Origin of the sequence: Paenibacillus sp. 7516, assembly GCF_002272715.1 — a bacterium.
Lineage (GTDB): Bacteria > Bacillota > Bacilli > Paenibacillales > Paenibacillaceae > Paenibacillus > Paenibacillus illinoisensis_A.
Window position 1 is genome coordinate 1 of record NZ_NPBI01000021.1, and the last position, 57,671, is coordinate 57,671.

The window sequence follows — 57,671 nt, forward strand, 5'->3', positions numbered from 1 at the left end:
GTGGCGTGAAGTCGTAGCAGCTGCTGTACAACAAGGTATTCCGGTACCTGGCTTCTCCAGCGCACTGTCCTACTACGATAGTTACCGTACAGAGCGTTTGCCTGCAAACCTGCTGCAAGCACAACGTGACTACTTCGGAGCGCACACCTTCAAACGTGTGGATAAAGAGGGAAGCTTCCACCACAACTGGATGGAATAATATATATTTGTTTATTCGAAGCTTTTACAGCTTTAATATGAGGTTGGGTGCTCTCCATGCTCGTTTGGGACACCCTTCCTTGAAGAATGGCCTGGAGTTCCGGTATGCCGGATGCTTCCGGGTCATTTTTCATGATACGTCTGTTTTCCAACAGACCTAATGTGGCCTTCCCCCGTCAGCAGGGCTGTGTTATGATAGGACAAAAGTGCTCATGAAATGCTTGAGATAAAGGAGTGTACACCCTTGAGCAAGTCTAACAATATTATTCTCATAGGCATGATGGGAACCGGCAAATCTACGGTAGCTGACATGCTCGCCCGCGAGCTGGGTTACAAGCTGATCGATGTGGATGCCGCGGTGGAGAAAGAGGAAGGCTGTACGATTCCGGAATTGTTCACAGGCAAAGGTGAGTCGTATTTCCGTGATGCCGAGAGCCGCATGTTATGTTCGGTCCTGGAAAAGAAGTCGCAGGTGATCGCAACTGGAGGCGGTATAGTACTGCGTTCTGACAATTGTGATGTAATGACGAAGAACGGCTGGATTGTTGCGCTGACTGCTGATCCCGCAGTAATTGTACAGCGCGTGAGTGGCGATGATAAACGTCCTCTATTGGCAGGCAATGCAGAGGAGCGCATTCATACCATTATGAAGGAACGGAAGGATGCATATAAATTTGCTCATTACACAGTGGATACAACCGAGTTATCCGCAGCTGAAGTGTCTCGTCTTATTTTAGCGCATTACCGCGTCTAAGCTTGTGTTCGCTGCATTTTGACGTCTATTACGACCTCAAGTATTGAGGGATTTACGACTGTGAAGCAGATGATGAGGGGCAATGATTTGGTGGGAATATAACAAAACGGGCCAGATGGCCCGTTTACAACTGACTGTAGCGGAGCGGAATCCAAAAGCTGCAGGGTGAATTGCCTTGTCGCGATTCCTGATAACGCTGTGTGGGGTTCCTGCTCCAGATCGCTTAGTCTTCCTGCTGCCATTGCAGCATGCCGCCAACCATGTTGGTGCAGCCTGCATAACCAAGCTGCTGCAAGTACTCGGCGGCACGCTCGCTGCGGTAACCGCTGCGGCAGATCAGAATGATCTCGCCGGACTTCTCGATTTCGGACAATCTGTCCGGAATTTGTCCCAGCGGGATGTGCTTGGCTCCTTCAATCATGCCTTGCGCGACTTCCTCGTCCTCACGAACGTCTATCATCTGAAGCTTCTCTCCTGCCTGCAGGCGGCGACGCAGCTCGGATGTTTCTATTTCAGCTATTTGAGTCATGATTCAGGTCCTCTTTTCTGTATGGACTTAACGCCTATAATGATACCCAAGCTTTGTGGGGGATGTCAATTTGGCGAATGGACTTCGTTTTATTTGTAACAAATATATATAGCAGATTAATCTGATCAATGAAGGAGAATTTCATCCATGGACGTAATTGTTAAACCAACCCCTACACTGAATGGGGAAATTGGAGCCCTTTCCTCTAAAAACTACACTACCCGCTATCTGCTCGCAGCCGCACTGGCAGAAGGTACAAGTACAATTCATTATCCGGCCCACAGCGAAGACAGTGATGCGATGCGCAGATGTATCCGTGATCTTGGAGCCGTACTAGAAGAAGATGACAGCAAGATCGTCATTCAAGGCTTCGGCAGCCATCCTCGTAATGTGCGTGAGTTAAATGTAGGCAACGCAGGTGCAGTGCTTCGCTTCCTGATGGGCGTAACCGCCCTCTGTCCTGAAGTTACCTTTGTGAATACCTATCCGGATTCACTCGGTAAACGTCCGCATGACGACCTGATTGATGCTCTTGGCCAGCTCGGTGTTGAAGTGCAGCATGAACAAGGACGACTGCCGATCACGATCAAAGGCGGTAATGCCAAGGGCGGACATATCCGTGTGTCCGGATCAGTGAGTTCCCAATATCTGAGCGCATTGCTTTTTGTTACTCCGCTTCTTGCGGAAGATAGCACCATTGAAGTATTGAATGACCTCAAGTCCAAAGTGGTGATCGGTCAAACACTTGAAGTTCTTGAACAAGCAGGAATCATTATTCATGCGAGCGATGATTACATGTCTTTCCGCGTACCTGGTGGTCAGGCTTATCAACCGCAGACGTATACCGTTCAGGGAGACTATCCTGGTTCGGCTGCAGTTCTGGCTGCAGCGGCGGTTACTCAATCGGATGTGAAGATTCTGCGCCTGATGGAACAGAGCAAACAAGGAGAGCGTGCAATTGTTGACGTTCTGCGCATGATGGAAGTGCCGCTGACGCATGAAAATGATGTGGTACATGTACAAGGTAACGGAAAATTGAAAGCCGTAGAATTTGACGGAGATGCAGCGACGGACGCTGTTTTGGCGATGGTAGCCGCGGCTGTATTTGCGGAAGGGACCTCACGGTTTTATAATGTAGAGAACCTGCGCTACAAGGAATGTGACCGAATTACGGATTACCTCAACGAGCTGCGGAAGGCTGGGGCTAACGTGGAAGAGCGTCAGGCCGAGATTATCGTTCACGGACGTCCGGAGGGCGTTGAAGGCGGCGTAGAGATTAATGCCCACTTCGATCATCGCGTTATCATGGCATTGACCGTGGTTGGCCTTCGTTCCAAGGAGCCGCTTCGTATTCGGGATGCACACCACGTAGCCAAGTCCTATCCACAATATTTCGATCATTTGCAGGCGCTTGGCGCTTCGGTTCAATGGGTAAAAGAGTAAAATAACACGTTTAAGAGGTTGTTCAAAAAGTCCGCTTTTGATTACGAAGGATGCCTAGCGGCATCATCAGCATCGAATATGGAATTCAGCCGAAATGTCCGTTGCTCACGTAGTTTTCCCTACGCTCCGCTACTCCATTTCTAGCTTCATCCCATCTTCTCGGTACTGAAAACTGGTCTTTTTGAACACGCACTTTAAGCAGAAAAGGATGGTGCTTGAACATGGAATTTAACAATCCAACTCGCGAAGAAATTGGGCAACTTTTACGCAAGGCAGGCAACATCGCAGTCGTCGGCTTATCGGACAAATCGGATCGGACATCCTACATGGTTGCAGAAGCCATGCAGAGCAGAGGATATCGGATCATTCCGGTTAATCCACAAGCACAGGGAGAGATCCTTGGTGAGAAAGTATATGCAACCCTGGCGGATATTCCCGAGCCCGTGGATATTGTAAATGTATTCCGTCGCAGCGAATATACACCGGAAGTAGCTCGTGAAGCGGCAGCCATCAAAGCAAACGTGTTGTGGCTCCAGCTTGGCATTCACAATGATGAGGCTGTACAGATTGCGGCAGAGAACGGAATGACTGCCGTAACGAACCGCTGCATCAAGGTGGAGGACTCCATCGTTCTGCGCGGTGCAGGACGCGGTTAAGCGAATATGGAATAGACCTGATCCCGTTAACTTCAAGTTAACGGGATTTTTCTGTGTTTAGAGCAGCGAACGTTCCTCCGATTTGAACTGCTTTCTTGCCTTCAGATCGTATCTGTGGTGGTCATTTGGTGGCAAGTCATAAGAGTTTACGGCAAATTTCCAGCAGCTTACCGTTTTGCTTTGACAAAACGTTTCGTAAAGCTTACCATCTAGGATAGAAAGGAGAGGTCGCCATGAATTGGCTCGGATCCTTGCAGCAGCTCGGACGAGCGGTAATGCTGCCTACAATGGTCCTGCCCGCAGCCGCAATTTTGCTGAGTGTTGGCAGTTTGCCCTGGGACGCCTGGGGATTGAAAGTTGTTGGTGAAGTGTCTACCGTGGCCGGACACGGTATTTTTTATTTTTTGCCGTATTTGTTTGCTGTCGGTGTAGCATTGGGACTCTCCAACCAGGCCGGACAAGCGGGACTTGCCGCTTTGGCCGGTATCGTTATATATGATCAGGTCACTCGCCATTTCGGGGATGGAACCATACAGCCAGCTTCTTTAGTTGGAATTATTCTCGGCGCTCTCGCCGGGGTGACACATAATCGGTTCAAAAGCATCAAGCTGCCTGAGATATTGCAATTTTTTGGCGGTTCCAGGTTTGTATTGCTAATCGTTGGGCTGTGCTCGGCGCTGTTTTCCTGTTTCATGCTGTGGCTCGCCCCCATATTACAGCATGGACTGAATGCAATCGCCGCTTGGGAATACAGTCTCGGGGGTTTTGGTTTGTTCATTTACGGGGTGCTATACAGAGTATTGGTGGCTTTTGGACTGCACCACTTGCTTAATAATGTGTTCTGGTTTCAGCTGGGGACCTATGAAACGTCGGACGGTAACATTGTACAGGGGGATCTGCCACGCTTTTTTGCAGGCGATCCAACCGCGGGTTACTTTATGGCAGGCTTGTTTCCCATCATGATGTTTGCCATACCTGCCATTGCCTTTGCAATTATTCAGGAGGCAAGGGAAGATCTGAAACCGAAGATCAAAAAGACATTTCTCACTTCTGCGCTGGTTTGTTTTCTGACAGGTGTATCCGAGCAGATTGAATTTGCCTTTTTGTTTGCAGCACCTTATCTGTTTATCGTACATGCCGTCATGTCGGGACTTGCGATGTGGATTGGTTATTGGCTTGATATCAGGCACGGCTTCTCTTATTCCGCAGGCATTATCGATTACATACTCAACTTCCATCTATCAGAGAATGCTTGGAAACTCATACCGATTGGCATACTATATGGGCTGGTTTATTACTTCCTGTTTCGCTGGGCCATTCGTACGTTCAAGATTCCAACGCCAGGACGGGAAGAAGGCTCCATGCTGGAGGATTGGGTGGGGAATATTCCTTACCAGGCACCATTGATCCTGGAAGCATTGGGGGGGAAGGAGAACATCGTTCAGGTAGAGGCATGTATTACACGGCTTCGTCTGACGGTGCACAACGACCGTCTCATCGATACAGGAGCTATGAAGAGTATGGGGTCTGCGGGGCTGATTAAGCTCGGTGGTGGTAACGTCCAGGTCGTGTTTGGCACGTATTCCGAATTGATTCGCGAAGAGATCGCCAAGCTCCTGGAGCGGGATTTGCCGCAAGTCCTGTTCTGTGCACCGGTACAAGGCAAAATGCTGCCGATCGAAGAGGTGCCTGACCAGATCTTTGCTGCGAAGCTGGTTGGGGATGGGGTGGCTTTTGTTCCGGAAAAGGGAGAGCTTGTGTCACCAGTCTACGGAACAATCATGCACCTGTATCCGACGATGCATGCTTTGGGCATATCCACTCGGGAAGGACTTGAGGTCCTGCTTCATATCGGTATCGATACCTCACAGCTGAAGGGGCATTTTGAAGCCTTCGTTCAGGAAGGAGATACCGTCGAGCCCGGGCAGTTGCTGATCAAGTTTGATCTGGCTGTATTGCGGGCAGAGGCAGCGTCGCTGACTACACCGATGGTGATCACGAATCCGGATCGTGTCAAATCATGGAGTTTTGCTCCATTTAAGCAAGTCAAGAAAGGTCAGGCATCCGTCATGTCCGTGGTGCTCTATGACAGGAACGTTGGAGGGGTAGAATGAAGATACAAGGCATCAATGGAGCTGCAGGCGTAGCCATCGGCAAAGCATTTGTCCTGCCCAGTTGGGAATGGGATCTTCCGGACCAGAAGATGGACTCGGTGGATCTCGCCCAGGAGTTCGAACGGCTGTACGAGGGAATACGGACATCGAAGGATGAGATCGAATTTATCAAGAATGAGTTCAAGGAAGTCGTAGGTCCGGAGGAGTCCAGCATCTTTGATGCACATCTGGCCATTCTGGAAGATCCGGTATTCATGAACGAGATTCGCGGCATTATTGAACGACAGTACAAAGCGGCAGAAGTGGCGGTAAAAGAAGCCATTGACCACTTTGTTACTATGTTCGATTTGCTGGATGATGAATATATGAAGGAACGGGCGATCGACATCAAGGATGTCGGCAACCGATTGTTGAAGCATTTGCTGGGAGCCCCGGAGATTACGCTCCCTTCGGATACTCAACCTTATATACTTGTAGCCAAGGAACTGTCTCCATCGCAGCTGGCCCATCTGAATCCCAGTCACGTACTGGGCATTGTGACCCTGATCGGTGGCAAGACGTCGCATTCGGCAATTATGGCCCGTGCGCTTGGCATCCCCCTCGTTTCCGGTTTGGAAGCGAGTGTTGGCATGCCAGTGGACACCGGGGATATGTTAGTGGTGGATGGTGATAACGGCTTGGTATTCACGGAACCGGATCGCAAGACCATTGAACGGTACACCATGATTCGCAGCAAACAGCTGAAGAAAAAGGAACAGCTCCAGGTACTCGCTACAGTGGATGCGATCACGAAGGACGGTGCAGTGCTGCATTTGGCATCGAACATCAGCTCCGTGAAGGAGCTGGATCTGGCTCTCAAGCACGGGGCCAAAGGTGTAGGACTGTTCCGCACGGAATTTTTGTACATGGACCGTGCTACCTTCCCAGGCGAGCAGGAACAGTATGAGGTGTATCGTTTGGTAGCGGAGAAGACGGCAGGTCAATCCGTGGTCATTCGTACACTGGATATTGGTGGTGACAAACAGCTCGATTATTTCGAATTGCCTGAAGAGGATAATCCATTTTTGGGTTATCGGGCCATCCGGATCAGCCTGGATCGCAAGGACCTGTTTAAGACACAGCTCACGGCAATTCTGCGGGCCAGTGCGGCAGGGAACGTCAAGATTATGTATCCCATGATCTCCTCTGTGGAAGAGCTTAGACAGGCCAATGAGATTCTGCGTGAAGCGATGGCCGATCTGGATGAACGTCAAATTGCTTATGATCCTCATATTAAAGTGGGAATCATGATCGAAGTGCCTGCGGCAGTCATGATTGCTGATCTGCTGGCCGAGGAAGCGGATTTCTTCAGCATCGGGACAAATGATCTGGTACAGTACGTGCTGGCTGTAGACCGTATGAATGAACAGATTGCTCACATGTACCATCCGTATCATCCGGCAGTTCTGCGAATGCTGCGTGCAACGGTCGATGCTGCTCGCACTGCTGGAATTGAGGTTAGTGTATGCGGGGAGATGGCAGGTGACGAACGTTCCGTTCCACTTTGGCTGGAGCTGGGCATTCGTAATCTTAGCATGTCACCGCAATCTCTGCTGCGGGTGAAGCACAGGGTGCTGAACACAACAGCCGTGGACGCCAAAGAAGCGGCGCGTGACTGCTTTGCAATGAGAACTAGTGCAGACATTGAGCAGCGTTTGCAGAAATATAATGATTCAACAGGAAATCCTGATGAACAAAGCGGATCCAATGCATCTTGAATCCATTAAGGCATGAAAATACCTTTAAATTAGTATTCATTTTTATACCATTTGAGTTAAGATGATACAAAAAAGAGCCCTCGCCATGAGCGAAGGGCTTTTTTGTATTCCTGATTTACTTTTCAGCAAGTGCATCACAGAATGCTTTGCCATAGGGAGGAAGATCAGGCGGACGACGAGCCGAAATGATATGTCCATCGACAACAACGGCTTCATCCTTCCAGATTGCTCCGGCATTTTCCATATCGTCCCGAATGCCTGGTGTGGAAGTTACGGTGACCCCATCCAGAATTTTGGCGGAGATCAGCACCCAGCCAGCGTGACAGATCTGCCCAATCGGCTTGCGATCTGCATGCATGTCCTTCACCAGTTCAAGGACTTTCGGATAACGGCGGAGCTTGTCAGGTGCCCAGCCGCCTGGCACGAGAATGCCATCATATTGTGAACTGTCCAGTTCATCGAAGCTGTATTCCGCTTCAGCGGGAACACCGTATTTTCCGATGTAGACTTTACCTTTTTTCTCTCCGGCCAGATGTACCTCGGCACCTTCTTCACGCACACGATGTACCGGGTACCACAACTCCAGATCCTCAAATTCTTCATCGACCAGTGCGATGACTTTTTTTCCTGTTAATCTCACAACCATCTCTCCTTTTGCCGTGGTTAGGATGTCGCAACTTATATTGTAACAGATTCTGTATGACACTTCATGATTGTGCATTTTCCCTGTACGGATAACGATTTCATATATATGAAAGCTTATTTTCGACAACCTGCATTTGGGGGGAGTGGTAATTTGTACAACCTATGGTTTGCAGCAGGATTTAAGCGGAAAAAGGTCGAATGGTAACGTATACGAGTATAGAACGAATGAGGTGATGAATGTGCGCAAAACGTGCAAATGCGGACATGTAATGGAATTGGAATTGAGAACTGTAGTTTATGCGAAGAAAGTGGAGATTCGAAATGTGCCTGTTTTCGCATGCACGGATTGTGTTTCATACGAAGTATTACAGCCGGTCAAGCCGGATTTGAAAGAATGTATCAGCAAATTGGGTGAACAACCGGTGAAACAGGATCTATCCTTTGGCAAGCAAAACGAACTTGCAGATGTCTTTCACGAACAACTGCTGGCCTGGCCAGATGCAAGTGATCGCGAGATGGAACATCACATGCAGCAAGCCGTGAACGAACGCATTAACCTGCTGCTTGATATTATGGGATATGCTCAGAAGTCAGGCGACGAAGAATGGATGGAAACCACGGAGCGCAGGTTGAGCCAATTGTCCGGTTTTGTATGGCAGGCACATTTCCCGAATGCTGTCTAATTTTGACGTGCTAAATGCTTGTTTTCATGAAAATTGGCTTTTTCATGCGCTTTTTGTTAAGATATCCTAGAGTGAAAACGCTCAACATAGCGGTATTCCTGAAAAAGGGGGATGTATATCAAATGGCTGACATGACTAAAATGACAAGTATTGAACAGCTAAACTCCGCAGTGGAGGCTACTGAAGACCAACCCTTGCTTCTGTTTAAGCACAGCACACGCTGCCCGATCAGCGCGAATGCTTATCAGGAGATGAACAATTATTTGCAAAATAATCCTAATGAAAATGTAAACTATGGCATCATTTACGTCGTGGAAGATCGCCCTGTGTCTAATGAAGCAGCCGACAAGCTGGGAGTTAAGCACGAATCTCCACAGGCAATTCTGGTCAAAAACGGAATCCCTGTATGGCATACTTCCCATTCGGATATTACTTCGTCTACACTCACGAATGCTTTAAGTGAGTCCTAAAGCCTATTTTAATTGATTAATGCAAAAATTTGTCGTAATATAAATCTTAATGAAAATGGTATGAAAATTTACTGGTAATGGAGAGAAGTACTGTGACGGTAACCATTTATGATGTGGCACGTGAAGCTGGTGTGTCCATGGCAACGGTATCGCGGGTGGTAAATAACAACCCGAATGTTAAGCCACAAACGCGCAAAAAAGTATATGAAGCCATCGAGCGGTTGGGATATCGTCCGAATGCGGTAGCCAGAGGTTTGGCGAGCAAGAAGACAACCACGGTCGGGGTCGTTATTCCGGACATTTCAAACTCGACTTTCGCAGAAATTGCCCGCGGGATTGAGGATATTGCGAATATGTATCACTACAACATTATTTTGTGTAATGCGGACAAGAAAAAGGAAAAAGAAATCCGTGTCATCAACACGCTTCTGGAGAAACAGGTAGATGGCCTGCTCTTCATGGGTGGAACAGTTACGGATGAACATATTCAGGCGTTTCAGTCTGCGGCTGTACCAATCGTGCTCTGTGCAACGAGTGACGAGAAGGGAACATATCCTTCCGTGGATATCGACCACGAAGCTGCAGCTTTTGATGCGGTGAACACATTGATTCGTCATGGACATAAGGAAATTGCGATGATCAGTGGTACACTGCAAGATCCTGCGAACGGGTATGCCCGTTTCCAAGGGTACAAAAAAGCACTTGAAGCAGCGGGAATGGAATATCAGGAGGATCTGGTACGGATCGGTAACTATCGTTACGAGTCCGGTGTGGAAGCAATGAAATATTTCCTCGGACTGAAGAAGAGACCATCCGCTATCTTTGCTGCAACGGACGAAATGGCCATTGGTGCCATTCACTCCATTCAGGATGAAGGCTTGAAGGTACCAGATGACTTCTCCATCATTAGTGTGGATAACATTCGTATGGCTTCCATGGTTCGTCCTCAATTGACAACGGTGGCACAGCCGATGTATGACCTTGGCGCAGTAGCCATGCGTTTGCTCACCAAGTTGATGAAGAAGGAAAATGTGGAGAACCCACGGGTTATTTTGCCGCATGAAACGATTCTTCGTCTGTCGGTAAGCCACGCTGGCTAAGCATAGGCAATTTTGAAAAGGGAGAAGGAATTCTCTCTACATAATGGAATTACGGAAGCTCCGGAGACGGAGCTTTTGTGCTTCATGAGGATGAATCAGTGCGAACCGGACAGGTCCGGAAGTGAATAGGGGGTAGCGAAATTGAAGGAAACGATTGGGATCATTGGAGCTATGGATGAAGAAGTAGAACTTCTGCTGGCTGGCATGAAGCAGCTGGAGACGGTGAAGCAAACTGGCATTACGTATGTGGCGGGTGAATGGCTGGGCAAACAGATCGTGGTGTGTAAATCGGGTGTCGGCAAAGTAAACGCGGCGGTGACCACGCAAATTTTGATCGATCGTTTCCAAGTGGACCGGATTATATTTACGGGTGTTGCCGGCGCAGTGAACCCTGAACTGAACATTGGAGATATCGTAATCTCATCCGTATGCGTTCAGCATGACATGGACGTGACTCCTCTCGGCTTCGAACGGGGAGTGATCCCGTATCAGGAAACCTCCGCATTCCCCGCGGAACCTGCTCTGATTGCATTAGCAGAGGAAGCGTGTAAGGCACAGGGAGCCAAGTATCTGATTGGTAAGGTATTGTCCGGAGATCAGTTTATTGCGAGCAAGGAGACCGTGAACATGCTGTACACCGAAATGGATGGAGCATGTGCGGAGATGGAGGGAGCTGCCGTCGCTCAGGTTAGCTTCATGAATCGGGTTCCTTTTGTTGTGCTGCGCGGCATGTCCGATAAAGCGGACGGGTCGGCTCATGTGAACTTTGCTGAATTTACCGTGCAATCTTCTCAGCGTTCCCATCGGATTGTCGAGCACATGCTTGAAAATATGTAATTTGGAGTCTCTTTCAGAAGCTGCCATACAAGTATGAGTCTATAATCGAAAACCGCCTTTCGTGGGCAGTTCCATTTTGCTATCTGGAGCTGCCTAGAGAGACGGTTTTTTTAGATAAATGTATTTCTCAATGTATATTAATACATGAAGCGATGACGAAACCGTACACGGTCGAATTGTTCCTCGGAGGACATGGGTACTTCACTGCCGATGCGCACCATGAGACAGTTGGCCGGATGGGAGCAAATCTCGGGATCGTCCGTGGCGTACCACGTCATGTCGACAGCCTGCATCAGTCGCTCCATCATTTTGCGATAATCCCAGACGGAAAGGCCGCTGCCCTTCAGATCCCAATGCCAGTAATATTCCGTGGTGAAAACAATATATCTTTCCATCTGTCCATTTTCAAATGCGGTGAGCAGCATCTCGCGTCCGACCCCGAGTGAACGGTATTCGTCAGCCACTTCGATAGCTCCGAGCTCAATAAGATCCATCATGTTCCCTTCAGACCAGCGTTCACAATCATCCGCATAGTGAAATGTAACATATCCGATAATCGTCTCATTTTCACGTGCAATGATGATTCTTCCTTCAGGCAATGCCGCAATCTCAGCTAGCGCTTCCTGCTGCTCAGAAGGACGACGAAAGGCATCCAGATCAGGATGGAACGCAAGTTTGGTGATTGCCTCGGGAGGCACAGGGCCTTCTACCGTGACTCGGTGGCCGGACTTGAAAATGGAACGCATATGATACGCCTTGATATGCTCCATGGTTCATGCTCCTCTCTCCCCCTACTTATAGCAAAAAATCAAAAAATTGAAAACCCATAGACGATGATTGTGTAGATTTGCTATAATTGCGTAGACAAAAAACGTTCACAATTCAAGCAGATTTGAGTTCATTGGTTTGGCCAGACAGGTACATGATGAGAATCTCTCTCTATTAATGTAAGCGCTAACTGGAAGTTCAGTCAACACAAAGGCAATGAGAAGTAACCCATTATGGGAAATCGAAATGTCGAGTTGAAGGAGGCTGGCAAGCATGAGTCAAGCACATGGTGAGATGCTGCAAACGGTTGTGTCTGAATCTAACCTGGGCGATTACACAGAGGCCCGAAGCCGGTTTGATTGGGAATCGGTGGAGAGGCACTTTACGTGGCACGCCAGCGGAAAAGTCAACATGGCGCATGAAGCGATTGATCGTCATGTACTGGAAGGAAGAGGCGGGAGAACGGCACTGTTATACAGTGATGCTTCGCGTGAAGAAGCGTATACTTTTGCGGATTTGAGCGAGCAATCGAACCGTTTTGGGAATGTCCTGCGCAAATATGGTATTGTCCGGGGAGACCGGGTGTTTATTTTTATGCCAAGAAGTCCTGAGTTGTATTTCAGCCTTCTTGGTGTGTTAAAAGCAGGAGCTATAGCCGGACCTCTGTTTGAGGCTTTTATGGAGACGGCAGTCAAGGACCGGCTGGAGGATAGCGGGGCCGTAGCCCTCGTCACGACGCCAGAACTGCTGGGACGCATTAAACGTGCGGAACTGCCGGAACTGAAGCATATCTTTGTTGTGGGTGGAGGTACCCAGACCGAAGAGGGTTTAATCGACTTTGACGCAGAGATGTCTGCAGCCTCGGATGATATGGAAGTGGAATGGCTGAATCGTGAGGACGGTTTGCTTATTCACTATACATCGGGCTCAACAGGCAAGCCTAAGGGTGTCTATCACGTCCAAAATGCCATGATTCAGCATTACTATACAGGCAAGGTAGTTCTTGATTTACGTGAAAATGACGTGTACTGGTGTACGGCTGACCCAGGATGGGTAACAGGTACATCATACGGGATCTTTGCTCCATGGCTGAATGGAGTGACCAATGTCATTCGTGGGGGCCGATTCAGCCCGCAAGATTGGTACAGCACCATTGAGAAAAATAAAGTCAGCGTCTGGTACAGTGCCCCGACCGCGTTCCGTATGCTGATGGGTGCAGGGGACGAGACTATTGCACAACATGATCTCAGCAGCTTGCGCCATGTAATGTCGGTTGGAGAACCGCTCAATCCAGAAGTGGTGCGTTGGGGATGGAAAGCCTATGGTCAGCGGATTCATGATACCTGGTGGATGACGGAGACCGGAGCACAGCTGATTTGTAACTATCCAGAGATGCCGATTAAGCCTGGTTCAATGGGGCGGCCGCTACCTGGTATTGAAGCAGCTATTATCGATGACCGGGGACAGGAACTCCCTCCATATAGCATGGGGAACCTCGCCATACGTACACCTTGGCCATCCATGATGGCGAAAATTTGGAACAACCCGGCCAAATATGATGAATATTTCAGGCTGTCTGGCTGGTATGTATCCGGGGATTCGGCGTATATGGACGAAGAAGGGTATTTCTGGTTCCAGGGCCGGATCGATGATGTAATCAATTCTTCCGGAGAACGTATTGGTCCGTTTGAAGTGGAGAGCAAGCTCGTAGAGCATCCTGCCGTAGCAGAGGCCGGAGTCATCGGTAAGCCGGATGTCACGCGCGGGGAGATCATCAAGGCGTTCGTGGCGCTGCGTGAAGGCTATGAAGCGACTCCTGAGTTGAAGGAAGAGATCTATCGATTTGTAAAAGAGGGCTTGTCTGCTCATGCAGCTCCGCGAGAGATCGAGTTTAAGGATAAATTGCCCAAGACTCGTTCCGGTAAAATTATGCGACGTGTGCTGAAGGCTTGGGAGCTCGATTTGCCGACAGGTGATCTGTCCACTATTGAAGATTAATAACCGATGAAGATTAATTACCGAATACGCGGTGCCTGTATTTTTAAGAACAAGCCTGATTTGCGTAAGATGCAGATCAGGCTTTTTATTATATGAAGAAAAGCCCCCATCCTCTAATAATGAGGGTGGGGGCTTAAAAAAACGTGCGTTACGGCAATCCTTACGGTTGATATGGGACAGCAACAGAGGGCTCGGATTCTCCTACACTGTTAATGGCAGATACTTTGAACCATCCGCTTGTAGAGGCAGGTACACCGTAATCCATTGAGGTACCCGAAGTTGTTCCAATCTTGGTGTAAGGGGCGGAGCCCGTTTCACTGTAATAGACGGCATAGCTCTGTACACCATCGCTCTCTGGATTGGAGGCCCATTGAATGCGCAATCCTTGGGTGAGAGCTGCTACGCTAACCTGTCCAGGGGTACCTGGAACGGTGGTTGCGGCGTTATCGTTCTCATTCTCTTCCGGCTCAACGATGGTTCCAGGAACATTGATCGGTTCTTTTACTTCCTCATCCGGGAGTGGATCTGACACTCCTGCACTGCTAACCGTAGCACTAGGAGCAGACTCTTTGCCGGCTACATCGACAGCGGTAACATAGAAAGTGAAATTCCCGCCCTGTGCGTATGCTGTAAATGATCTGGATTCACCTGTCAGGACAACTTGGCCCTGGTTCTGGAAGCCGGCACCATTTACGGAGCGATACAACCGATATCCGACAACGTCATTTTCAGGTGTTGCGTTAAATGTAATTACAGCTTTGCCATTAGCAACGGATATCCTCACATTCCCTGGTGCATCTGGTGCCTTGCCATTGTCCGATCTCGGGTCGACTTGTGTTGGCATGTCTGCATCCGCATCTTCTGGCAGGTAATAGGCAAGGGATTCGTGACGGCTCATCCGTGAAAATGCATTTTGCAATTCCTTGATCAGATCGGAGATTGGTTTCTTCCGTTTAATAACCGTCTTCTCCTTCAGCATGTCGCCAGGTGTTTCATCACGAGGGATGTAGTTTACACCATTGTAGGTAATGTATTTTGCTTTGGCGACACCATCATCACTATCTTTGGGAATAAATTTGCTGTTGAAAATATCGGTTACAAATTTGTCAGTCAGTGATGTTGGCAATTTGCCGCTATAGGCAGAGACCGTACGTGTTTCAATGCCCGATGGTTTCTTGAATGAATCCGTCACGAACAGTTCCTTGTCGGTTGCAACGACTTCATTCATAATCTGAGACCAGAGCTGCTGGGCACGTTTACGCTGAGATTTGGTTTCAAGAGTGTTAACAGGCTGTTTGTATCCAACCCACACACCGAGCGTAACATCAGGTGTATAGCCTTCAAACCAAACATCGGCATAGTTTTGCGTTGAACCGGTTTTTCCTACGATAGGTGCACTTTTCGTATACTTATATGTTTCGCGTACCTTATCCGCAGTACCTTCGGTAATTACGGTTCTTAACATGTCCGTCATGAGGTACGCCGTCTGTTCGGAAAATGCCTGAACAGGTTCGGATTCATGCTTGTAAACGATATTTCCTTTGGAGTCTACAATTTTGCTAATCATGTAGGAGTCGTTATATACCCCATTGTTCGCAATAGCTCCGTAAGCATTCGTGAGTTCTTCCACGGTTACACCGTACTGGAGTCCCCCGAGAACACCCGTCTGAGCCTGATAGTCTTGCTGCTGAATAGTCGTTATGCCAAGCTTCTTGGAGAATGCCCAAGCTTTTTCGATCCCGACGTCTTCATTGAATAGCTTTAGTGCAGGAACGTTCAGGGAATAGTTCAGTGCTCTACGAGCGGTTACAAGTCCCTGATAACGATTGTTCGCATTCTTCGGAATATGGAAGCCGTTTGAACCTCCATCCTTAAGAATGATCGGTGAATCATCAATGATGGACGCTGGTTGAACCAGTCCTTCTTCCAGAGCAGGCAGATAGGCGGCAATAGGCTTCATCGTTGAACCTGGCTGACGCACCATCTGGGTTGCGTAGTTCATCTGTTCATCCTGGAAGCTCCGGCCTTCAATCATCCCCAGAATAGCCCCGGTTTTGTGATCAATCATGATGGCTGCAGTCTGTTCTTTTCCTTTTTTGGGATCGTCCGCAGCAAAATTGCTGTCATTCTCGGCAATGGTACGCATGGTTTTGTACACACTTTTGTTAATCGTTGTGTATATGCGGTACCCACCTGTACGCAATTGCTGCTGAGCTTCTTCGAGCAGAGCGCTGCTTTCCTTTTGGGTCCCATCCTCGGTAGAATCTGAACCCTCGGAGGTTCCTTCAGCTGCTGTGTCAGCATTCATTTGTTTCATCAAAATTTGTGCAGCCTGGCGTTCGGTTTCCATCATAAGATATGGATAAGTGTTGTAAGCCTTGACGGTCTTCGGTGCCAGTGAACTCTTGATATCAAAAGCAAGAGCTTCGTCATACTCGGTTTGATTGATTTTGCCAAGCTCAAGCATACGGCGTAACACCAGATGCTGGCGGTTGATTGCACGCTCAAAATTATCCTCTACAAAGTCGCCTTTTCCGTTAAAGGCAGAGTAAGAGGAGGGGAGCTGAGGCAATCCGGCAAGATAGGCTGCCTGAGCCGTGTTTATTTTCTCCAGATCATTAATGTTGAATAATCCTTTGGCAGCTGCCTTGATCCCATACACATTATATCCACTGGAGCCATTACCAAAAGGAACTTTATTCAGATACGCGGTCATGATCTCGTTCTTGGTCAGGAATCGTTCAAGTCGCAAGGATAGCAGTATCTCCTTCACTTTACGGTCTTCGGTACGATCCAGATTCAAGAACACACGCCGTGCCAATTGCTGAGTCAGCGTACTTCCGCCCGTTTGCACAGACTCTTTCAGCACCTTCTGCTTCACGGCTCGGAGCGTTCCGCTCATATCTACACCTTTATGTTCGTAAAAATGATTGTCTTCAATCGATATGACAGCATCAATAACTTTCTGTGGTATCTGGTCAAAGGTGACCGGACGCCTGTCTTCTTCCGTACGTAATTGACCGATCGGGCTACCGTCGGCAAAGTAAGCAAAGCCTGTGATGGAGTTTTCGCTGACTTTTTGTTCAATCAGGGCCCTGGAGCGGACGGGCTCGTCTTTTACAATGGAACTGACGTATCCCATCAGAGCACCGCCTACAAATAGCGCCCCCATAAAACCCAGGACAACCATCCATTTGACGACACTGCCCAGTCTGCGGGCGAAGCTGCGCTTGCGGGCAGGCTGTTCATCGGGCTTTTTCTTATTAACATCAACCATTCAGTGTCTTCCTCCTTTTAACAGCACTTATTATAGCATAAAAAGGCGGGTTTGCATGCCTGAGAAATACAAGCAATGGTCGAAAATTGCCATTATTTTGGTTTATGTTATTTATTATGCCTGGTTAAGTACCATATCATGAGCATACAAGAAGGTGTTCGGTATAAAGTGGAGATGCTTTCCGGCAGTCTGATTTATTATATTGGTCTAATTGTAAAGTTTACTTTACAATTTTAGAAATAGGATGTATGCTTTGTGTAAAGCAAGCTTTACAAATTAGAGTGAGGTAATGATACTGGTGAAAAATAAAATTGAGATCTACCGTCGTGAGCTTAACATGACGCAACAGGATTTGGCTGAGAAAGTTAAAGTATCACGTCAGACCATTATTTCGTTGGAGAAAGGGCGATACAATCCGTCGATCTTGCTGGCTCATCATATTGCCCGGGTATTTCAAAAAAATATTGAACAAGTTTTTATTTTTGAGGAAGAGGGGAACGAACAGTGAGGAAATGGACTCTAGTTTCTATTGCTATGTTTATCATCGGCTTGTTTGTTTTTTCAATTGCTCTTTATCAGAAATTTGCGTTGAATAATCCTGATTTGTCGTTCGCTATGCCGTTGGGATTTGGTTTACTGGGGTGTTCCATTCTAAACTTCATCATTTTGACAACGGACAAAAAAGGGGCTAGTCAGGCTAGGAACTCCGAAAGTGACGAAAGAGTAATTTCGCATTGTAAATCTTCATTTTCACTCGGATTTATAGTCATGATATTAGTGATAATCACAATTCTGGTAATATATCAGTTCGGAATCAGAATAGAGGTGTTTGAATCAGCAATCATTATCATGATGAGTGGTGTTTTTTCATCTCTGACGTACTTTGTCTATAAGCTCTTAAAGTATTAAGATCATCACATATCTGGTGAATTGGTTAACTCTGAGTTTGTCTGTGTTTAAATTGGTATCTTATTGGTATTACTGAATGTTTTAGTCAGAAAAACATTAAAAAACAGCTGCCGAGAAAATCTCGACAGCTGTTTGGGTTGAAGCTTTAATGTCAATCAACGATTAACGGTTGTAGAACTCGACGATTTGTTTTTCGTCGATATCTTGGGACAACTCGGAACGCTCAGGCAGACGGATGTATTTACCTTCTACAGCAGCGTCGTTGAATTCAAGGTATGCTGGAAGATGCGAACGGTTTTCCAAAGCTTCCTTAACGGAAGAAAGACCGCGGCTTCTTTCACGCAAGCCGATTACATCCCCAGTGCTTACTTGGTAAGAAGCGATATCGACTTTTTTACCGTTTACTGTTACGTGACCGTGGGATACCAACTGACGTGCTCCTGCACGGGAGTTAGCAAATCCAAGACGGTAAACGAGGTTGTCAAGGCGGCACTCAAGCAAGAACATGAAGTTTTCACCCGCGATACCTTGCATTTTTTGCGCTCTAGCAAACAGAGTGCGGAATTGTTTTTCGCCCAAACCGTACATGTGGCGAAGTTTTTGTTTTTCTTGCAACTGCATACCGTAGTTGCTCATTTTTCTGCGTTGGTTAGCTCCGTGCTGACCTGGAGGGAAAGGACGTTTCAATTCTTTGCCTGTTCCGCTCAGGGAGATGCCGAGGCGACGGCTCAATTTAAATTTAGGACCAGTGTAACGTGCCATGTTTATAGTAGCTCCTTTTTAGTTAAAGTTCATATAGGGCTCTGTTTGCGCTCCAATTTGTTGATGCGGGCAAGGCCACACATACGTCAATCAGGAAAGTTCAGCCGCTGTCCTGAAAGCAACAAAAAGAATGAGGGTGACACAACCGGTAATGCCCAAATTTAAAGACCCATTAGTAGTCTTCATCAACAATTTATATTACAGTTTAAAAGAGACAAAGTCAAGAGTAGGAGAAAGGCAAAAAAACGTCTAAATTTGTCGATAGGTCATTAGGCCCAAAAAAATGGGACAATTTTCTGAAATATGGATGCAAAAAAGCAATAAAGAGAGTAAAATAGAATGTATCTTAACTTTAAATGATCATGTACATTAAGGTTATCGTAAGGTTTTTGCAGGTTTGCGATAACGTCTGCAGATTAATGCATCCCTTTAGAGGTTGCAAAAACGGTGCAAAGGAGCGCCTGACATGTTAGAACATCTAGGAAGTTTACCAGCCAGCATGCATTCGCCAAGTTCGGGCGATTCCGCATCTTCTGCAGCTCAGCGTAATGAGCATGCGTTCTGGATGCAGCAAATGGATATCACACCTTTTGATTTCTCATATTTGAAAAACTTGCTGCAGCAAGCCTATACGGATTGGCTGACTCAGCATGATTCGAACTGGAACGCATCATCTGCGATTTACAGCGTGTGGAATACAGAAGGTTTTTGTGTAGCGACGACCGCAGATGAGTCTATGGACAGGCCTGAATCCGTTCAGACGGTAATGATGTGTCTTGAAACCGGAAGGGTACAATCATTGCGGGGTTCAGATGAACACGGGGATTTCCTATACATTGCCGAGCCTCTGTTTTCCAGAATCAACAAGGATATGTTTGCCGTGTTTACAGCTTTCATTTACGAGCCTCATCGTTATGAAACGTCTGAAGAAATTGTTCGATCTGAGGCAGCGCATTATCGTACTTGCTTTTACCGAAGATTTGAATACATATTTATGGCAGATCTGCTAAAAGCTCATGAGCAAACGGCGCGAGAAGAGCATCGGAGGTCCATTCTTTTTCAGATCGTGCAGCGGATGCATGACAAAATGGACGTGGATGCCATATTGGACGAGGTATTTGACAGTATCGATTATTTGTATCCGACCACACACATGAACCTGTACATGTCCCAGGATCGCAACAGTTCCAATCCGAGAATCAGACCCTTGCTTGTCCATGAACATGGGGAAGATATTTGTCTCCGTTCATTTAAAGAGGGACAAACGATAGTTATTCGCTCCGATCAGGGCGATAATCCTATTGTGGAGGTCGGACTTCCGCTCAAGGGGAAGCAGGGGATCTATGGTGTGTTTCACATCGAGATGAATGACGAGCTCATGGAAGAGCCCGACTTGCAGCTTATCACCATGATGGCGGATATGGCAGGAACTGCTTTTGAGAATGCCAAATTACATGAGCAATCGAACATGTTGATTCAGGAACTTCGTCTAATCAATGATTTGACACAACGTCTAAATAGAAGTCTGCAGTTGAAAGAGATTTATAAAATGGCCGAGTTGGAGTTAAAGGACATTTTTCAAGCCGAATCCTGTTGTATTCTTCAATTGAATGACACTACGAATCGTTTCGAGGTGATGTCATCCAGTATTGGGGAACTGCGTCATAAATCCTTTTCGCTGGATTACGGTATCGCTGGTCTGCTGTATCAGACAGAAGAACCGCTCATTCTGTCCAATTATGCACAGTACACCAAGGTGTCTTCCGTGTTTATGGAGATTACCAGATCTATGTCACTGATGGCTTCACCGATTCGAGTCAACGGTCAAGTGAAGGGAACCATTTTGCTGGGTCATCCCAACCAGCAGTATTTCTCATACGATAACTATCGTCTGCTGCAGATGCTGTCCATTCACGTAGGACTGGCTCTATCCAATGCAACGCTGCATGCGGAGGTTCGCCGTTTGGCTAACCTTGATATGTTAACTGGACTGTACGTCAGACATTATCTCGATAGTATCATTCACGAAAAGCAGGCCCATGAATTCTGTGGTTCATTAATTGTGGTTGATATCGATCAGTTCAAACAGGTGAACGACACATTTGGCCATCAAACCGGGGACCAGGTGTTGAAGCAGGTTAGTGATATTGTTAAATCCTCTGTTCGTTCCGATGATATCTGTGCCCGGTGGGGTGGCGAAGAGCTGGCCATCTACGTGCCGCAGCTGGGGATTCGCCAGGCACTCGAGTATGCAGAGGTCATACGCAGCCGAGTGGCGGAAGAGACCAGGCCACCCGTGACCGTATCCAGTGGTATAGCCGAGTGGAACTGGATGGATGACAAGGTCAGTGTGGAATCATTATTCTACCGGGCAGACATGGCGCTCTACGAGGCGAAACATAACGGACGCAACCGGATCGTGCTGGAAGAACAGGAAGTTACACGCTAAGAGAGGACAATTCCATTAATTGGAGTTGTTCTCTCTTTTTCTTTTGCAGCAAAGTTTGCGTTGATGTGAAGTATAAGGGTATACAGGAGGGGCAGGCTATGGAGAACCTTGGACGGAAGGATGGATTTTATATGATTACAAGGCAGGGTATGCGTACATTAATGCTGCTTTTGAGTGTTGTTATCATTTCTGCACCGGGCTGTGGGCTGATACAACGTGAACGTACTCCAGAAGAAGTGTTCTCCATGGCCTTATCCGGAATTGCAGGTAAGGAGAAGCTGGATTTTGTAGGGGAAGCAGGGTTAAGACGAGAGAGCAGCGGACTTTTTGAAAATCAGTTCAAATTTGAAGGGAAGCTGGAAAATCATGATCAGCTGACGCTTCAGACACGACTCCCTGGAGCCGTCACTGCTGCAGGGTCAATTAAGGCAGACGGTATGGATGCCGCTTCTGCTAATCTGACTGCCCAACCAAGCGGATTCAGTGCCTCTTTTCAGCGAAAAAAGGGACAATGGGAGGCATTGACCGCAGAGCAAGAACCACTCCGTGGATCGCTGTCCCGTTACAATCCCATCGCCCAATTGGAGATTATTGACCGGATGAACAAAACGATAAAGTCCGAATACGGTTCTGGTCGAAGAACAAGAATCCTGCGGATTGAACTGGCACCTGAAGATGCCAAAACCTGGGCCGCAACCCAGTTAAACGACGAGATGAACGCGATTAAGGCGGAATATATGCACCGGGCGAGTAATATCAAAGGGATGAGCAAGGCGAAGCTTGAGAAGGAATTGAACCAGGTTTGGCAGCAGGGTGAAGCGAGTATGGAGCAAATGATGAAACAGGCTAAAGTGCAAACGGTATATCATCTGACTGTAGATCGCAAGACCAGTTTGCCGCTGCGGCTCTCTTCGGAAAGCCAGGTGACGTACCAAGATGCAAACAACAAAAGCAATAAAGAAGCTCTGGTCATGGATGTTAATTTTAAAACATATGATTAGACGTGGGGTCTGCCTGCTGACGGGATTGCTGTAGCGTGCTACAATAGTATCGTAATTTACCGTTGTTCAATTTTTGAATGGCAGATGACAGGAGGATTTACGAGATGAAGGACCCACGAATTCAGAAACTTGCAGCTAACCTGGTTGGCTACTCTGTAGATGTACAGCCTGGCGAGAACGTGCTGGTTGAGATGATTGGATCGGAACGTGATCTGATCAACGCTATTATTGAAGAAGTAGGCAAAAAAGGCGGCAATGTTTTTGTACAACTGACCGACAAGACGGTACAACGTGCGATGTTGAAAAATGCTACAGAAGAGATGATGAAAACCTGGGCAGAGATTGACCTGAACCGCATGAAACAAATGGATTGCTACATTGGTATCCGTGCAGGCGAAAATGTGAACGACCTGTCCGACGTGCCGGAAGAAAAAATGAAAATGTATAACTCCCTGTATTCCCATCCGGTACATAGCGAGCAGCGAGTTAAACATACGAAATGGGTTGTGCTTCGTTACCCGAATGCCAGCATGGCGCAGCTTGCGAATACCAGCACAGAAGCATTCGAAGATTTCTATTTCGATGTGTGCAATCTGGATTATGCCAAAATGGACAAAGCACAGGATTCCCTGGCTAATCTGATGAACCGTACGGACAAAGTTCGTATTACAGGACCAGGAACGGATCTGAGCTTCTCCATTAAAGATATCGGTGCAGTGAAGTGCTCCGGTCAAAAAAATATTCCTGATGGCGAAGTTTACAGTGCGCCTGTGCGTGATTCTGTAAACGGAACAATCAGTTATAATGCAGCAACCCTGTACAACGGGGTAACGTTTGAAAACATCAAGTTCACCTTCAAGGATGGCAAGATCATTGAAGCGACAAGCAACGATACAGAACGTCTGAATGAGATTCTGAATTCCGATGACGGTGCACGTCATATTGGTGAGTTCGCGATTGGCTTCAATCCGCATATTTTGCATCCAATGAAGGATATTCTGTTTGATGAGAAAATTGCAGGCAGTCTGCACTTTACTCCTGGGCAGGCATACGAAGAAACGGACAACGGAAACCGTTCCTCCATTCACTGGGATCTCGTGCTGATTCAGCGCCCAGACTACGGCGGCGGCGAAATTTATTTTGACGATGTGCTGATTCGCAAAGACGGCATCTTTGTGATTCCAGAGCTGGAATGCCTGAATCCGGACCAATTGAAGTAACCGCGGGATTTTGCTGTTGCTAGGAAAGCGGATTCACGGTATCATGTAGTGGTAATTAATAGATGATACCAAATGTGAAAAGACGGAGGGATTCCTATGTCGAGTAATAACGCGGCTGTAGTGGAAATTGCTCAAACAGCAGGCAAGTTTACTTCTTCAATCGTGCTTCATTCGGAGAACAAGTATATTGATGTGAAAAGTATTCTCGGTTTGTTTACCACGCTGATCAGCACACACAGCTATGAACTTCACGTTCATGGACCAGATGCAGACGAAGCAAAAGCAGCCATGTCCGAAGTATTTGCCAAACATGGTCTGAATGTAAGCATCGCATCCGAGTAATCATTCCAGGAAGCATCTCCGCCTGTCTTGGCGGGGGTGCTTTTTCGTATACACAAATGAACAGGCTCTTGGGTCCGTTGCCGAGGAGTTAAAATACGTGCTGTCCAAGCCTTCGTTTTGAGTGGTTATTTTGGTCAGGTTCTTGTATTAGCTCCTGATTTCGTCTAATATTAGAGGTAGAACGTCTTTACGCGATTTTTGGGACATAGGGGGGAAAAATGCATGACTTCATCTGATCTGCAGGACCAGCTGAACATGAAAGCGATCAGTCTTCTTCAAGAAGATGCAGATAAAATACAGAAGCTTATTGAAGTACAGATGGAGAATCTGGCTACCCGCTACTGCCCTCTCTATGAGGAAGTATTGGATACACAGATGTATGGGTTCTCCAAGGAAGTCGATTTTGCTGTTCGTGCAGGGCTTCTTCCTGAAGGTGCTGGTAAGCAGCTGGTAAGCGCGCTTGAGCGGAATCTGGCAATTCTATATGAAGCTTTGAACAAAAAGAATGAGCAATAGCCTGCAATCGTGCGGGTCAGAATAGAAGGCATGCAGGAGTTTTGCATGCTTTTTTTGTGTGTTTTAACGTGCGACACTATGATCGTGGGCTCTGTAAGCCAAACATCAAAAAACAGTCCGGAAACTCGTTTCCGGACTGTTTTTATTAACGCTAATAATGGTCAGCATCTAATAAGCTGATGAGGTTACACCAGGAAGAAGGATACCCCCAGAATGATGTACACAACGAGCAGGAGCAATCCCTCGTACCAGTTTGTTGAACCATCCTGGGTAATCGACTTGGCGATAAATACGGATACACCAATGGCAAGAAGCTCAATCGTTGTGAAGACGATATCCATGGTTCTGCCCGTAAAGTAACTCACAAAAATAAGCACAGGTGCAACAAAAAGTGCGATTTGCAAGCTGCTGCCGACCGCAATCTCTACAGCGGCACCGATCTTGTTTTTCATGGCAAGCATAATGGCTGCACTGTGTTCGGCCGCATTACCGATAATCGCAACCAAAAACGCACCAACGAACAGTTCGCTCAGACCAAATTCTTCGGTAAATACCTCGAGAGTACCCACGAGCCATTCACTGACAAAGGCTACCATAACTGTGGCGATCACCAGGTATAGAATCGATTTTTTCTTGGACCACGCCGGCGCATGTTCATGCGGCAATTCCTCGTCTTCATCGACAGTGACATCCGCGAGATAGTTCTTGTGTGTTACCATCGAGAATAAGAGCCAAGCGATATAGGCAATGATCAACAGCCCTGCAACAATCAGACTTAGCGTATCTGTGTCCTTTTGAGTAATCGAATGGGTGTTGAGAAAAACAGCTGGAATGAACAGGGCAATGATCGCCACGATCATCAGGGAGCCGTTTAGTCCCGCAAGGGAGACGTTGTAGTTTTGAATTTTGAACTTGAGTCCTCCGGCAAAGATGCTTAGTCCCAGCACCAGCAGCAGGTTTCCGATAATGGAACCGGTCAGGCTGGCTTTTACCATGTCGAATAGTCCTTCTTTGACCAGAAAAATGGCGATGATCAATTCGGCAGCGTTACCGAACGTAGCATTCAAGAATCCGCCAAGCCGCTGTCCGGCATAGTGAGCAACATTTTCGGTAGCTTTCCCCAAAAAACCGGCCACAAAAATAACCGAAATGGCTGAAATCACAAACTGCAGGATCGGATTCCAATGCAGATAGTGGGCAATGGCGCTGAGAACAAAGGTGACAATCAGCAAAATGGATGAAATCCGGTTTCTCACAACAAACACCTCGGTTAAAATTATTTTGTTTTGAATGACAATGATAGCCTTATGAGATTATTTTCATATTTCAATATAACCAAATGGTGGTAGGTTGTAAACGCATGTTTTCGAGTTTAATTTGCTTTTTGGGGTGGAAAGGATTTAAAATACGAGTAACGAAGTGAAGGAGGATGTGGCATGGCAGAACAACTTCAACTAGAAGGCGGTAACATCCGGATTGCCGATGACGTGGTGGCGAAAATTGCCGGAATGGCTGCGATGGAGACACCCGGGATTGCCGCAATGTCTGGAGGATTGTCAGAGGGCTGGGCCAAACGTCTCAGCGGTAAAAACGTACAGAAAGGCGTAGGCGTTGAGGTCGGCCAACTGGAAGCAGCCATTGACCTGCGCATCATCGTCCTGTACGAGACACCGATTCATGAAGTATCCCGTATGCTTCAGCAGAATGTGAGAGAAGCGGTAGAGACCATGACCGGATTGCGCGTTGTCGAAGTGAACGTGAAGGTAGAAGGCGTATCCTTCAAAGGCGACGACCTGTAAGGTGTTAACCTCCAATTTAACTGGAGAGCAGATGATCCGTTGATGGATGTTCTCTACGCTCCAGTTAACCCAAAAAAGACTTCACATCCCGAGGATGCGAAGTCTTTTTTTTTATTCCGGTACACCTGTTAACGAATGCGCCGAATGGATTTGGAATCCCGTGAACGAAGAGCGGGAGAAGTACGTGTTTGCGTTTGTACCGTTACGGATTTGGTTCTCTCTTCCTTAATGACGTCCTGGTTGTTCGTACGCGAGATACTGAGCAGAATACCCATGGCCACCATCATCACAAAGAGTGACGTACCTCCATAACTGATAAACGGTAGGGTAACCCCTGTCACCGGTATGGTTTGGGTCACGCCTCCGATATTGATGAACGCCTGAATGGCGATCAATCCCATGATTCCGATACCCACCAGCGTTCCGAACGGGTCAGGACAGCGCAACGAGACGATAATGCCTCGCCAGATAAAGTACAGATAAACCAAAAGGAATAGCGTACTCCCCAGGAAACCAAGCTCTTCACCGATTACGGAGAAAATGAAGTCATTATACGCATTCGGCAGATAGTGAAGCTTCATCGTACCTTGTCCAATACCCGAACCGGTCATGCCGCCATCACCGATGGCCACAAGGGAGCGGAAAAGGTTGAGACTTCCTCCGGAAGGGTCGGATAACGGATTAAGGAATGCCTGAATACGCCCAATCTTGTAGTTCTGCTCAGCCGCCGCCGCAGTAGTACTGTCAATAGCGTCTGAAGGAGACATGGAGGAGAAGAGGGCGTTCGCGCCGAGTGCGAGTGCCCCTCCCAGTACGACAAGCAGGATGGAACCCATAATATGCTTCATGCTTGCTCCACCTGCATAGATGACGAGACCACAGGTGGAAACCAGAATGAAGCAGGTACCGAAGTCCGGCTGCAGCATGATCAATCCTGCAATGAATCCGACAATAACGAGAACCGGGATATAACCTGTCTTGAGGTCCCTGAAGCGCTCGCCTTTTTTGGTGATCAGTGCAGAAAGGTATAGGATAATGGCAATCTTGGCGAACTCCGCAGGTTGGAGACTGAAGCCAAAGATGTGAATCCAGCTTCGTGCACCGTTCAACATGGCACCTGTAACAAGTACGAGCACCAGCAATACCGTGGTGAACAGGAAAAAGGGTGCATAAAGCTTCTTGTATTTGTTAAAACGAATGTTCATGGCAAAGAACATTCCAACTAAACCGATAACCGCCCACATGAGTTGTTTTTTCGTGAAGAATAGGGGGTCATTGTTAAATTTACTGTTTGCAATTGCAATGCTGGAACTGGAGCTGAATACCATCAGCAGTCCAAAGCCCACTAACAATAAAGTGAGGATTAGCAGTTGGAAATCCGGCGTGCCTCTCTTCGTTTTCGTTTGGGCCGATTGTTGTTTCATGATTTGGCCCAGCCTAAGCTTCCAGCAGTTCTTTGAGCTGCTGCAATTTTTGGGCGGCCAGCTTCACGACTGGTTGCGGAACGGTAGAGTTGTAATCGAGACCGTGCGGAAAGGTTGCTTTGCCAAGATAAACAGCCTCGACAGAGAGAACGGTATCCGGTTTTTCAAGTTTGCCATCTACTACACGGGTGTTAATACGTACAAAGTATTCTGAGTTGGTGTTGTCATCTTCAATTTTGTAGTCATATGTAGCACGGTAATACTCCCATTGCCACCGGACAAATCCGACTTTCTCGGCGCTCTCATCCAGGTATGCCAAGTCGCTTTTCAAGCCATCCAAGCCTGTATTCTCAAAAATCATAAGCGTCTGATCCTCCTCATAGCTTCCGAGTATAATTCTCGTGCATTTCTCTAGTTCATGATAGTATGTTTCCCCTTCCCGTGCAAGCTTTCCAAAGGCGTTTCGTATCGGTTTTCTTCCAATTCTGCTACAATATACAGCAATAGGTTTGAAGAGGATGGTTCGGACTTGATGAAAGTTCCGTTCAAGATCGAAAGGATGGGGAGAAAATGACAAATAATATATGGTGGGACGATCTGCAAATCCATATGGTGGAATGGCGGCGTCATCTTCATCGCAATCCCGAGGTTTCCTTTCATGAGGAAAAGACATCTTCTTTTGTAGCGGATATGCTGGAGAGCTTTGGCGTTGAAGTGAAACGTCATGTAGGTGGTCATGGTGTAATTGGTACGATTCGGGGGGACAAGCCTGGTCCAGTCGTCATGCTTCGGGCTGATATGGATGCACTGCCCATCCAGGATGAAAAGGACGTAGCGTATGCATCACAGAAGGCAGGAGCAATGCATGCCTGCGGTCATGACGGTCATGTTTCCATTTTACTTGGAACGGCATTGTATTTCAGCAAGCACAGGGCTGAAATCCAAGGCGAGATTCGCTTTTTGTTCCAGCCTGCGGAAGAACTGCTTCCAGGTGGGGCTGTGAAAGTCATTGCGGATGGTGCGCTTGAAGGCGTGGATGTCATCTATGGCATCCATCTGTGGACGCCTCTTCCGGTCGGAGTGGCAGCCAGCAAGGAAGGACCGCTGATGGCAGCTGCTGATGACTTTTACATTGAGATCAAAGGAAAGGGCGGCCATGGTGGTATGCCGCAGTCGACCATAGACAGTCTTGTTGCAGGCTCTGCACTTGTCATGCAGCTGCAGACGGTGGTCAGCCGTTCCGTGGATCCGCTGCGGCCTGCGGTGCTGACGATTGGTACAATGCAGGCGGGATCTGCCCAGAATGTTATTGCCGAGTCCTGCAAAATGAGCGGAACCGTCCGTACGTTTGATGAAGAAACGAGAGCCGAAATGAAGGAACGTGTACATAACATCGTTTCCCAAACAGGTGGTGCATATGGGGCACAGACGGAAGTGAACTACATCATGGGTTATCCGCCTGTTGTTAATGATAAGCAAGAAACGGATCGCTTCTTCCGCAAAGCCGTTCAGGTGTTCGGGGATGAACAAGTGCGCACGTCTCCGATGCTGATGCCAGCAGAAGATTTCGCTTATTATTTGCAGCAGGTTCCAGGCTGCTTCATGTTTGTGGGGGCAGGGAATCCGGACAAAGACGCCATCTATCCGCATCATCATCCAAAGTTTGATTTTGATGAAGATGCCATGCAGCATGCGGTTAAACTCTTTATTGCCATGACTACCGATTATATGGGTGGTAAATAGAATGTTTTGGGTATAGTTGGGCATCCTACTCTTAGAAGTAGGGTGCTCTTTTTTTTGCAAATTTACCGGGTAGGTGTCGGCTGTAAAGGTTCATTTCTGGGTGTGCCGGAACTGAACTTTTTGTCATGAGCATCTATCTTGGAGCACAACGCAATCGGTATCGGATCGGAGGAGCAGATATGGAGAAGACGGATGCCTGTATTGTTCAACGGGATTTTACGATTTTGCTGGAAGTGGGTCATCCGGGATTCGAGCAGGCACGGGCACGACTAAGCGTATTCGCCGAACTTGTAAAGACGCCGGAGGGATTCCATACCTATCGCATGACATCGTTATCCCTGTGGAATGCTGCGGCACTCGGTTGGAGTGCGGAACAAGTCGTTAGTAGTCTCGAGTCTGTTTCTCGCTGGAATGTACCGGCGGCACTTGTGCAGGATATTCGGAGAATTGTAGAACAATACGGGAAATTGAAGCTGCATTGGGAGCAGGATCACCAGCACCTGCGTCTGGTTGGAGACAGTGAACAGCTGCTTGATGAATTAAGCGGGCTCAAAACCATTGCGGCCTTTCGGATGGAGCGTGTTGCCCGGGATGAGCTTGTCGTTCGCGGAGAACAGCGGGGCTTGCTCAAGCAAGAATTGACGCGTCTGGGTTACCCTGTACTTGATTATGCAGGCTATCGCCCGGGAACACGTCTTCCGTTTGGCTGGAAAAATGAAAAGAATACACATCATGAAACCGATGTGGATCAGAAAGCTTTTGAACTGCGTTCTTATCAGAAAGAAGCTGTAGACGCATTTGAGGGCAGTGAGGGCATGGGAGGGAGCGGGCTGCTCGTGCTGCCTTGTGGAGCTGGAAAAACAGTCATTGGCATGGCTGTGCTTGAACGTCTTCAATGTGAATGCCTCATCCTCACTTCCAATACAACCTCTGTGCGGCAGTGGATTCAGGAATTACAGGATAAAACGACCCTTACTTCGGATCAAATCGGGGAGTACTCCGGTCAGAAAAAACAGGTTCGGCCTGTCACGGTGGCTACGTATCAGATTCTTACACATCGAAAATCCAAAGATTCCGATTTTACTCACATTAAATTGCTGAGTGAACGGGAATGGGGACTCATCATTTATGATGAGGTGCATTTGTTACCTGCTCCTGTCTTTCGGGCAACTGCGGATATTCAAGCTACGCGAAGACTGGGATTGACGGCTACCTTGGTGAGGGAAGATGGATGTGAACAGGATGTATTCTCCCTTATTGGTCCTAAACTCTATGATATGCCATGGAAGGACCTCGAGCGGCAAGGGTGGATTGCCAATGTGCAGTGTCAGGAGATACGTGTTCCTTTTTCAACGGATCTGAAAACGACCTATCTGGAAGCAGAAGGAAAACATCAGTTTCGTCTTGCAGCGGAAAATCCGGCAAAGCTACAAGTGATCAGACGACTACTGCGTCAACATGATGGTTTGCCTGCACTTGTGATCGGTCAGTATCTGGATCAGCTCGAAACCATTGCCCGGGAAATTGACGCTCCGCTGATCTCGGGTACGATGTCACAACACGAAAGGGTAAAGTGGTTCGAATCCTTTCGTCGGGGCGAAATTAAAACCATTGTCGTTTCCAAGGTGGCGAATTTTGCTGTCGATCTTCCTGACGCTGCTGTTGCGCTTGAGATATCGGGAAGTTATGGTTCCAGGCAGGAAGAGGCTCAGCGTCTGGGCAGGATATTGAGGCCTAAGCCTGGTGACAATAGAGCATATTTCTATGCGCTGGTATCAGAGGATAGCAAGGAACAGGAGTTTGCATTGCGCCGTCAGATGTTTTTGGTCGAGCAGGGATATGAATACTCCATAATACATGAACATACTTAAGTCACCATTAAGCGTTAGCGTGGGAAAAGGAAAGGCGGGGGCATAGTAATGAATGGACATGAAGCAGTGGATTTCGATGAAATAATGGAACTGTCACCCACAGAACATTCGGTACTTGGTGCTCTTTTTCACAAACATGCGTGTCAACCCTTTTCAGTGATGATGACCACCGCTGAGTCTGCGGAAGAAGGATTGAGCGGGGCGGAAGCCAGGTTAGGTTTTATGCGCCTAAGACAAAAAGGGTGGATTGAAGCGGTTCGCAAAACTTGGGGAGAGAACCTATACTACATTCCACTGCGTTATATTCCTGCATTAACCGTAGCCTACGCAAATAGAGTCGGTAAACATCCATTTTTAATACATGAACAGGATCAGAAGGAATCTGAAACCCAGATGGTCAGTGGTGGTCAAATTCACGTTATTCGTGAAGCAAAGCCTGATATCGCTGCCGAAGTCATTCATATATTGGCCTGGATCGCAAGAGAAGGCCTCACATTGACGAATAAAGGTACGATCCACAAGAGAATGCTGCAGCGGTTGAGCGCTTTGACTCAATTATGTCCTGATGATTTTGCCGCATTGAATTTAAACTACGAACATCCGGATATCTACCCCGTTCATGTCGCCATTATCTTGGATATGCTGTTTGCTCTGGGGCTTCTCCATAAGGATCAAGAGAAAATAAGGGTACATGATGAGACTCTGAGGCACTGGTTAGAGCAGCCGTGGTCGTGCATGCATCGCGAAATATTCAAGGTGTGCATGGAACGATATGGTGCAACCAGTCCTGCAGAACAACATTTTCGCTATCGCCTGGTCTTGCTAGGTAAAGGACAGGAGACCTGGTTCAATATTTCAGATCTGATTCCGCATTTCAAAGGCAGTGGCAGTGATACCGGGTTTCCTGAATATGTTCAGAGCTGGCTAAACGCACTGGCTGGGTGGGGGTACGGAGAGAGTGGTGAAAATGCTTCGGGTGATTTGCTTTTTCGCTGGTTGATTGAGCCTGAGGAGCTGTTACCCTTGAGAGTACAGCAGAAACTGGACAGCGCCAAGAATGTTTTCTTTGTCCAGCCTGACTTCGAAATTATGGTCCCGGAAGAGGTAGTCCCGCAGATCCGCTGGAAAATAGAGAATTGCGCTGAACTGCTGAGCTGTGATCGCATGAGCATCTACCGTGTGACCAAAGAACAAATTGTAAATGCATCCCATCACGGGTTTACGTCTGACAAGGTGGTGGAATTTCTGCGCCGTTATGCTGCCACGGGAGTCCCGGAGCATGTGTACCTCGCCATTCAACAGTGGGGAAATGAGTGGGAGCGATTAAAGGCACAGCGTGGGGGAAATGCGGAGAAAATACAAAGTATGCAGCCGACCGATTTCATATGCAGCGAGGGGTCAGGGGAGGAAAAGAGTACTGAAATTCACAAGCATGAGCCAAGGGTTGGGCTTAGCGGTCTACGAGAAAGCTTTTATGTGCATGGCAGGGAGGGCTTGATTCAAAATGAACCGGATAGGGCATCTTCTTATACACACGGACAGCCGATAGCAGCGCAGTCGGATGATTTACCCGCATACGGCTCCATTCCAGACATGTGGCATAACGATTGGCGGCGATATCATATGTCCACGACACGTCAGATTACGGCAAAAGCGATAGAATGGCAGACCAAGCTGGGACTGAGGAACGAACAGTCCGAGGTATACATTATTCCGGATCAAATTCAAGGCCAGGACGATTGGACGCTGACAGGCTGGATTGTACCGGGGGCAGACGAGAGGGCAATAGAACGCTGCACCATTTCTCCCATGGATTGGGACAAGATCAGATTAATCGTTCCGGAGCAGATCTGAAGCAGGAAGAGCTTATGTTCCCCTATTTTCTATTTGCAGGAAAAACTCTTCTTAACTACCGGGGGATATGCTATGATAAAGTAGTCTACCTTACGTAGAACTTTATATATAGATAGGATGAATTTCATGAGCGTAGCGGAATTGAACACGGTCGATATGGCCCAAGTGTTGACGGGCGCATATGAACTGGGCGACATGATTAACCAATCTGCCGAAGTATCGGATTATTTATATTGGAAGCAGCAAGTTGAGAGCAATCCGGAGGTTCAAGCGGGAATACGCAAGCTGGAAGCCAAAAAGGAACTGTTTGAAGAAACTCAGCGTTTTGGACACTTCCACCCGGATTATCATGCTGCAAAAGACCAGGTGAAGGCTCTGGAACAGGAGCTGGAACAAATTGAGGCAGTAGCTCGCTTTAAGCAGGCGGAGAGAGCGCTCGATGAAATGCTGCACCAGATGTCTGAGACCATTGCTTATGCGGTTTCTACCACAATCAAGGTTCCGAGCAATGACCCGAACCCCAAAGGTGGCGGCTGTGGAAGCGGCGGCAAGTGCAGCTGCGGCTAACTGAATTCCGAATGAATTAAAATCCATATAGACCGGACCTTCACCTAGAAGTGTCCGGTCTCCATTATAAGAAGGGCGGGGAAAATGATGTTTGCGGAAAGGACAGGATTTATTATTTGGGTTAGTGATCTAAAAGCAGCCCGCAATCTCGAAAAGTATGGTACCGTTCATTACATTTCCCGCCGTATGCATTATGTCGTTATGTATGTTAATGCAGAGCGGGCTGAAGATACGATGAAAAATGTGAAGCGGCTGTCCTATGTGCGCAAGATTGAAAGATCTTACCGTAACGAAATCAAGACAGAGTATGCCAGCAAAACGATGGACAAAACAAGTTTTTACGGGATTTAAAATATACAGTCTTCAACGTTTAGCGATTTGGTGGAACTGGACATAAGCACGGAATAATAAAACATATTGGATCAAAGGTCGCCTTCATGGCGACTTTTTCTTTTGGGGATCATGCTTCGATCAAGGCCTGCAAGAACGTGGTACATATGAACAGTAGGTAACTATCGACCATGAAAAAGTCATTGAAATACCAAATTGAAGGCATGTCTTTGTTATTTAATTGTTAATTAAAGTGACATTCAAAAGCCTGGATTCACCGAAAAAAAGTAAACGTGATGTAAAATAAATCGTGTACACACGAAATTTTCAATTGGTAATTTTCCACTTTTGCAATTGTAATCGCTTTCTTTTGGTCGAAAACAACACATTTTTGAATTGTTAAAATGGAGGAGAAATTTTAAAAAACCTTGATGTATCAATGTTTGTGGCGTCTGACAAAATGACATATTTACGAAAAAATGCGTGATCGCCTATTGTTAAACTACAGCTGCGCCAACAAAACTAACATGCAACATGAAGGCTCCAACGTTTTCCTGCAGCGTATGACCCAAACATGAGAAGCGACAGAAGGAGGCGATCCTGTGTGCAGGAAGTAAAAACGGCCAATCGGCAGCAGACATTATACAAGCCGAACATCAGTAGAAAGCGATGGCAAAAGGTCTGGAGAAACTGGCAACTGTATTTGTTTATTGCACCCGCATTTCTGTATTTTCTCATCTTTCATTACGGACCCATGTACGGCATCCAGATTGCGTTCAAAAATTACAATCCGGTACGCGGAGTATTTGGAAGTCCTTGGGTAGGTTTTGATCATTTTGTAAGGTTCTTTGAATCCTATTATTTCTGGGATTTGATGTGGAACACACTGGCGATCAGTTTGTATGAGCTGGCTGTCGGGTTTCCGATTCCGATCATTCTGGCTCTGGCGTTTAATGAACTGAAGCATAAACGTTTCAAAAAGCTGGTCCAGACCGTCACGTATGCGCCTCATTTTATCTCGGTTGTCGTTATGGTCGGGATGGTGATTGCTTTCCTCTCTCCATCAACCGGAATCCTGATCCGTTTCGTGGAATGGATGGGAATAGATGCCCCCTCATTTCTGACAAGCCCTGCATGGTTTAAGACGGTATACGTACTCTCTGGCGTATGGCAAAGTGCGGGCTGGGGAACGATCATTTACCTTGCTGCGTTGTCTGGAGTGGACCCTGGCCTGCATGAAGCAGCAATTATAGACGGGGCAAACCGACTGCAGCGTATCCGGCACATTAACATTCCCGTGCTGGTACCAACCATGACGATCCTGCTCATTCTGAACATGGGGAGTCTGCTGGGGGTCGGGTTTGAGAAGATCCTTCTAATGCAAAACCCGCTGAACATGGAATCTTCCGATGTCATATCCACTTTCGTTTACCGTTCAGGTCTTGAAAATGCCCAGTACAGCTTCTCTACTGCTGTCGGCTTGTTTAACTCTGTCATTAATGCGTTTTTGCTCGTTACCGTCAATCAAATCGTACGCAAGACGAGCGAGAACAGTCTGTGGTAAAGGAGGAGGCTGAATGTTAACCGGTATTCAGGAAACGAGACAAGACAAAATTTTTCTAACCTTGAACTACATCTACGTTACAATTGCTTTCCTTCTTGTGGCGTACCCGCTGGTATATATGATTAGCGCCTCCATCAGCAATCCGAAGGAAGTTGCTTCAGGTGCAATGTGGCTATTTCCGAAAGATATCACGTTTGAAGGTTATGAGCGTGTACTTCAGGATCAACGAATCTGGTCAGGCTACGCGAACACGATTCTGTATACGGTTGTCGGTACTGCCGTGAACCTGGCGTTCACCATTCCTGCGGCCTATGCGCTCAGCAGAAGAGACCTGGTCGGCAGAGGGTTCTTTATGGGCGTCTTTATGTTCACGATGTTCTTCGGCGGAGGGCTGGTACCGAGTTATCTGCTGATTAAGGAGCTCGGCATGATCAACAGCATGTGGGCCCTGATTTTGCCTTCCGCAGCTTCGGTATGGAATATCATCGTCTCCCGCACCTTCTTCCAGGGAACGATCCCGAGCGAGCTTCAGGAGGCTGCACAGATCGACGGTTGTTCTAATTTCAAGCTGTTTTTCAAAATCGTGCTGCCATTGTCCATGCCGATCATAGCCGTTATGGCGCTCTTCTACGGTGTAGGTCACTGGAACAGTTATTTCTCAGCAATGATTTATTTGAATGATTCGGCCAAATATCCGCTTCAGCTTGTGTTAAGACAGATTCTTGTCCTGCAGGAAATGTCAGCTCAAGGCTCCGGCATGATGGATGGTTCATCGGCCTCGGCACTGAATAACAAAGCCGAAGTGGCGGCACTCGTCCGTTATGCAGTCATTATTGTATCGACACTTCCGGTCATTATCATCTATCCGTTTTTGCAGCGGTACTTCGTTCAGGGTGTCATGATTGGTTCCGTCAAGGGCTGATCTATACCAAATAAATCATCAAAAAGGGAGTTGTTGTCATGAAGAGAGCTCACAAGAAATCAACGGTTCTGTTAAGTCTGATCCTTGCTGCAAGCATGCTTGCGGCATGCGGAGCATCTCCTGATGGCGGTTCAACCGCTGAACCGGGTACACCGGAAGAGACAGGGGTGAAGCAAGAGGGCTTTCCTATTGTGGAGGAACCGATCACATTGACCATGATGTCCCAGGATGTAGGCGTGGCAGATTGGAATACCATGCCTGTTATTCAGGAAGCAGAGAAGCTTACCAACATCAAGTTTGAATTTCAGCTTACTCCGATTGACAGCTTTGCAACCAAGAAGAACCTTGTCTTTGCAAGTGGAGATTTGCCTGATGTACTGTACGGAGCCGATCTAACACCAGCAGAGCAGGTGACCTATGGCACCCAAGGCTCACTTATCCCGCTTGAACCTTACATTGATGGGGGATATGCTCCGCACATTAAAAAATTGTTCGATGAGAATCCGGATATTCGCAAATCGTTCACAACGCCGGAAGGACACATTTACGCCCTGCCATTCATCGACAGTGCCGCCGTCTGGTATCGCAGCCCCATGTGGTATAACGGCAGTATGCTGGAAGCGCTTGGTGTAAAAGAACTGCCAAAAACGACAGAGGAATTGTACGAACTGCTGAAGCGAGTGAAGACGGAAGATCCGAATGGCAACGGCAAGGCCGATGAAATTCCGCTGACCTCCGTAAAGCTGGATGATCTGCGCATGTATTTTCTGGGCTTCTGGGGCATATATGACCCTGTTGTTTACGTCGATAAGCAGGATAAGGTGTTTTACAGTCCGATGCAGGAAGGATATAAGGGGTATTTGGAATTCATGAATCGTTTGTGGAAGGAAGATCTGCTGGATCACGAAACCTTCTCGCAAACCCCTGAGCAGAAAAAAGCCAAAGGGGAAAACAATCAGATTGCCCTCTTTAACGACTACTACTCCTACTTTACCTTGGGTGGCGATCCGGATGCTGCCATGAAAAATCCGCTTATGACACCTGTGGCGAGCGATATTGCAGGAACTCCTGTTTACGGTATGCATCCAGGACTCTCTGCTAACGGAACATTTGCCATCACAAGTGTAAATGAACATCCTGAAGCAACGATGCGCTGGATCGATTACTTGTATTCCATCGAGGGACAAACGCTCTTCAATCAAGGTCCTGAAGGCACGCTCTGGAAATACACCAACAAAGATACGTATGAAAAAGAATGGCTGCCTGTTCCGGGAGGCGGTGATCGGGAAGAGTACAGAGGCACCATTACGCCAAACTTCGGCATGCTGACTCCGGGTCATAACTCACCGGAGCTGACGAATGGTCTGACGACCGAATTTGACGAATGGATTGCGAAGGAGAACGAGGAGAAGCTGATACCGATCGGCAAAGCGCCGTTTCCGAATGCGTATCTGACCAACGAACAGCAGGATGAAGCCTCCGCATTGTTATCTGATCTTGATACGTACGTGAAGCAGATGGAAGCGAAGTTTGTAACCGGGGAAGAGCCATTGTCCAACTGGGACGGCTATGTTGAACAGATGAAGAAAATGGGTGGAGACCGGATTCAGGAAATCTATCAGGAAGTGTATAATACGTGGAATTCCGCAGGCAAGTAATCGGATGTGAATCCCCGTTCGCAGCACTCTGAAATAACAAAAAAAGCCAACATCGACGGCAATCCGGATTGTTCGTCTGTTGGCTTTCCTGTTATTAGCTGGCCGATTCATTTCCTGCATCACTACCCGTAGTGCGATGAAGCTTGCGATATTGTCCTGGTGTAAGCCCGGTCTCCTTCTTGAATTTACGGATGAAATTCGGCGTATCCAGATATCCGACATCCTGAATGAGGTCTTTCAGAGGAGTATCCGTTGTTTTCAGCTGATGAAAGACCCTGTCGAGTCGTTTTTGCCAAATGTACTGAAGGAAGTTGATTCCGGTCTTCTCCTTGAAGGAGCGGCTCACATGGGAAGGTGAAACTTCGAATTCATACGCAAGCGTATCCAGGCTAAGATTGTGATCTGTAAAATGGGCATCGATATATTCAATAATGCGGTCTATCAATGTCTGCTCTTCCTGCTGCGTATCCTTTTTCACCTCATTGCATAACTGGGAGGCAAGCAAGAGCAGAACGGATTCAAGCTCTTCCAGCGAGCTGCTAAACACCATGTTGGGAGCAATCTGCTGCAGCATTTGATGTTCTCCAAGTTCCGAAGCGGTCTTAAGAATCGTGTTCAGCAGATCGAAGCTGATGCAGCGCACAAGCAGTGCAGGCAGCATGGAAGACTGCAAACTGATCACGGATGAGCGAATCATCTGGGAAGCGATATCGATATTTCCCTGTTTCAGACTTTGAACCAGCTTCAGCTGCATATGGTTCGGAATCCAGTAGGAATGGCTCGGTGTCTTGGACATTTCTTCAAATAAAGCGGATGATCCATACTCACCTGGTACGAGCAAATCAAAAGCAGAACAGGCTTCAACGTAAGATTGGGTCAGCTCGTGAAGCTTCGAATAAGCGCTTCCGGCACCGATCAACGGAGTTATGGACAATGTTTCCAAAAGTAAGCCTCTGATCTGCTCCATAATCAGTTTTATACGGGTTATCAGATCGATTCCTTCAGCGGAATCAAAACTCATGATTAAACCGAATCGGTCCAGCTGAGGCAGCTCAACGCCATAACCGGTTGCCTGCAGATCAGGCAATTCAATCTGTGCAAGACTGCTTGCAATGCGGCGGCGGAGTTCCATATCGGCATGCTTGGAATCATTCCAGCCAATAACCATGACAAACAAATAATCCTTGTTCAGTTTCAGGTCGAACAGCTGTACCAGTTCAGAAGACAATGGATCTGGATTTCCAGACTTAATTAAGGTCGACAAGTACTGGTTCCGAGCATACGGTTCCTGTAAATCAATGCGGGAGCTGTAATTCTGCAAGGCAGAACGAATCCGTTCCAGTTCATTGGCATTTCCATTTCGAGACTCTCCATCAGGTTTCTTTTCGGGGAAACGGGAAGCGGCAAATTCGACCAGGGTTGAGATGGGCTGATACTGCATTTTGGCGAGAACGAGAGCAATTGCAACTCCGACCAGCAGTACGATACCTATGATCATTATCATGAAACTGCGGACATCCAGTACACTGCTGAAAAACTGGGAGCTTGGCATTACAGTCATGTAGGTCCAGCCGTTGGTTTCCGATTGCACAGATACGATGGAATGATCTTTGCCGTCCAGCGTCCGCTCCTGGATTCCTGGAGTAATGCCTTTAATCAAGGCAGCCAATGCATCTGTGCTTAGGGTATCTCCCTGATGGTTGGCCGTTAGTACCTGACCCTCTGCATCGAGGACATAGGTCAGGCCTTGATAGTTTCCGAGTATGGAATCAATCAGATTGGTAATCTGAGACTCCTTAATAAAAACCATGACCGTGGCGTGGGGGTTCAGACTGTTTGGAGTAATGGGAATAAGGTATGCAAGCTTGCGGTCCTGAACTCCACCAGTTTTGGTTACCACATCGGCAGGTCTTACCGTAGGATGCTTCGTTTCGTTGAGATCGTTATACAGGGATTGTTTGTCCCATCTCTCGAAGCTGAGATTGTCGGCAAACACCTCAAAATCGGTCAGACCTTTGCTGGAATAAATACGTGTATCATCGTGGAAATAAAGATAGATTTCATCAATCATGGAACTGGTGGCTTTGTACTGATCCAAGGCACGAATGGCTTCCGGGCTGGTCTGGGTGTTGGTAACCCGATAGGAAGAGAGCCGATTATCGTAAGAAATGCGGGAAGCAATCTCGCTCAGCTCTTTCATTCGGCTGTCAATGGTTACGTTGGTTTGTGATAACTGGGCCAGACGCGAGCTTTCAATCTCAGTACGGAGGGTTTTAACTGCGTTTTCATAGAGAAATACGGTCATGAACACGAGAGGAATTAGCAGAATGAACAGGTAGGACCAAATGTATTTCAGGAACAGTTTGGATTTGAAATAGTCCATTCGCAATTGAAATGCTGCCTCCTTTCATATGGAGAAATGCCATTTCTTTCTTATAAATGATATCAATAAAAAAACAGTTTGGACATAGCTTTTTCGTACGTGTGAACACGGTTTCCAAATATCCCTGAGAAAAAGGTGTAGATGATGATGCGGAAATGGTTTGAGGATGCGAAGCTGGGAATTTTTATTCACTATGGAATCTATGCCGTGGACGGTGTTGCGGAGTCGTGGTCTTTTTACAATGGACGGATGACTTATGACGACTACATGAAGCAAATGGAGGGATTCACGGCCTCCAGATTCGATGCCGCGGCGTGGGCGGACCTAATCGAGAAATCGGGTGCCAAGTATGCTGTGCTGACAACCAAGCATCATGACGGAGTCGCGCTGTGGGATACACAGTACAGTGACTTGAACACGGTAAAGAAAACACGGGCTGCACGTAACATTGTCAAAGAATATGCCGATGCGATCACGACGAAGGGACTTCGGCTCGGACTCTACTACTCGTTGATCGATTGGTCCCACCCGGATTACCCAAGTGTATATGAAGGTGGCAAGGTGCCGGATGACCCCGGTTCTAGCAATCCGTTCTCCTATCCCTTGGATGGGATTCAGGATGAAACCAAATGGCAGAGGTTTTTGGAATTTAACAACCACCAACTGAAAGAATTACTCACCGGATTTGGCAAGGTTGACCTGTTATGGTTTGACGGGGATTGGGAACGAAGCGAGAAGCAGTGGAATCTGCCTGAATTCAAGCAGTATTTAAAATCAATGCAGCCTGATCTCATCATCAATTCACGCCTGCAGGGACATGGGGATTACAAAACGCCCGAACAAGGGCTGCCGATTACGAGACCAGATGGGCCGTGGGAGTTTTGTACAACGATCAATTCCTCATGGGGCTACGTCCCTACGGATCAGCATTACAAATCACTGTCTCAGATCGTTCGCATGTTCTGCGACTGCATCTCTATGGGAGGCAACATGCTGCTCGATATTGGCCCACGGGAGGACGGAACAATTGATGAGAGGCAGGAAGCCATCCTGCTTGGACTGGGCGAGTGGATAAGAGCACATGAAGAAGCCGTATACGGAACAAGAGACGGAATTATGAGCAGATATTATGGAGATGGAAGTACGCTCTCGGCAGATGGAAAGACACTCTATCTCTTTGTACATGGCGATCCGAAGGAAAGCATTTGTGTGAAGGGGCTGTGCAACGAGATCAGGAAAGTATCCGTGCTGCATTCAGGCCAAGAACTGACGTATGACATTCACGGCGGGGTTCCATGGTTTCAAATTCCTGGAACAACCTGGATTCACCTGACAGGTGAAGACACCCATGAACTGACAACGGTAGTGAAGCTGGAGTTCGATGAAAAGGTAGACATGTATGGCGGCTCCGGGGCAGTCGTTACGCATAACTGAATGGAGGGATCAACAAGATGCTAAGTGGCGTGCCTATTCCACATATCGATGTTTATCAGCCGAAACACTACATTTGCCAACGTGCAGCAGGTGAATTGGAGCTTGACGGAAGGCTGGATAAGCCTTTTTGGGATCAGGCGGAATGGACGGACAAGTTCGTAGATATTGAAGGGGATCTTCGTCCTGCTCCGGCCAAGGATACAAGGGTAAAAATGCTATGGGATGATGAATATTTTTATTTCGGTGCCGAGCTTTGGGAAGATCAGATCTGGGCAACGTTGACGAAGCGGGATTCTGTCATTTTTTATGATAATGACTTTGAAATTTTTATTGATCCTGACGGGGACAGCCACGGGTATTACGAATTCGAGATCAATGCGCTAAATACGGTATGGGACCTGCTCCTCATCAAGCCATACAGGGACGGAGGGCCACCGCTGGACAGCTGGGATATGAAAGGATTAAAGACAGCCGTGTATATTGACGGCGAGCTGAATCGTCCGGAAGCGGTTAACCGGAAATGGTCTGTTGAGGTTGCGATCCCGTGGACGAGTCTGAAAGAATGCGCCAAGGAAAGGCGGGCACCCCTACCGGGTGAATTTTGGAGAGTCAACTTCTCACGGGTGGAGTGGCAGACTGAAGTGATCGATGGAAATTACCGCAAAGTAATGGATCCCGGAACCGGTAAGCCATACCCTGAGGACAACTGGGTCTGGTCACCGATGGGACTGGTGAACATGCATTATCCCGAACTGTGGGGTTATGTTGTGTTTGCCGGTGAGCATGCTCTAGACGATTTTGTGCTTCCGCAGGATGAACGGATCAAATGGGAGTTAAGAAAGCTATATTATCTGCAGCGTAATTACAGAGAAAAGAATGGGACTTTTACGCAAGATCTGTCATTGCTCGGCTGGACTTCTGATGTGGATGTTTGTCCCGAGGTCTACGCTGCTGCAAGCCTGTTTCAGATTTCAGCTGCGACTGCGGATGGGGCGGGAAGATGGCTCATTCGCGAAGACGGGAACCTGTGGGAAGAGAGGGATGCAAAATGAGTGTACAAACGTCGGCGTTTTCGCTTACCCCCAAAGAAATGAAATCTATTGAAGATAAATTGAATATCAAAAAGAAGCTTGTCCAGGCACAGGCTGACGAGATCTTTTCCGTATTTAGGGAGCCGCTGTCCGTAGAAGAAGAGTGGGCGCTCAAGTTTGTGTATGCATACAGTCCGCTTCAGGATCTGGCAGATGTTCCGGGCTCACTGTTTCTAAGTCACATAAGATCAACTCTGCGAATGCGGCGGGAGGTTCCGTGGGGGCAGCGGGTACCGGATGATTTGTTCCTTCACTTTGTGCTTCCATGCAGGGTGAATACGGAGAATATTGAGGATTGCAGGGCGACCTTCTATGAAGAACTGGCTGATCGCGTCAAGTCGCTCACGATGTCAGAAGCGATTCTGGAAACCAACTACTGGTGCCATGAAAAGGCAGTCTACACAGGCAGCGACCTTAGGACGGTTTCGCCGCTCACCATGATTCGGAGTGCAAGGGGACGCTGCGGGGAAGAATCAACGCTGGCAGTGACCGCACTGCGAAGTATCGGGATCCCTGCCCGTCAGGTATACACTCCCCGCTGGGCGCATTGTGACGACAATCATGCATGGGTGGAAGCGTGGGCTGACGGAACCTGGCATTATATCGGCGCCTGTGAACCGGAAGCCAGGCTGAATCAGGGATGGTTTACGCCTCCTGCCCGTCGGTCGATGCTGATGAATACGAGAGTACTTGGTGGTTACCATGGTCCGGAGGATGTGACACTGGCAACCGAATGGTACACCGAGCTGAATCTTTTGGAGAATTACGCTCCAACGAAGGAGCTGACCGTAGCGGTCAAGGATCTGGCCGGAGTTGCAGTGGAGGGTGCTTCCGTGCGATTTGAGCTGTATAACATGGCCGAATTCTATCCGATTGCGGAGTTATTAACGAATGAAGAAGGAGAAGTGGTCTTCAAAACGGGATATGGCGATCTGCTCATCCGGGCGGTATATCAGGGACGGTGGCGAGAGCATAAGATCACGATTGACCAGACAGACCGATTGGAACTAGTGCTGGATCTGCAAAATCAATCTGAGCAGGAGAGCGGAGTGATTGATTTCGATATGGTTCCTCCGCCTGAGACGGAGGGAGAGGAACTCCCGGCATTGACAGGGGAAGCGGAGTCGCTCCATCAGCGGCGTTTGTCGGAAGGGACGGATATCCGTACTGCGTTTGAGTCAACGTTTGTAACCCATAAAGAGAGCGTGGATCTATCTCGCGAGCTAAGCCTTCCGGAGTCCAGGGTATGGGACGTCATGCAGAAGGCGCGCGGAAATGGCCATGAAATTGCAGCGTTTCTAAGAGAAAGCTCTCCTGAGCACGGGCAATGGCCGTTGTTGCTGCTGGAGTCGCTGAATAGTAAAGATTTAATTGATACGTTCCGTCCAGTCCTGCATGAACATTTGGCTTATTCGCTTCCGCTGCGTGGTATGCTCCCGGATACCTTGTTTATTCCCTATTTGTTATGTCCGCGCGTTGCCTTTGAAATGCTTGGCCCGTACAGGAGACAATTCCAAGCCGCGTTTGCTTCAGATGAGAGGGACGCAATGGTGAGAGAGCCTTCGCTTCTTGCTGAGACACTCAAGGAAAAGTTCATTCATTGGGAGGATCTGCCCAATCTGAAAGGAAAGGGTACAGCTGCAGGAACCTATCGGATCATGGCCGGGGACGAGGAATCGCTGGCTATCCTGTTTGTTGCTCTCTGTCGCAGCCTTGGCATCCCATCGCGTTTGCATCCAAGTGAACGCAAGCCGCAGTATTGGCAGAAAGGGTTCTGGATCTTCGCGGATCTTGGCATTAAAGAAAAGGGGAAGCAGCGAATGGGAAGCATTCGTCTTGTGCAAAACCAGTCAGGAGGAAACATGCCGGAGGCTTCCTACTATGAGAATATTTCCATTGCGCGTCTTGTTCAGGGGAAATACGTGACCCTGCATTTTCCTTATAAAGAGACAAAGCTGTTTGACGAGCCTCTGCCAGCAGAGGAGGGCGCGTATCGCATGACGACAGGCGTACGTTTGAAAAACGGCACAGTAAGAGCTCGATTCACTTATTTTAATTTGAACGAAGGGGAAGAGTCTTGTGTTGCCGTAACCTTCCGCAGCGCCGATGAAGAAATTCCTGTCCTTGGAACGGTGGATAAGCACGCGGAACTGCGGTGGCAGGACGAGAACGTAACTACACTCGAGCGTAGCGTAAGTGGAACGGCTGCAGGCATACTTCTTTCCTGGATTGAACCGGACCGAGAGCCGACCATGCACTTGCTGAAGGAACTTGCTGACCTGAAGCAAGAACTGGTGGAACGGAATATATCGGTTGTTTTAATTACTGGCTCTGCTGGTAAAGGAAAATCCTTGAAGACGGAGCAGCTTGAGATGCTGCCGTCACAAGTTCGGTTAGGCGAGGCATCACCTGCCTCACTGCCCGAAGTGTTCCGTAGCTCTGGAGCGACAGAGTCGGGATACCCCCATCTGGTTGTTCTGGATGAGGCTTATCAGATTCGTTATGTCTCATCCGGATATCGGATTGGTGCCGTGAGGGAAGCCATTCAGGTAAGCTCGCAGCTGGCCGGACAGCGCAGTGAACCATTCCAACATGATGGAGGCAGCCTATGAACCCCAAATGGATTATTGGATACGTCGGACATCGTGATTTGAATAATGTACCGGAGGCAGAGCTGAGCCGAATGACGCATATCAATATCGCTTTTGCTCATATACAGGAAGGTATCATTCAGACCAGCCATCTGCAGCATATGGACCGGATTCCAAACATCAAGAAAGCTTACCCGGATTTGAGATTGATTTTGTCTGTGGGAGGCTGGAGTGCAGGTGGATTCTCTGAGGCAGCTGCAACCGAGCAAGGAAGACAGAAGCTCGCAGAATCCGCTGTTCTGGCAGTGACTACCTATGGCCTGGACGGGATTGATCTGGACTGGGAATACCCGTGCTATGGGGAGGCGGGTATTGCTGCCTCTGCCCAGGACAGAGTTAACTTTACACTGTTGTTAAAAACGATAAGGGCGGCTCTGACGAAGCAAGGTGAGCAAGATGACAGGTATTACATGCTGACCATTGCAGCTGGTGCTGACCAGTACTACATTGACGGCACCGAGATGGATCAGGTACAGCAGTATCTTGATTATGTGCAGCTGATGACATATGACATGCGTGGAGGGTTTCAGGTGCTGACTGGACACCATACCAACCTCTATACTGCGACAGGTGATTTATACCGGATTAGCACGGATGCGTCCGTACGCATGTTTCTAAAGGCAGGTGTACCCAGAAATAAAATCGTTATAGGTGCGGCATTTTACTCCCGGATGTGGGAGGGTGTGCCTGACCGTAACAACGGATTGCATCAGATGGCTAAGACGACCGGAGGCTACGGTCCGGAATATACGGATTTAAGCGAGAAGTATATTGACCTTAACGGATATATCCGTTACTGGGATGATGAAGCGAAGGCACCTTATTTGTTTAATGGTAACACGTTCATCTCATACGACGATCCGGAATCAATAACGGCCAAATGCCGATATATCCTTGAACAGGATCTCGCGGGATTGATGTTCTGGGAATACAAATGCGATGCGTCACATGAGCTGCTGAGAACGATGGATGACGAGCTCGGCGCAGGACGACATGTGTTATAGGTGTGAGAAACTGAATACCTTCTGCGGAATCCGCCATATCGCGGGTTCCTTTTCTTTTAAAAAGAGATTAATATAGAGAGAAGGTTATTGGTTATCATAGGTTTTTGCTCACTTTTATAAAGAATTAGGCACAAAACGGATTTTGTGAAAAAATCTAAACTTACGCCTTGAGCTTACGGGACTTATGTTGTAATATATTTGGTAATAAATAGATAGAAAGTCCTATCTGGTGGAGAGTGATTCCCATGCGTGATAAGGTGATGCAACGTTGGAGCACCTACGAGCCGTTTTTCGTAGCTCTTGGAGACAAAAAAGTGGCTGACATCGTCATTACCCATCATGCCAAAATGCGGTATGCAGACCGTATTGAGCCCACGCGTAATGATGATGACCATATTGCGGCTTGGTTATGGGAGTGTCTGAAGCAGGACCGTATTACGCCATACTACCGTAATGAGCAGGACGTCTACCTCATCGACGAGGATGTGGTAGTGGTTGCGGAATTTTCCGAGCTTGAAGGTGAATATGACATCGCCGGCAATCCTCTTCACAAGATGATTGTAGTTACCTTTTTGGGGCGAATGTCAGAGACCATTGAGCTTCGTGACCTGAAATCGTATTATTCCTGGTTGAGGCATTCCAGACGAATGACTCTGGTGAAGAACAGTCGGAAGCACAGGTAATTCAGAAGAAATATTTCAGATTTTTAGCCATGATATATTCAAGCTACATCGCATGCAGACAAGCTGCATGCTTTTTTTGTTGGAATTCAAGAAATCGGCTACAATGAGGTAAGTGTACAGAAGAGGGGCGAAGATATGAATTTTCATCAGTTGCATATTTTTTACACCGTGGCGGAAAAGGGGAGTTTTTCAGCAGCTGCGCAAGCCTTACATATGACTCAGCCTGCGGTGACGATGCAGATTCAATCACTGGAGGACTATTTTGGCACCAAGCTGCTGCACCGTTCAACCAAGAAGATAGAATTATCCGAAGCTGGGCGAACCCTGCTGCCGCATGCCAAGCGGAGTGTGGAACTGGTCAGACAGACCGATGAAGCCATGTCGGCCTTCACCCAGATGCTTCAGGGAAGATTACAGCTCGGTGCCAGTTTGACCATTGGCGAATATGTTTTACCGAGGATGCTGGGTCCCTTTGCACGTCAATATCCTGATATCTCGATCGTAATGAAAGTGATGAATACAACGCAAATTATGGACGATATTTTGAAACACCAGTTGAACTTTGGCCTGATCGAAGCCCCGATCCATCATCCCGACATGATTGTGGAACCGGTGATGCAGGACGAACTGAAGCTAGTTGTTCCGGCAGGTCACGCGCTCGCCGATCGCGGGGAAGTGGAGCTGGAAGAGGTTATGGCTTATCCGTTTGTACTCCGGGAGAAGGGCTCCGGTACAAGACAGGTCATGGAAGACCAACTGCAAAAGAAAAACATTGACCCGCAGGACATGAATGTTGTGATGGAGCTTGGAAGTACGGGTGCAGTAAAATCGGCGGTTGAAGCCGGTGTGGGTATTACCATGCTGTCTCCTTCCTCCGTTCAGCATGAATTAGCACTTGGTCTCGTGCATATTGTTGAGATCCGCGGACTTGCATTCAAACGACAATTCTATGCCATTCATTTGAAGTCTTCCCTGCTCCCTCTATCCGCAGTAGCATTCTTGAACTACTTGAGACAGCAGGAGCACACAGGCGCGGAAGAAATGATGGATAAAGGAAGTAAGCAATCGTGAACACAACCATGTAGCAAGGAGATGTTGTTAATGGATCAACCTAACGGACGCTGTGATCTTCATACCCATAGCCAGGCTTCGGATGGTATGCAGTCACCTGCCGAAAATGTAAGGCTGGCCAAACAAAAGGGACTGTCAGCCGTTGCAATCACAGATCATGATACGGTAGCAGGTGTGGCAGAGGCGCAGCGGACAGGTCTGGAATGTGGTATCGAGGTTGTGGCCGGCGTTGAGATCAGTACCCGCGCAGGAGGCAAGGACATCCATGTGCTGGGTTATTATGTGAATACATTGGATGAACTCTTTCTGGAGCGGCTGCATGGACTTCGTGATGCACGAGAGGAACGAAATCATCGCATTATTGCCAAGCTGCAGGAGCTTGGTCTTGATATTAGCTGGGAGGAAGTCATTGAGGGGCTGGGGCGTCCTCTGGAGCCTGATGAGAGCATCGGCAGACCGCACATGGCCGATGTCCTGGTCAGCAAAGGCTATGCTGTCGATATGCGGGATGCCTTTGATCGTTATCTGGCTGAAGGAAAGCCGGGCTTCGTATCTGTTCCTCGTGTCGCTCCTGAAGATGCCTGTCAGTGGATTAGAGAGGCAGGGGGAGCCGCAGTTATTGCACATCCGGGTCTCTATGGAGATGATGAACTGGTTCGCCGGATCATTGAGCAGTCCCGTCCAGACGGAATTGAAGTATTTCATTCCGACCATGGCCCTGAAGAGGAACACAGGTATGCCGCATTGGCACGTGAATTTGATTTAATTGTGACAGGTGGCTCAGATTACCACGGTGTGAGACAGGGGGTTGTTTTTCACGGGGATCTGGGGAGCAAGACGGTAGCATTGGATGTGCTTGAACAACTGCGGACAGCGGCAAACCGCCAATTATAACACAAATTGAAAAGGCCCAGAACACGATAGTTCTCTGTTCTGGGCCTTTTTGTGTCATTTTGTTGGTGAATGCACCTGCCGCCTATCCGTTTTTGATGGTGGATGGCAAGCTTTTGACCAACTCTTCATTGGGCGTCACAAACAGTGTTTTTTGATGATCGTAGATGACGAAACCGGGCTTGGCACCGCTTGGTTTCCGCACGTGACGAATAAAGGTATAGTCCACAGGAACACTGCTTGATTCCTTGGCCTGACTGAAATAAGCTGCGAGCTGTGCTGCTTCCTCTAGGGTAGCTTCCCCGAAGTCCGTGCTGCGAATGACAACGTGTGAACCCGGGATGTCTTTGGTGTGCAGCCATGTATCATTGGCGGACGCCAGACGGTTAGTGACATATTCATTCTGCAAGTTGTTTTTGCCCACCAGAATATCAATCCCCTCTGTCGAGGTAAACTGATGTACAGTTGGACGGTCGTTTTTCTTTTTCTTCTTGCCTTTTTTGTTGCGGTCGCGAAGATATCCCTGCTGAACCAGTTCTTCACGGATCTCCTCAATATCGTTCATGGAGGCGATGGACAGCTGCTGCAGCAGGTTGTCCAGGTAGTCGATCTCGTCCTTGGTTTTGCCGAGCTGCTCATGAATGACAGCCAGACTGTTCTTATATTTGTTGTACCGCTTGAAGTAACGCTGCGCATTGTCCGATGGTGTAAGCAGGGGATCGAGTGCGATAGTAATGGTTGCCTGATCTTCATCATAGAAGTTTACAAGCTCCACACTTTTGTCTCCCTTGCTAATCTGGTGAAGAGAAGCGAATAACAATTCACCCCATAATCTGTATTTTTCCGCGTCATCGGCTTCAAGCAGATCCTTGTTCAGATTGTCGAGTTTTTTGACGTTTTTGCTTCGTTCATTTTGCAGGAAACGCAGCAGATCACTTACCTTTTGCTTTACCGTATCCCGCTCGGCCTTATCCCCGTAATAATCCTCCATGCATTTGCTCATCGTGTCGTAGGTCTTCTCCGCATCCTGAATACCCTGAAGACGGACAGCAGAGAAGATCATTTTCCCTTTGGCATTCAGTCCTGTGATAGGGGTGTAGTTATTCTCTCTCACAGGTCCCATCACAGAATCAAAGGCATTCCAGAGGGCGTTCGCCTCGATCGATGCGTCTCCATTGTCACTATTGGAGGCACGAGCAGCAATCTCGCCTGCGATCAGCGGACTCAGGCCGCTGAATGAATTCACAAGCCAGCGGGCAGCCTCTTCTTCCGTTTCAGAGTAACCCTTGAGGAATTCAGCGCTGCTCACTTCCAGCGGATTAACTTTGTGCTGTTCTGGTGGAGCTGTATACGAAAAGCCGGGCATGATGACCCGATAGCTGCTGATGGAAGGGGTAACGTGATGTATGCCGTCCAAAATCGTTCCCGTGACCGGGTCGAGCAATACGATATTGCTGTGACGCCCCATGAGCTCAATGATGATTCGTTTTACGGATACGTCACCGAGTTCGTCGCGTTGGCGAACGTCAATGTGGATGATCCGTTCCATGCCGATCTGACGAATCTCCTCTATAATGGCTCCCTCGCAGTGCTTGCGCAGCAGCATGCAGAACATCGGTGCTTCTGTAGGGTTTAAGAATGTCTTCTCCGTAAAGTGCACACGGGGATACGTCGGACTGGCCGATATCAGCAATTTGCTGTTCCCGCGTTGTGCACGAAGGGTCAGTACGACATCATGGCCGTTAGGCTGATGAATTTTGCTAATGCGGCCGCCTTTGCAGCCCTGCAGTTCGTGTACGATGGCTCGTGTAACAATGCCGTCCAATGCCATAGTTTTCAACTTCCTCTCTATCTATAACTGAAACACACAACTGGAATATGTAAAAATCAGAACCGGTTGCAGTTCGTTTGTCACTTGCCTTCTTGCATAAGATACTCGGCTTCTACTGCGTTATGACCGCAGACTTTTATTTTAGCCTATTCTGTCCATCAGGGAAAGGATTCACCATCCGGGTGCTAATTGGGGTCCTGTCCGAATACATATAGAGCAGGTAGTTTGTCCGGCGTGACATACAGCTGCCTGTTAGCGATCACGAGCAGCTGTATGAACGTCTTTTACAGGAAATATAGACTGGGAGGGGAACCTTGAAGCATGGAACAGACCAAGTGGCATCAACTAAGCGTAGAAGAGCTTCGCAGCACGCTTGACGTCAATCTGGAGGAAGGATTGACGGATGAAGCTGTTGCGCAGAAGAGGAAGGTCGCCGGTTCAAATGAGCTGAGTGAAGGAAAACGAATATCCCCAATTACACTGCTCCTTAACCAATTTAAGGACTTTATGGTGCTCGTTTTGATGGGGGCGACACTGGTGTCCGGACTGCTCGGAGAATATTTGGATGCCGTTACCATTGTGGCGATTATTGTGTTAAATGCCATTCTGGGCTTCGTACAGGAATTTCGGGCTGAGCGTTCCCTTCGCGCATTGAAGCAGCTGTCCGCACCTCTTGCCAAAGTTCTTCGGGCCGGTCAGGAAGTGCAGCTTGCTGCCAAACAGCTGGTGCCTGGGGATATCATCCTTGTCGAGAGCGGAGATCGCATCCCGGCGGATGTAAGATGGCTGGAAACGAACAGTCTGGATGTGGAGGAATCGGCACTCACTGGAGAATCGGTTCCGGTAAGCAAGCATTGCAACCCCATTGCAGACGATGCCGTACCGCTCGGCGATCAGAAAAACATTGGATTTATGGGCACCATGGTTACCCGCGGGACGGCCAGAGGCGTTGTCATTCGGACAGGCATGGATACCGAGATGGGCAAAATTGCCGATCTTATCCAAAATACCGAGGAGCAGGAGACGCCGCTTCAGCATCGTTTGGAGCAACTGGGCAAAATACTCATTTTTGTCGCACTGGGGCTTACCGTGATGGTCGTTGTGGCTGGTATTTTGCATGGACAACCGGCGATTGGGATGTTCCTTGCTGGCGTCAGTCTGGCGGTGGCTGCCATACCTGAAGGTTTGCCGGCGATCGTCACGATTGCACTTGCGCTGGGTGTGCAGCGAATGATTAAGCGCAAAGCCATTGTACGAAAATTGCCTTCTGTCGAGACACTTGGTTGTGCCTCCGTGATCTGCTCGGACAAGACGGGAACATTAACCCAGAACAAGATGACCGTGACCGATGTGTGGCTGGAAGGTCGCAGTATCCAAGTCACCGGGGACGGGTATGCTCCGGAAGGACAGATGCTGGAAGACGGCCGGACGGTGGAGCTGAAGAGTGATCAGACGCTGCGAAGACTGCTTCAGATCAGTGCGTTATGTAACAATGCGAGTATTGTGGAAAGTTTCTCGGAAGAGCGCAATAAGAAAAAGGGTAAGGATGGCAAGAAGGAGGCAATCAAGGAGGATGGCGTCGTATGGGAGCTGAAAGGCGATCCAACCGAAGGCGCGCTCGTCACTCTGGCCTCCAAAATGGGTCTTACTCCTGCCGGCCTCAAAGAGTTATATGCACGTCAACAGGAGTTCCCGTTCGATTCGGACCGCAAACGAATGTCTGTCCTCATCCAGCATCAGGGAGGCCGCATGGTCTACACCAAGGGTGCTCCTGATGTGTTGATCGGACAATGCAGCTATATTTTATGGGAAGGTAAAGTTGTACCCTTCACCGGAACGTTGAGACAGAAAGTGATGGCTGCAAACGAGAAGATGGCCGGAGCAGCCCTGCGTGTCTTGGGGATGGCTTATCGTGAAGTACGCCCTGAGGAAAAAGTAGATGACGAACATGCTGCCGAAAATCAGCTTGTGTTCGTTGGACTTGCCGGCATGATTGATCCACCTCGGAGAGAAGTCAGAGATGCGATTGCAACTTGCCGCAGAGCGGGGATCCGTACGGTCATGATTACGGGTGACCACGGGACTACTGCAGAGGCGATAGCCCAGCAGCTGGGCATTCTTCCGCGGGGCGGGGGTTCGTTAAGCGGGCAGCAGCTGGCAGGATTGACGGACGATGAGCTGGATAAACAGGTGGAAGGTATCTATGTCTTCTCCAGGGTGTCACCTGAGCACAAGCTCCGGATTGTAAAATCCCTGCAGCGCAAAGGCCATGTCGTAGCGATGACAGGGGACGGTGTCAACGACGCACCAGCGATCAAAGCGGCGGATATCGGGATTGCGATGGGAATTACAGGTACGGATGTGACGAAAGAAGCATCCGCCTTGATTCTCAGTGATGATAATTTCTCTACTATTGTAGCGGCTATTGAAGAAGGGCGTAATATATATGAGAATATCAGGAAGTTTATTCGGTATTTGCTTGCTTCCAACGTGGGCGAGATCTTGACGATGTTCTTCGCGATGATGATGGGACTGCCGCTGCCGCTCGTGCCCATCCAGATTCTATGGGTGAACCTCGTGACAGATGGCCTGCCGGCCATGGCACTGGGTGTGGATCAGCCGGAGAAAGATCTGATGGAGCACAAGCCACGCGGCGCCAAGGAAAACATTTTTGCCCGGAGACTGGGCTGGAAAATCATCAGCCGAGGTGTATTGATCGGATTATGTACATTAGGTGCGTTTTGGCTTACCCTCCAAGCAGCTCCGGATCAACCGGGTCAGCTTATCAAAGCACAGTCCGTAGCTTTTGCGACGCTTGTTCTGGCTCAGCTTATTCATGTATTTGACTGCCGGAGTTCTCGCTCCATTTTCCACCGGAATCCGCTCCAGAACAAATATCTGGTTCTTGCGGTTGTCTCGTCCGTGGTGCTGATGCTGGTTGTGATGTACGTGGAGCCGCTGCAGCCGATCTTCAAAACCGTACCGCTCGGCATGCGTGAATGGGCCATTTCCATTGTAGCCGCAGGTATCCCAACGTTCCTGATGGGAGCAGGCAGTGTCTGGGGTGGCCGTCGTAACCGTCGCCGGATGGGTCCTGGAAGCTTCGTACCGAAAAGTACAAAGTTTTCAGCATAAAATCAATAGCTTTTCCTTATCGTTTTCGTTATGCTATCCTCAAAATGATTCGGGGCGAAAGCCTTCGACATTTTGCAGGATAGCTTTTTTGTGTAAACAGGCAAGAATAACGCTTTGGCAGCAGACTGCCAAAAGGAGTGGGCAAGGATATGGAATTTACAAAAATGCACGGACTTGGCAACGACTTTATCGTTGTATTTGGAGAAAAACAGCTTCCGGCTGATGCAGCAGAGCTTGCTATGAAATGGTGCAACCGTTTCTTCGGCATCGGTGCGGATGGACTCGTTTATATACTGCCTTCGGAGAAGGCGGATTTTCAGATGCGCATTATGAACTCCGATGGTTCGGAAGCGGAACAATGCGGCAACGCGATTCGCTGTGTAGCGAAGTATGTTTATGACCATGGTCATGTGACTTCGGAGCACATCACAATTGAAACCATCGGCGCTGGTGTGCAGCCGGTAACCCTTAATGTACTTGACGGCAAAGTGGCAACCGTTCGTGTAGATATGGGCGAGCCTATTTTGGACGGGCTTCAGGTTCCGACAACAGTGGATGCCAACCCTGTGGTTGACCATACCATTGAAGCGAACGGACAGGAGTTCAAATTCACGGCAGTTTCGATGGGGAATCCCCACGCTGTCATTTATGTAGATGATGCAGTGAACTTTGATCTCTCGACTTGGGGGCCGGTGCTGGAAGTTCATCCGATGTTCCCGAAAAAGATCAATGTTGAGTTTGCCACTGTACGTGATCGCGGATTCGTCGATATGCGTGTATGGGAACGTGGTGCGGGTCCAACCCTGGCTTGTGGAACTGGAGCTTGTGCAACGCTTGTATCCTCAGTATTGAACGGACACACGGATCGTACAGCAGTGATTAGCCTCAAAGGCGGAGACCTGCATATTGAGTGGAACGAAAGTGACAATCATGTGTATATGACCGGACCGGCAGAGGTTGTTTTCAAGGGAGTCACTTCATAAGATGACAGTTTAAGCCAAGAGGCCTTCGGGCCTCTTTTTTGACTGAATTTCATGGAAATCCTGTGTTTTTCTACGTTATTGATCGGCTTTTGTGTTACATTAGTATGAAATGATCAGCTAGGCGGGGGGAAAAGGGATGAAGGCGGATTTGCGGAGTGTCTTGCAGGAACGAGTTCTCATTGGAGATGGGGCGATGGGAACATATCTGTACCAAATGGGTTTCCCGGTAGGAATTTCATACGAGGAGTTAAATTTGGTTTCACCTGAAGTGGTAGCAGATGTGCATCGTCGTTATTTGGAAGCGGGTACTGAAATATTTGAGACCAATACGTACTCTGCCAACTATGACAAATTGTCCAAGTTCGGACTGGAATCGAAGGTGACGGAAGTCAATCGTGCGGGTGCACGCATTGCCAAGGAGGTCGCCGGTTCAAACGGGTACGTTCTAGGGGCCGTGGGTTCCATTCGTGGAGGCAAGCGGACCAATGTATCGACAAGCGAACTGAAGCGTTTCTACGAACAGCAGATTTTTGCCCTGCTTGAAGAAGGGGTTGACGGGATTCTGCTTGAAACCTTCTATGATATCGAAGAGATGGATATTGCCCTGCTGCAGGCTCGCAAGCTGAGTGATCTGCCGGTGATTGGGCAGTTTGCAGTTGAGGATATTGGACATACGCTGGATGGATACACGATGCCGGAAGCGTTCCGGATCATGCGTGAGCAGGGTGCGGACGTGATTGGGTTTAACTGCCGCTCCGGTCCAAACGGAATTATGCGTGCCATGGAAACCGTATCCGGGCGAATCGGAGTTCCGATGTCTGTTTACCCTAACGCGGGGGCTGCAGACTATGTCGATGGCCAGTTCCGTTATGGTGCTACACCGGAATATTTCGGGCAGACCGCGGTGCAATTCGCCGATCTGGGCGCCCGTATTATCGGTGGATGCTGCGGTACGACGCCTGATCATATTGCGGCAATCGCACAGGCTCTTTCCGAATACACTACAGCACCCATTGTCCTGCCTGACCCAACAGAAGCAAAACCGCGTATCGTACTGCATGAAAATGTGGATGAACGGTCCGGCCGTGGTGGACAGCCGACCATTGTGGATCTGGTCAAACAGCGCCACACGGTTATCGTTGAACTCGACCCGCCTCGTGACCTGGATATTGCCAAATTCATGAAAGGTGCCGAAACACTGAAAGCCGCTGGTGCGGATGCGCTGACACTGGCTGACAACTCTTTGGCGGTAACCCGCATGAGTAATATGGCTCTGGGACATCTCGTTCAGGATCGTACGGGCTTACGTCCGCTTGTACATATTGCTTGCCGTGACCGAAATCTCATTGGGACCCAGTCACACATGATGGGTTTTGACGCTCTCGGTATCAACCACGTGCTTGCGGTTACAGGTGATCCAGCGCGTTTCGGTGATCTTCCCGGATCCAGTTCCGTATACGATCTGACTTCATTTGAAATTATACGTATGATCAAGCAATTGAACGACGGTGTAGCTTTCTCCGGCAAACCACTTAAACAGAAGGCTGGTTTTGTCATCGGAGCAGCGTTTAACCCGAATGTGAAATATCTGGATAAGGCGGTTCAGAGACTGGAGAAAAAGATTGCCTCCGGTGCCGATTATATTATGACGCAGCCTGTCTATGACCCGCAATTGATCGTAGCTATGCATGAGGCGACCAAACATTTGGAAGTACCTATTTTTGTTGGTGTAATGCCGCTGGCAAGTGGACGAAATGCAGAATACCTGCACAATGAAGTCCCAGGCATTCAACTGTCGGACGAAGTTCGTTCTCGCATGGCTGGTCTCGAAGGAGAAGAAGGACGGGCTATGGGCGTAAAAATTGCCAAAGAGCTATTGGATGTGGCAACAGCCCATTTCAAGGGGATCTACCTGATGACTCCGTTTATGTTCTACGGCATGACTGCCGAACTGACCCAATATGTATGGGAGAAGTCCGAGCACCAATGTCCTACTTGTTTCAACCCTAATAATCAATTACAATAGTGTAACGGATGTGATGCCGATGTCATTCAGTATGACCGGATACGGTCAATCCGCCTTTCATTTTGGAGGCTACAAGGTACAATTGGAGATCAAATCCGTCAATCATCGTTACTGTGAAGTGATGATGCGCATGCCAAAAGAATGGACATGTTATGAAGACGGATTGAGGAAAAGAGTACAGAGCCGGCTGAAGCGCGGGCGGATTGATGTTTATGTAATGAAAGAAAAAGATGAAGATCAGGCTCTTCCTGCCGTGCTTAATGAGCAGGCAGTCAGGGCCTATCTGCAGGCAGCAGAACAGCTGGAATCCCGCTTTGGGATGCAGGGC

46 protein-coding genes and 1 pseudogene (1 of these 47 running past the window's edge) are annotated in these 57,671 nt (G+C 48.2%); 37 read left to right on the plus strand and 10 right to left on the minus strand.

Annotated features, from left to right (window positions below; translation table 11 throughout):
* Positions 1-199: pseudogene (locus tag CHI14_RS18515) on the plus strand (NADP-dependent phosphogluconate dehydrogenase); the annotation flags it as partial.
* 243 nt (positions 200-442) lie between these two features.
* Positions 443-952, plus strand: coding sequence for a shikimate kinase (locus CHI14_RS18520; RefSeq protein ID WP_249281165.1), 510 nt, complete (start codon positions 443-445; stop codon positions 950-952).
* Positions 953-1,175: 223 nt separating this feature from the next.
* Here the strand turns inward: CHI14_RS18520 and CHI14_RS18525 are convergent, their stop codons facing one another.
* Positions 1,176-1,481, minus strand: coding sequence for a rhodanese-like domain-containing protein (locus tag CHI14_RS18525; protein ID WP_095290189.1), 306 nt, complete (start codon positions 1,479-1,481; stop codon positions 1,176-1,178).
* 147 nt (positions 1,482-1,628) lie between these two features.
* Between CHI14_RS18525 and aroA the strand changes: the two genes are divergently transcribed.
* From aroA to ptsP, 4 genes are all read left to right on the plus strand, one after another.
* A complete protein-coding gene (gene aroA, locus CHI14_RS18530) occupies positions 1,629-2,924 on the plus strand; it encodes a 3-phosphoshikimate 1-carboxyvinyltransferase (RefSeq protein WP_095290191.1) in 1,296 nt (431 codons plus the stop codon).
* Between the two features lie 221 nt (positions 2,925-3,145).
* Positions 3,146-3,580: a CoA-binding protein gene (locus CHI14_RS18535; protein WP_095290193.1), complete on the plus strand. Its 435-nt coding sequence runs from the start codon at positions 3,146-3,148 to the stop codon at positions 3,578-3,580.
* Between the two features lie 233 nt (positions 3,581-3,813).
* Positions 3,814-5,694, plus strand: coding sequence for a glucose PTS transporter subunit IIA (locus tag CHI14_RS18540; protein WP_095290194.1), 1,881 nt, complete (start codon positions 3,814-3,816; stop codon positions 5,692-5,694).
* Positions 5,691-7,451, plus strand: coding sequence for a phosphoenolpyruvate--protein phosphotransferase (ptsP, locus tag CHI14_RS18545; RefSeq protein ID WP_095290196.1), 1,761 nt, complete (start codon positions 5,691-5,693; stop codon positions 7,449-7,451). Before CHI14_RS18540 ends, ptsP begins: the two co-directional genes overlap by 4 nt.
* A 115-nt stretch (positions 7,452-7,566) precedes the next feature.
* Here ptsP and CHI14_RS18550 read toward each other — a convergent pair whose 3' ends face one another.
* Positions 7,567-8,097 carry a type 1 glutamine amidotransferase domain-containing protein gene (locus tag CHI14_RS18550; RefSeq protein ID WP_095290198.1) on the minus strand — a complete coding sequence of 177 codons (531 nt, stop codon included), beginning with the start codon at positions 8,095-8,097 and terminating at the stop codon, positions 7,567-7,569.
* Between the two features lie 268 nt (positions 8,098-8,365).
* Here CHI14_RS18550 and CHI14_RS18555 point away from each other — a divergent pair, with 268 nt between their 5' ends.
* The 4 genes from CHI14_RS18555 to CHI14_RS18570 all read left to right on the plus strand — a co-directional run bounded on the left by CHI14_RS18555 (position 8,366) and on the right by CHI14_RS18570 (position 11,186).
* Complete coding sequence (locus CHI14_RS18555) at positions 8,366-8,779, plus strand: hypothetical protein (protein WP_141236704.1); 414 nt, start codon at positions 8,366-8,368, stop codon at positions 8,777-8,779.
* A gap of 122 nt (positions 8,780-8,901) precedes the next feature.
* The gene (gene ytxJ, locus CHI14_RS18560) at positions 8,902-9,249 is read left to right on the plus strand and encodes a bacillithiol system redox-active protein YtxJ (RefSeq protein ID WP_095290202.1); all 348 of its coding nucleotides are present in this window, start codon (positions 8,902-8,904) and stop codon (positions 9,247-9,249) included.
* A gap of 92 nt (positions 9,250-9,341) precedes the next feature.
* Positions 9,342-10,349 (plus strand): catabolite control protein A, encoded by a 1,008-nt coding sequence (gene ccpA / locus CHI14_RS18565; RefSeq protein ID WP_095290204.1) that lies wholly within the window; start codon positions 9,342-9,344, stop codon positions 10,347-10,349.
* A 141-nt stretch (positions 10,350-10,490) separates the two neighbouring features.
* Positions 10,491-11,186, plus strand: coding sequence for a 5'-methylthioadenosine/adenosylhomocysteine nucleosidase (locus CHI14_RS18570; protein WP_095290206.1), 696 nt, complete (start codon positions 10,491-10,493; stop codon positions 11,184-11,186).
* 137 nt (positions 11,187-11,323) lie between these two features.
* Here CHI14_RS18570 and CHI14_RS18575 read toward each other — a convergent pair whose 3' ends face one another.
* On the minus strand, positions 11,324-11,956 hold the full coding sequence (locus CHI14_RS18575) for a GNAT family N-acetyltransferase (RefSeq protein ID WP_095290207.1): 633 nt from the start codon (positions 11,954-11,956) through the stop codon (positions 11,324-11,326).
* A 271-nt stretch (positions 11,957-12,227) separates the two neighbouring features.
* On the opposite strand from CHI14_RS18575, the gene acsA reads away from it, so the two are divergent.
* The gene (gene acsA, locus CHI14_RS18580; RefSeq protein WP_095290209.1) at positions 12,228-13,952 is read left to right on the plus strand and encodes an acetate--CoA ligase; all 1,725 of its coding nucleotides are present in this window, start codon (positions 12,228-12,230) and stop codon (positions 13,950-13,952) included.
* A gap of 160 nt (positions 13,953-14,112) precedes the next feature.
* Here the strand turns inward: acsA and CHI14_RS18585 are convergent, their stop codons facing one another.
* Complete coding sequence (locus CHI14_RS18585) at positions 14,113-17,229, minus strand: penicillin-binding protein 1A (RefSeq protein ID WP_095290212.1); 3,117 nt, start codon at positions 17,227-17,229, stop codon at positions 14,113-14,115.
* A 298-nt stretch (positions 17,230-17,527) separates the two neighbouring features.
* Here CHI14_RS18585 and CHI14_RS18590 point away from each other — a divergent pair, with 298 nt between their 5' ends.
* Positions 17,528-17,737, plus strand: a complete 210-nt coding sequence (locus CHI14_RS18590; RefSeq protein WP_095290539.1) for a helix-turn-helix transcriptional regulator — start codon at positions 17,528-17,530, stop codon at positions 17,735-17,737.
* A 563-nt stretch (positions 17,738-18,300) separates the two neighbouring features.
* On the opposite strand, the gene rpsD is transcribed toward CHI14_RS18590, so the two are convergent.
* Positions 18,301-18,900, minus strand: a complete 600-nt coding sequence (rpsD, locus tag CHI14_RS18600; RefSeq protein ID WP_095290216.1) for a 30S ribosomal protein S4 — start codon at positions 18,898-18,900, stop codon at positions 18,301-18,303.
* A gap of 466 nt (positions 18,901-19,366) precedes the next feature.
* On the opposite strand from rpsD, the gene CHI14_RS18605 reads away from it, so the two are divergent.
* The 5 genes from CHI14_RS18605 (at position 19,367) to CHI14_RS18625 (ending at position 24,428) form a co-directional block, all read left to right on the plus strand.
* Positions 19,367-21,349, plus strand: a complete 1,983-nt coding sequence (locus tag CHI14_RS18605; protein WP_095290218.1) for a sensor domain-containing diguanylate cyclase — start codon at positions 19,367-19,369, stop codon at positions 21,347-21,349.
* A 98-nt stretch (positions 21,350-21,447) separates the two neighbouring features.
* Complete coding sequence (locus CHI14_RS18610; protein ID WP_095290219.1) at positions 21,448-22,350, plus strand: hypothetical protein; 903 nt, start codon at positions 21,448-21,450, stop codon at positions 22,348-22,350.
* Between the two features lie 104 nt (positions 22,351-22,454).
* A complete protein-coding gene (locus CHI14_RS18615; RefSeq protein WP_095290221.1) occupies positions 22,455-23,570 on the plus strand; it encodes an aminopeptidase in 1,116 nt (371 codons plus the stop codon).
* 96 nt (positions 23,571-23,666) lie between these two features.
* Positions 23,667-23,912 carry an HPr family phosphocarrier protein gene (locus CHI14_RS18620; RefSeq protein WP_095290222.1) on the plus strand — a complete coding sequence of 82 codons (246 nt, stop codon included), beginning with the start codon at positions 23,667-23,669 and terminating at the stop codon, positions 23,910-23,912.
* Positions 23,913-24,134: 222 nt separating this feature from the next.
* Entirely contained in the window at positions 24,135-24,428 is a 294-nt protein-coding gene (locus CHI14_RS18625; RefSeq protein WP_095290224.1) for an Fpa/YlaN family protein, read from the plus strand.
* A 185-nt stretch (positions 24,429-24,613) separates the two neighbouring features.
* Here the strand turns inward: CHI14_RS18625 and cax are convergent, their stop codons facing one another.
* The gene (cax, locus tag CHI14_RS18630; protein ID WP_095290225.1) at positions 24,614-25,684 is read right to left on the minus strand and encodes a calcium/proton exchanger; all 1,071 of its coding nucleotides are present in this window, start codon (positions 25,682-25,684) and stop codon (positions 24,614-24,616) included.
* A gap of 180 nt (positions 25,685-25,864) precedes the next feature.
* On the opposite strand from cax, the gene CHI14_RS18635 reads away from it, so the two are divergent.
* A complete protein-coding gene (locus CHI14_RS18635) occupies positions 25,865-26,227 on the plus strand; it encodes an Asp23/Gls24 family envelope stress response protein (RefSeq protein ID WP_095290227.1) in 363 nt (120 codons plus the stop codon).
* A gap of 128 nt (positions 26,228-26,355) precedes the next feature.
* Here CHI14_RS18635 and ftsW read toward each other — a convergent pair whose 3' ends face one another.
* Together ftsW and CHI14_RS18645 are read right to left on the minus strand one after the other, a co-directional pair.
* A complete protein-coding gene (gene ftsW / locus CHI14_RS18640; RefSeq protein WP_095290229.1) occupies positions 26,356-27,651 on the minus strand; it encodes a putative lipid II flippase FtsW in 1,296 nt (431 codons plus the stop codon).
* A 13-nt stretch (positions 27,652-27,664) separates the two neighbouring features.
* Entirely contained in the window at positions 27,665-28,012 is a 348-nt protein-coding gene (locus tag CHI14_RS18645) for a YugN family protein (protein WP_095290231.1), read from the minus strand.
* A 209-nt stretch (positions 28,013-28,221) separates the two neighbouring features.
* Here CHI14_RS18645 and CHI14_RS18650 point away from each other — a divergent pair, with 209 nt between their 5' ends.
* From CHI14_RS18650 to CHI14_RS18685, 8 genes are all read left to right on the plus strand, one after another.
* Complete coding sequence (locus CHI14_RS18650) at positions 28,222-29,394, plus strand: M20 metallopeptidase family protein (protein ID WP_095290232.1); 1,173 nt, start codon at positions 28,222-28,224, stop codon at positions 29,392-29,394.
* 179 nt (positions 29,395-29,573) lie between these two features.
* Positions 29,574-31,265 carry a DNA repair helicase XPB gene (locus CHI14_RS18655; RefSeq protein ID WP_095290234.1) on the plus strand — a complete coding sequence of 564 codons (1,692 nt, stop codon included), beginning with the start codon at positions 29,574-29,576 and terminating at the stop codon, positions 31,263-31,265.
* Positions 31,266-31,313: 48 nt separating this feature from the next.
* A complete protein-coding gene (locus tag CHI14_RS18660) occupies positions 31,314-33,119 on the plus strand; it encodes a helicase-associated domain-containing protein (protein ID WP_095290235.1) in 1,806 nt (601 codons plus the stop codon).
* 126 nt (positions 33,120-33,245) lie between these two features.
* Positions 33,246-33,686, plus strand: a complete 441-nt coding sequence (locus CHI14_RS18665; RefSeq protein WP_095290237.1) for a YlbF/YmcA family competence regulator — start codon at positions 33,246-33,248, stop codon at positions 33,684-33,686.
* Between the two features lie 87 nt (positions 33,687-33,773).
* Complete coding sequence (locus CHI14_RS18670; RefSeq protein WP_095290540.1) at positions 33,774-34,037, plus strand: YlbG family protein; 264 nt, start codon at positions 33,774-33,776, stop codon at positions 34,035-34,037.
* A 553-nt stretch (positions 34,038-34,590) separates the two neighbouring features.
* Positions 34,591-35,580: an ABC transporter permease gene (locus tag CHI14_RS18675; protein ID WP_095290239.1), complete on the plus strand. Its 990-nt coding sequence runs from the start codon at positions 34,591-34,593 to the stop codon at positions 35,578-35,580.
* A 13-nt stretch (positions 35,581-35,593) separates the two neighbouring features.
* A complete protein-coding gene (locus CHI14_RS18680; protein WP_095290241.1) occupies positions 35,594-36,502 on the plus strand; it encodes a carbohydrate ABC transporter permease in 909 nt (302 codons plus the stop codon).
* 38 nt (positions 36,503-36,540) lie between these two features.
* On the plus strand, positions 36,541-38,160 hold the full coding sequence (locus CHI14_RS18685) for an extracellular solute-binding protein (RefSeq protein ID WP_095290242.1): 1,620 nt from the start codon (positions 36,541-36,543) through the stop codon (positions 38,158-38,160).
* 94 nt (positions 38,161-38,254) lie between these two features.
* Here the strand turns inward: CHI14_RS18685 and CHI14_RS18690 are convergent, their stop codons facing one another.
* Positions 38,255-40,543, minus strand: coding sequence for a helix-turn-helix domain-containing protein (locus CHI14_RS18690; RefSeq protein ID WP_249281166.1), 2,289 nt, complete (start codon positions 40,541-40,543; stop codon positions 38,255-38,257).
* A gap of 147 nt (positions 40,544-40,690) precedes the next feature.
* On the opposite strand from CHI14_RS18690, the gene CHI14_RS18695 reads away from it, so the two are divergent.
* The 7 genes from CHI14_RS18695 to CHI14_RS18725 all read left to right on the plus strand — a co-directional run bounded on the left by CHI14_RS18695 (position 40,691) and on the right by CHI14_RS18725 (position 49,371).
* Positions 40,691-41,977 (plus strand): alpha-L-fucosidase, encoded by a 1,287-nt coding sequence (locus tag CHI14_RS18695; RefSeq protein ID WP_170948184.1) that lies wholly within the window; start codon positions 40,691-40,693, stop codon positions 41,975-41,977.
* Between the two features lie 17 nt (positions 41,978-41,994).
* Positions 41,995-43,029: a carbohydrate-binding family 9-like protein gene (locus CHI14_RS18700; protein ID WP_095290247.1), complete on the plus strand. Its 1,035-nt coding sequence runs from the start codon at positions 41,995-41,997 to the stop codon at positions 43,027-43,029.
* Positions 43,026-45,680, plus strand: coding sequence for a transglutaminase-like domain-containing protein (locus tag CHI14_RS18705; protein ID WP_095290248.1), 2,655 nt, complete (start codon positions 43,026-43,028; stop codon positions 45,678-45,680). Before CHI14_RS18700 ends, CHI14_RS18705 begins: the two co-directional genes overlap by 4 nt.
* Entirely contained in the window at positions 45,677-46,723 is a 1,047-nt protein-coding gene (locus CHI14_RS18710) for a glycoside hydrolase family 18 protein (RefSeq protein ID WP_095290250.1), read from the plus strand. The genes CHI14_RS18705 and CHI14_RS18710 overlap by 4 nt, the downstream gene beginning before the upstream one ends.
* A gap of 245 nt (positions 46,724-46,968) precedes the next feature.
* On the plus strand, positions 46,969-47,406 hold the full coding sequence (locus CHI14_RS18715) for a hypothetical protein (RefSeq protein ID WP_095290252.1): 438 nt from the start codon (positions 46,969-46,971) through the stop codon (positions 47,404-47,406).
* 135 nt (positions 47,407-47,541) lie between these two features.
* Entirely contained in the window at positions 47,542-48,477 is a 936-nt protein-coding gene (locus tag CHI14_RS18720) for a selenium metabolism-associated LysR family transcriptional regulator (RefSeq protein ID WP_095290253.1), read from the plus strand.
* A gap of 30 nt (positions 48,478-48,507) precedes the next feature.
* Complete coding sequence (locus CHI14_RS18725) at positions 48,508-49,371, plus strand: PHP domain-containing protein (RefSeq protein WP_095290255.1); 864 nt, start codon at positions 48,508-48,510, stop codon at positions 49,369-49,371.
* Positions 49,372-49,453: 82 nt separating this feature from the next.
* On the opposite strand, the gene CHI14_RS18730 is transcribed toward CHI14_RS18725, so the two are convergent.
* Entirely contained in the window at positions 49,454-51,199 is a 1,746-nt protein-coding gene (locus CHI14_RS18730) for an Rqc2 family fibronectin-binding protein (protein WP_095290256.1), read from the minus strand.
* 321 nt (positions 51,200-51,520) lie between these two features.
* Between CHI14_RS18730 and CHI14_RS18735 the strand changes: the two genes are divergently transcribed.
* From CHI14_RS18735 to CHI14_RS18750, 4 genes are all read left to right on the plus strand, one after another.
* Positions 51,521-54,334, plus strand: a complete 2,814-nt coding sequence (locus CHI14_RS18735) for a calcium-translocating P-type ATPase, SERCA-type (protein WP_095290258.1) — start codon at positions 51,521-51,523, stop codon at positions 54,332-54,334.
* A 149-nt stretch (positions 54,335-54,483) separates the two neighbouring features.
* Positions 54,484-55,317 (plus strand): diaminopimelate epimerase, encoded by an 834-nt coding sequence (dapF, locus tag CHI14_RS18740; protein WP_095290259.1) that lies wholly within the window; start codon positions 54,484-54,486, stop codon positions 55,315-55,317.
* Between the two features lie 136 nt (positions 55,318-55,453).
* The gene (locus tag CHI14_RS18745; RefSeq protein ID WP_095290261.1) at positions 55,454-57,343 is read left to right on the plus strand and encodes a bifunctional homocysteine S-methyltransferase/methylenetetrahydrofolate reductase; all 1,890 of its coding nucleotides are present in this window, start codon (positions 55,454-55,456) and stop codon (positions 57,341-57,343) included.
* A 19-nt stretch (positions 57,344-57,362) separates the two neighbouring features.
* On the plus strand, positions 57,363-57,671 hold the 5' portion of the coding sequence (locus tag CHI14_RS18750; protein WP_095290262.1) for a YicC/YloC family endoribonuclease. Its footprint extends 591 nt past the window's final position; only the first 309 of its 900 coding nucleotides appear in the window; its start codon is at positions 57,363-57,365; the stop codon falls past the right edge of the window.

What these genes read in the sequence shown, in the direction of transcription:
- CHI14_RS18525 (WP_095290189.1), bottom strand. Translation starts at nt 1,481, where the DNA reads ATGACTCAAATAGCTGAAATAGAAACATCCGAGCTGCGTCGCCGCCTG.
- aroA (WP_095290191.1), top strand. Translation starts at nt 1,629, where the DNA reads ATGGACGTAATTGTTAAACCAACCCCTACACTGAATGGGGAAATTGGA.
- CHI14_RS18535 (WP_095290193.1), top strand. Translation starts at nt 3,146, where the DNA reads ATGGAATTTAACAATCCAACTCGCGAAGAAATTGGGCAACTTTTACGC.
- CHI14_RS18540 (WP_095290194.1), top strand. Translation starts at nt 3,814, where the DNA reads ATGAATTGGCTCGGATCCTTGCAGCAGCTCGGACGAGCGGTAATGCTG.
- ptsP (WP_095290196.1), top strand. Translation starts at nt 5,691, where the DNA reads ATGAAGATACAAGGCATCAATGGAGCTGCAGGCGTAGCCATCGGCAAA.
- CHI14_RS18550 (WP_095290198.1), bottom strand. Translation starts at nt 8,097, where the DNA reads ATGGTTGTGAGATTAACAGGAAAAAAAGTCATCGCACTGGTCGATGAA.
- CHI14_RS18555 (WP_141236704.1), top strand. Translation starts at nt 8,366, where the DNA reads ATGGAATTGGAATTGAGAACTGTAGTTTATGCGAAGAAAGTGGAGATT.
- ytxJ (WP_095290202.1), top strand. Translation starts at nt 8,902, where the DNA reads ATGGCTGACATGACTAAAATGACAAGTATTGAACAGCTAAACTCCGCA.
- CHI14_RS18575 (WP_095290207.1), bottom strand. Translation starts at nt 11,956, where the DNA reads ATGGAGCATATCAAGGCGTATCATATGCGTTCCATTTTCAAGTCCGGC.
- acsA (WP_095290209.1), top strand. Translation starts at nt 12,228, where the DNA reads ATGAGTCAAGCACATGGTGAGATGCTGCAAACGGTTGTGTCTGAATCT.
- CHI14_RS18585 (WP_095290212.1), bottom strand. Translation starts at nt 17,229, where the DNA reads ATGGTTGATGTTAATAAGAAAAAGCCCGATGAACAGCCTGCCCGCAAG.
- rpsD (WP_095290216.1), bottom strand. Translation starts at nt 18,900, where the DNA reads ATGGCACGTTACACTGGTCCTAAATTTAAATTGAGCCGTCGCCTCGGC.
- CHI14_RS18605 (WP_095290218.1), top strand. Translation starts at nt 19,367, where the DNA reads ATGTTAGAACATCTAGGAAGTTTACCAGCCAGCATGCATTCGCCAAGT.
- CHI14_RS18610 (WP_095290219.1), top strand. Translation starts at nt 21,448, where the DNA reads ATGGAGAACCTTGGACGGAAGGATGGATTTTATATGATTACAAGGCAG.
- CHI14_RS18615 (WP_095290221.1), top strand. Translation starts at nt 22,455, where the DNA reads ATGAAGGACCCACGAATTCAGAAACTTGCAGCTAACCTGGTTGGCTAC.
- CHI14_RS18620 (WP_095290222.1), top strand. Translation starts at nt 23,667, where the DNA reads ATGTCGAGTAATAACGCGGCTGTAGTGGAAATTGCTCAAACAGCAGGC.
- CHI14_RS18625 (WP_095290224.1), top strand. Translation starts at nt 24,135, where the DNA reads ATGACTTCATCTGATCTGCAGGACCAGCTGAACATGAAAGCGATCAGT.
- CHI14_RS18635 (WP_095290227.1), top strand. Translation starts at nt 25,865, where the DNA reads ATGGCAGAACAACTTCAACTAGAAGGCGGTAACATCCGGATTGCCGAT.
- ftsW (WP_095290229.1), bottom strand. Translation starts at nt 27,651, where the DNA reads ATGAAACAACAATCGGCCCAAACGAAAACGAAGAGAGGCACGCCGGAT.
- CHI14_RS18645 (WP_095290231.1), bottom strand. Translation starts at nt 28,012, where the DNA reads ATGATTTTTGAGAATACAGGCTTGGATGGCTTGAAAAGCGACTTGGCA.
- CHI14_RS18650 (WP_095290232.1), top strand. Translation starts at nt 28,222, where the DNA reads ATGACAAATAATATATGGTGGGACGATCTGCAAATCCATATGGTGGAA.
- CHI14_RS18655 (WP_095290234.1), top strand. Translation starts at nt 29,574, where the DNA reads ATGGAGAAGACGGATGCCTGTATTGTTCAACGGGATTTTACGATTTTG.
- CHI14_RS18660 (WP_095290235.1), top strand. Translation starts at nt 31,314, where the DNA reads ATGAATGGACATGAAGCAGTGGATTTCGATGAAATAATGGAACTGTCA.
- CHI14_RS18665 (WP_095290237.1), top strand. Translation starts at nt 33,246, where the DNA reads ATGAGCGTAGCGGAATTGAACACGGTCGATATGGCCCAAGTGTTGACG.
- CHI14_RS18670 (WP_095290540.1), top strand. Translation starts at nt 33,774, where the DNA reads ATGTTTGCGGAAAGGACAGGATTTATTATTTGGGTTAGTGATCTAAAA.
- CHI14_RS18675 (WP_095290239.1), top strand. Translation starts at nt 34,591, where the DNA reads ATGAGAAGCGACAGAAGGAGGCGATCCTGTGTGCAGGAAGTAAAAACG.
- CHI14_RS18680 (WP_095290241.1), top strand. Translation starts at nt 35,594, where the DNA reads ATGTTAACCGGTATTCAGGAAACGAGACAAGACAAAATTTTTCTAACC.
- CHI14_RS18685 (WP_095290242.1), top strand. Translation starts at nt 36,541, where the DNA reads ATGAAGAGAGCTCACAAGAAATCAACGGTTCTGTTAAGTCTGATCCTT.
- CHI14_RS18690 (WP_249281166.1), bottom strand. Translation starts at nt 40,543, where the DNA reads ATGGACTATTTCAAATCCAAACTGTTCCTGAAATACATTTGGTCCTAC.
- CHI14_RS18695 (WP_170948184.1), top strand. Translation starts at nt 40,691, where the DNA reads ATGCGGAAATGGTTTGAGGATGCGAAGCTGGGAATTTTTATTCACTAT.
- CHI14_RS18700 (WP_095290247.1), top strand. Translation starts at nt 41,995, where the DNA reads ATGCTAAGTGGCGTGCCTATTCCACATATCGATGTTTATCAGCCGAAA.
- CHI14_RS18705 (WP_095290248.1), top strand. Translation starts at nt 43,026, where the DNA reads ATGAGTGTACAAACGTCGGCGTTTTCGCTTACCCCCAAAGAAATGAAA.
- CHI14_RS18710 (WP_095290250.1), top strand. Translation starts at nt 45,677, where the DNA reads ATGAACCCCAAATGGATTATTGGATACGTCGGACATCGTGATTTGAAT.
- CHI14_RS18715 (WP_095290252.1), top strand. Translation starts at nt 46,969, where the DNA reads ATGCGTGATAAGGTGATGCAACGTTGGAGCACCTACGAGCCGTTTTTC.
- CHI14_RS18720 (WP_095290253.1), top strand. Translation starts at nt 47,542, where the DNA reads ATGAATTTTCATCAGTTGCATATTTTTTACACCGTGGCGGAAAAGGGG.
- CHI14_RS18725 (WP_095290255.1), top strand. Translation starts at nt 48,508, where the DNA reads ATGGATCAACCTAACGGACGCTGTGATCTTCATACCCATAGCCAGGCT.
- CHI14_RS18730 (WP_095290256.1), bottom strand. Translation starts at nt 51,199, where the DNA reads ATGGCATTGGACGGCATTGTTACACGAGCCATCGTACACGAACTGCAG.
- CHI14_RS18735 (WP_095290258.1), top strand. Translation starts at nt 51,521, where the DNA reads ATGGAACAGACCAAGTGGCATCAACTAAGCGTAGAAGAGCTTCGCAGC.
- dapF (WP_095290259.1), top strand. Translation starts at nt 54,484, where the DNA reads ATGGAATTTACAAAAATGCACGGACTTGGCAACGACTTTATCGTTGTA.
- CHI14_RS18745 (WP_095290261.1), top strand. Translation starts at nt 55,454, where the DNA reads ATGAAGGCGGATTTGCGGAGTGTCTTGCAGGAACGAGTTCTCATTGGA.